This is a genomic window from Paraburkholderia sp. Cy-641 (assembly GCF_011752945.1).
Taxonomy (GTDB): Bacteria; Pseudomonadota; Gammaproteobacteria; order Burkholderiales; family Burkholderiaceae; genus Paraburkholderia.
On record NZ_VWWM01000064.1, the window covers coordinates 1 to 42167 of the forward strand.

Below are 42167 nucleotides of genomic sequence, written 5' to 3' on the forward strand. Positions count from 1 at the left end.
TTCGAGCATTACAACGAGAAGCATCCCCATAGCGCGCTGAAATACCGCTCGCCTCGCGAGTTTCGGCGCTCGATGGATTCAGCAACCTTAGTGTGAGGCTGTGTCCGGGATTGCAGGGTCAACTCCACCAGCTATGACGAAGTGCTGCTTGAAGATGAGTTCGGATTCGAGCAAACCGTCGTCAGTGACGATCACGGATTTTGCTTTATTGACCGGACCGCCGATTAGGCCGCGTTCGTAGAGTCGGTTGAGCGCATCTCAATCGAAGCTCTTCCATGCTCGGTTGTGGTCATGCAGTGTCAAATAGAGAAGCGCGAGAGCGGCATCAACACGTGCGTCGTCGATCGATCTGGATGCGCCCGAACGCGGTGCGTCAAGCAGGCCTCCAGCCGATGCATTGCGTAGCGCCCACGCCACTTCGAGACAGTTTGCTGGGTAACCCGCAGTTTCGCCACGACCGTTCTGTTGTCGGTGCCCTCGGCACAGGCCAGCACGATCCGCGCTCGCAATGCCAACGCCTGCGCCGTCTTGCGGCGCGTCATCAGGGCCGTGAGCTGCTCGCGTTCCGCTTCGCTCAACACGAGTTCCGCCTTGGGTCTTCCGCTCATGGCCGCCTCTTCGTGTCCGTCGCACTCACTACACGGTACGACAGGCAGCAAATTGTTCAACGAATTTCTAACTCATTACACTAGGTTCTGTTCACATTCTCACGAGTGGTCCAAAGGCACAGGCAAGCGAAGCGAAGGCGAGATAGTTCCCTGCGCGATTGTCATAGCGAGTGGCGACGCGACGAAAATGTTTGATACGACTGAAAAAGCGTTCGACGATGTTCCGGGGCCGATACAGCACGCGGCTATAGCGACGCCTGATTTTCCGGTTCGAACGCAGCGGGATTACGGCCTTCGCATGCGTACTGCGGATACGCTCCACAAAGGCGTTCGAATCGTAGCCTTTGTCGGCAATGATCGCGCCGGTGCGCAAATGCTCAACCAGTTCATTCGCGCACGAAATATCGGAAACTTGCCCTTCGGTGGCCATCAACCGCAGAGGGCGGCCAGCGTCATCGACGGTCAGGTGCAACCTGGTGGTCAGTCCACCTCGCGAGCGCGTGCGGTCCGTTTTTTTCGAGCGCCGGACGAGTGCTGGTGCGCGCGCACGATGGTCGAATCGATCAGCACATGCCTGATCCCGGTTTCGTCAGCTACTGCGTGTATCACGCGTTCCCACGCACCCTTGCGACGCCACCTGGAAAACGCATGTACACCTTGTGCCATCGGCCGAATGCCTTCGGCAACCGGTCCGGCCGATCCAGAGGACAGCCTCGACAAACCAGCAATTGTCGGTCGCCGTTCGTCCTGGATCGCCTTCTTTGCCCGGCAAGACAGATTCGATTCGTGCCCCTACTTCATCGCTCATTAACGCTCGAATCATCTTGGCCCACTCGCGCAAAAGACAAGATGTAGACATATTTCATTGAATGTAAACAGGCCATAGTCGTCGGCTTCCATTGCTGTGATACCTAATCTACCCGTCGAAGTTCAAGGTTTCCGGAGAGGCTCCGCGACGGCTTGGGCGGGTCATATCGTGACACGGGCGTGACAGCCCTCGCCGCTGGAAGACTTCGAGGAGTGGGCATCGAGGACGTGGCATGAACGCGTCGGCGTATACAATGCGGCAGCACCTGATTTTTACAGCCTGACCTACCCGCAACGCATCCGTCAGTGCATTGATTGAACGCATTTTTTCCTACGCCTTGTACCGCGATCCGATCCAACCCATGCCGACTCCGACCCGGGCCTTCCTTCTCGGCCCGCTCCTGAAAGGCGTTTCACGCTCCTTCTATCTGACGCTGCGCGTGCTGCCCGCCGGCATGCGCGATCCGATCGGCCTTGCCTATCTGCTCGCGCGCGCGGCCGACACGATTGCCGACACCTCGCTGATTCCGCCCGAACAACGCCTCGTATTAGTGCTCGCACTGCGCGAGCAGGTGAATGGCGTGGCTGTCGATAGCGCGCCGTTTCAGCGCATCGCTGCCGAAGTCGCGGGCCAGCAGGTGCAATCGGATGAAAAAGTACTGCTCGAATCGCTGGGCCCCGCGCTCGACGTGTTGTCGCAACTGGGCGAATCCGACCGCAAGGCCGTGCGGGAAATCGTTTCGACGCTGACCGAAGGCATGGAATTCGATCTGCGCACGTTCCCCGACGAACGCGCCGGCCAGATCGCGGCGCTGCGCGTATACGGCGAACTCGATCGCTATACGTATCTGGTTGCCGGCTGCGTCGGCGAATTCTGGACCACGATGACTTACGCGCATATGCCGGGCACGCTGAAAGAGCTGCCCGATACGATGACGCAACTCGGCGTGCGTTTCGGCAAGGCCTTACAGATGACCAACGTGCTGCGCGATTGCGGCAAGGACTTGCGCATTGGCCGCTGTTATCTGCCACAGAACATGCTGGAGCGTCACGGCCTGAGCGCAGAGGAACTGCTGGAGCCGGCCAATTCGATGCGCGCGCGGCCGTTGCTCGTCGAGCTTCTGCGCAAGGCGATCGAGCACTATCGTGCGTCGCTCGACTACACGCTCGCGATTCCGGCCCATGCGGTACGCTTGCGGCTCGCGTGCTTGTGGCCGATTCTGATCGGCCTCGACACTCTCGTGCTGCTCGCGGATAACGACGCATGGCTCGATCCTGCGAAGGTATCGAAAGTCACGCGTCATGCGGTATATCGGATCATCGCGTCGTCGCTGCTGCTGGTGCCCTCGAATGCGCTGGTGCGCAATGCGATCGAGAAACGCATCAGGCGGATCGAAGCACGGTTGTAAGCGTTTCACATAGGGGCTGCGCGCGGGGCGAACGGACATTCGATTCGCATTGCATCGAGTCGGTCAAAATGGAACAGGGTGCATCGGCCCCGGCAAAAATTGGCAATACGCGTTATTTCACTGCAAATCGCGGCGGAGTACTACCCGATTTAATTGGGATCATGAAATAAGCAGATAATCGGGAAAGCCCTAGGACCGTGCGCTCGCGCTTCGCGTTAGTCTCTTCCAAAAGAGGAGGCGACCCATGCGACAGGCGTTCAACATTGCCTTGGTGCTTTTGCTTGGCTATCTGATGGCAGATAGGGCGTTGATGCGTGCTCAGGCCGGCGAGGTTGGGACGATTACGTGCCACCAGGGCGCGGCGCTCGTCAAATCGGACGCTGTGAAGAAGGGCTTTGGAGAAGCCGGGGCCAGCGCGCAGAGCGAGAGCTTTCTGTCGAGCTGCCTCGTGACCGGACGCGGTCAGGTCGGCGATCTGATCGCGCGCGACTGAGCGGCTGATAGCGTTGCCGGGTATTCGGCGCGACGCACGCAGAGCGCCGTGAAAAAGCGCCCAGACCGTGAAGGTCCGGGCTAAGTCATCGGAAGCCCGATGACGGAGGTAACGGTTACATACAGGACAAAACTGGCCCGCGTCCGGGTATCACCGGACGCGGGCCAGTTTTTTTAACGACTTGCGTTGCTTACTGACCGAAGTAGACCGACTTCGGGCCAGTCGCCGGAGCCACACGGCCCGATTGCGACGAACCGCTGGTCACACCGCCGAAACCGCTTGCCGCGGCTTGGCTCACGCCGTTTTGCGCATTGATGCGAGCTTCAGCGGCCTGGATGTTGGCCGGGTACTGCGGGTCGGCGAGACCGGGTTGATAGCCGGCCTTTTCCAGTTGAACCAGTTCGGCGCGCACCTGGGCGCGGGTCACGGGCTGGGTGGTTTGCGCAAACGAAGCGACAGGAGCGGCGATTGCGGCGGCAATGACAACGGCTTGAATGAGCGATTTCATGATACTTACCTCCAGTTTTGGGTTTTGTCGTGCTGCGAACGTTGTTGTTCGTAGTCAGTGATTGCATTGTAATTTCGATAACTGGAGAGAGTAATAGGTCATCCGTTGAATGTTTATTGCTAATTTTGAGATAAAGCTGCGGAACCTTTAAGGGTTAACGCGTGCTTATGCGGTTCGCGTGAGCCGCGAGCTGCGATCCGAAGAGACATGGGTCAATGCTCCGAGCCGATGCTATTTCGGAGAAACGGGGCGGGTTTGATCGGTATTGGCCCTTGCATCTTTCGATGGCGCGCCCGTCGTTTTGCGGACCGATTGCGAAAGACGCGTGAATGCGTCGCTCGTGCGCGCATCGCGCTGGTCCCGCGCTGCGTAGAAATCCTTGCTGAGCCATTGCCCGAAGCTCGTCATTAGCGAGCCCAACGTGCTTTTGAAGCGTACCCACGCGTTGCCGGCGTTCGCGAGTTGCGCTGCCGATGCCACCGCGTTCGCGCTAAGCCGGTCCAGTTCCTCGTGCAGGTAATCGGCGAAATAATGCAGTCCGTGCTGATTGCCGTTCGACGATTTGCGTTCGAGTTCCACATGCTCGGCAATCAGCAATTGATTGCTCACGCGGATAAAAGCCGGTGTATCGGTACGCGCGACATCGGTGCCGCCCATTGCTTCGCCCACACTCGATGCTTTCTGCGTGCGTAGCCCAAGCGGCGCGAGTTTCCATTTGTCGCACAGGTATTTCAGCAGGCTGCAATGGTCGAACTGCGTGTGACACACGCCGGCCTTGCACCACGGCGACACGAGAATCGCGGGCACGCGCACGCCGAGCCGGGTGAAGTCGAAACTCGCGGTGTGGTCGTCCGGCGCGGTGGCGTTTGAGGGCGGCGACACATGGTCGTAGAAGCCGCCATGTTCGTCGTACAGGATCACTAACAACGTGCGTTCCCACAGCGCCTGATTCGAGCGCAGCGCATTGTAGGTATCGGCGATCAGCTTCTCCGCTTTCATGATGTTGTGCGGCGGATGATCGTCGTTCTGCGCTTCGCCGAAGTACTTCGGCTCGATTAGCACGAATTGCGGAAACGCGTCGGCGGGGCCGGCTGCGTTGTGAAAGAACGTCTCGAAGAGATGATAGTTCGCGAGGTTCGCGGCGTGCCGCTGGTTCTTCAAGAGCAGCGATGCGGGAAAGTCGTAGAAATAGACTTTCCATGTTTTTTGCGCCGCATTCAGCCGATCGAAAATCGTGTCCTGGCTCTGCTCGGTGTACCAGTGCGGATTGAGCGCATCGAGTCCCGATGGCATGGCCACCTGACCCATCGACGTGCCGGTCAACGCGAAGAAGCGATTCGGCCACGTGGGCCCCGGCAGCGATGAGAACCACCGGTCGCAGACGGTGAACTGCTTGCCGAGCGTATGGAGCGCGGGCAGAAAACCGAGCGGGTAATAGCCCATCACGTCTTGGCGCGCGGCGAGGCTGCTCTTCGGATAGTCCTTCACGAAGCGGCGCACGAAGCCGCTGTTGTCCGCGGCAATCTGCTCCATTACGGCCTCGTGCTCGTGATTCGGATCGTGCTTCATTTGCCGCTCGCGCGTGGCGCGAGGGTGGAACGTGTGGCCCTGGCCGTCGGCATTCGATTTCGTGGCGGCGTTGCGCACGCCGTCGAGTCCGTCATGCACGGCGTCGAGGCAACCGAGCATCTGATCGAACGAGTGGTTCTCCATCAGCAGGAGAACCACATGTTCGATCGGATCGTTCTGCGCGCTGTGCTGGACGTCACTCATTTTTTATCGCTCCAGGTGGGACAGAGTTGGGTGGTTGGGTGCGGTTGCGGCGCTGCCAACTTAGCGCAAAACGTCTGGTCGCGAAAGAGCCCGGCTAAAACGGAAACGCGTGAGTGGCGGGGGCGACCCATCGCGCATGATCGGCGCAGCGAAGTCGAGCGAGATCGATTCGGAAGATATAGAAGCAAAAATGCCGTTCGGCCAAAGACCGAACGGCATTCGTGATGAATCGGGAAACGATTGGTACAGCTTTGCGCGCCGGATTCGAAACGGCGCGGCGATTACGCTGCGCTTAAACCGAAGTCGGCCGCCATTTCAGCAGGCGGTTCTCGATCGCGGTCAACAGATAGTCCGCTGCCAGCGCGACCACGGCCAGCACGATCATTGCCGCAAACACGCCGCTTGCGTTGAACGCGCCCTGTGCGGTGGAAATCAGCAGGCCGATGCCCTGCTTCGAACCGAGAAATTCACCGACCACCGCACCGACCAGCGCAAAGCCGAAGCTCACATGCAGGCTGGCGAGAATCCAGCTGAGCGCCGACGGAATTACGACCGAGGTCGTCACCTGGCGGCGCGACGCGCCGAGAATCTGCGCATTCGCGATCATGTAGCGGTCTGCTTCGCGCACGCCCTGGAATGCATTGGCGAATACGACGAAGAACACCATCACGACGGCGAGCGCCACTTTCGACGCCATACCGAGCCCGAGTGCAATGACGAACACCGAGCCGAGCACGACGCGCGGAATCGAGTTGGCGATCTTGATGTAGAGGCTGAATACGTCCGAGAGCAGCTTGTTGCGGCCGAGCACGATGCCGCAGAAGATGCCGCCGACCGAGCCGATAATGAAGCCGAGCCCGGTTTCTTCGAGCGTGACCCATACCTGCGTAAGCAGCGGACCTTGCGACGTGCCGTTCACGAACCAGTCGACGATCTGCTCGAAAATCGCGCTCGGCATCGAGAAGAAGAACGGGTCGATCCATTTCAGGCGCGCGGACAGTTCCCAGCCGCCGAGCACGACCACGAGTACGAGAATGCGCAGCGAGACGACGAGTACATGGCGCTGGCGGATTTTCTTTTGCGCAATGCGCTCGACCTGAGCGAGCGATGCGGCGTCGATGCCGGACGGCATCATCTGTTGAGAGGGCGTGGACATGGTTGCCGTTCCTTGATTAACCGATTTGCACTTCTTCGCGCAGGTCGTGCCAGATGTCGCGCGAAATCTCGATGAAGCGCGAGTCGTAGCGAATCTCCGAGGTGACGCGCGGGCGCGGCAGATCGATTTCGTAGACTTTCTTCAGCGTCGCGGGGCGCGCGGTCAACACGAACACGCGGTCGGCGAGCGCAATCGCTTCTTCGAGGTCGTGCGTGACGAATACCACCGAGCCGACGCCGCCCCACAATTGCAGCAGTTCGTCCTGCATCAGCGTGCGCGTCTGCATGTCGAGCGCCGAGAACGGTTCGTCCATCAACAGGATTTCCGGCTTGTTGATGAAGGTCTGCGCAAGCGCGACGCGCTTGCGCATGCCGCCGGACAGTTGATGCGGATAGTGCTTGCCGAACTTGTCGAGGCCCACGCGGCGCAGCCATTCGTTCGCTTCGTCGTAGGCGGCGGATTTCGAGCGGCCGCGATAGAGCGGACCGGCCGCGACGTTGTCGAGCACCGAGCGCCACGGAAACACCGCATCGGCCTGAAAGACGAAGCCTATGCGCGGATCGATGCCGTCCACCGGCGCGCCCATCACGCGCACTTCGCCAGTGGTGGGTTTCAGCAGACCGGTAATCATGCTGAGCGTGGTGGACTTGCCGCAGCCGGTCGGGCCGACCACCGCGACGAATTCGCCGCGTGCCACCGACATGCTGAAATCGCGCAACGCGATGGTTGCCTTGCCGTCCGGTGAAATGAAACGGCACGACACGTTGCGCATTTCAATTGCTGGCGTATCGCGTGACATAGGTTGATTCATCGGCGGAGCCTCGCAGTTCTCTGGATATGAAAGAAGCGTTACTTCGACGCGGTCTTGACCGGCGCCGATACGTATTCGTTGGTGTAGGTCTTGGCGAGATCGATGTGCTTGCCCTTCACCGACGGATTGAATGCCGACAGTACTTTCAGCACCGTGTCCGGGCCGTCGGCCGGCATCTTGCCGTCCTTCGTGAACATCGGCAGCGAGGCCTTCAGCGCGTTGACGTACAGGTCCTTGTTGTTGCCGTAGTAGTCTTTCGGCATTTGCGCGGCGATATCTTCCGCGCTATGCGTCGAAATGAAGTTGAGCGTCTTCACGAAGGCATGCGCGAGCTTCGCGGCCTCGTCCTTGTGCGATTCCGCCCATGCGCGCTGCACGTAGAAGCTCGATGCGGGGTACGTGCCGCCGAGCGCGGCGCGCGTGCCGTCGAGCGTGCGCATGTCGACGAGAACCTTGGCGTCGCCGGTCTTCAGCAATTGCGAAACGGTCGGCTCGGTGGTCATGCCCGCGTCGATGCGGTTCTGCTTGATCGCCGCGATAAAGCTGTTGTCGGCGCCGACCGGCAGCAGCGTGTATTGCGTGGCCGGTACGCCCGCGCGTTGCGCGAGGTACTGCGTGAGGAAGCTCGTCGACGAGCCGAGGCCGGTCACGCCGAGCGTTTTGCCTTTCGTGTCGGCCATGCTCTTAAGGGTATCGGCTGCTTTCGTCGAAACCATTTCCACTTCGCCGGGCACCTGGCCGAACACGACCAGCGCCTGAATTTCCTTGCCCTTGCTTTGCAGATCGATCGTGTGATCGTAGAAGCCCACGACACCTTGCACCGCGCCCGCGAGCAGTTCGTTTTCCGCGTCGACGCCGGCCGGTTGCGAGAGGATCTCGACGTCGAGCCCTTCGTCCTTGAAGTAGCCGAGCTGTTCGGTCAGCTTGGCCGGCAGATAGATGATCTTGGTGGCACCGCCCACCATGATCGTGATCTTTTCGGCGTGAGCGGCGGCCGAAGCGGCGGCAAGGGCGAAAGCAACACCTGACACGGCGGCAATCTGGCGCAAGGTACGCATGAAGCAGTCTCCTTAATTAAGTGTGGTCGCCGCGGCCTGATAAGCGGCGCTTTTCTGGGTGAATGGCGGCGATTATAAAAATGCGAAACCTTCTGCGAGCTTTCGGGAGGGAGCGCGAAACATGGGTGTTAACCCGAAAATGCGCCGGGAATGTGCTGAAAACGAGCCGCGCTTAAGCCGCAAGCGAGCCGCAATCAGCCCGCCACTGCGCGACGCGCTTGACCGGCGTCGACAGCGGGCAGGGGACGTATGGCGCAAATCCCACAGGAAGCGCGCAAACCCCCTGTTTTACGGCACAATCGACGGCCTGACTTTTGCCGTTGCCGCCATGAAGCTGCTGCTCATCGAAGACAATCCCACGCTTGCGCACTGGCTCGCGAAGATGCTGGAGCAGGAGGCATTCGCGCTCGATGCCGTGCAGGACGGCGACGAGGCCGACCGCCTGCTGCGCACGAATCACTACGACGTGATTCTGCTCGACCTGAATTTGCCGAAGCTCTCGGGCAAGAACGTGCTGCGCCGTTTGCGTCAGCGTGGCGATGCGACGCCGGTGCTGATCCTGACCGCGAGCGGTTCGATCGACGAAAAAGTGGAACTGCTCGGCGCCGGCGCGGACGATTATCTCGTCAAGCCCTTCGAAGTGCGTGAGTTGATCGCGCGCATCAAGGTTGCGATTCGCCGGCAGTCGCCGTCGAAAGCGAGCGAGGTGGTGTGCGGCGATCTGTCGTTCGATATCGACACGCGCCAGTTCACGCTCAAAGGCGCGCCGCTCAATGTGACGCCGCGCGAGCGCTCCGTGCTCGAAGCGCTGATTTTGCGCCTCGGCAAGACGGTGACAAAACCCGCGCTCGTCGATGCGATCTTCACGCTCGCGGACGAGCCCAGCGAAGACGCGGTGGAGATCTATATCTCGCGTTTGCGCAAGAAGCTCGACGGCAGTTCCGCAGCGATCGTCACGCTGCGCGGGCTCGGGTATCTGCTGCGCAAGAAAGAAGACGACCACTGACAATGGCTAATAGCCTGCGTATACGTTTGCTATGGTGGCTGCTCGTGCCGCTCGCGCTCTATGTGTTCGGGACCGGCAAGACCGAATACGACAATGCGCGGCGTACCGCGAATCTCGTGCAGGACAACCAACTGGTGGCGTCGGCGCGCATGATCGCGGGGGAAGTCGAATGGCGCGACGGATTTCTGCGCGTGGACGTGCCGCCCGCCGCGCTCGAGATTTTCGCCTCGCCGTATCGCGACCAGGTGTTCTATAGCGTGCGTGTCGACGACGGGCAGTTGCTCGCGGGTACGCCCGATTTTCCGCCGCGTCCCGCGCGGGCGCCCGACGTGCCGGATTCGTACTACACGGCGTTGCACGGCCAGCAGGTGCGCGCGGTCGATATCGCGCGGCTCATGTACGACAACGGCGTGACGCGGCGCGTGCGCGTGACGGTCGGCAAGACCGTGCGCTCGCGCGACGCGATGACGAAACAGCTATGGCAGCCGCAACTGATCCGGCAGATCGAAATGATCGTGCTGGCGGTCGCGCTCGTTTGTATCGGACTCACGTTCGAATTGCGACCGCTGATGAAAGTGAAAGACGAGGTTGCCGATCGCGATCCGATGCAACTCGAGCCGATTCGCGTGGAGCGTTTGCACACGGAATTGCGTCCCATCGTCGATGCGATCAATCAGTGCATTGCGCGGCTCGGCTTGCAGGTGGCGGTGCAACGCCGCTTTATCGCGGATGCTGCGCATCAGTTGCGCACGCCGCTGACGCTGCTCGGTACGCAACTGCAATTCGCGCGGCAGCAGGACGGGATCAATCCCGCGCTCGACGAAGCGCTGGGCGCGATGCATCGCAGCAACCGGTCGATGGTCGCGCTCACGAACAAGCTGTTGCTGCTCGCGCAGGCCGAGGCTGTCGACAGCGCGCAACTCGCAATGGAAAGCGTCGACCTGGTGCCGCTCGCGATGGAAGTCGTCGAAGACCTTGCGTTGCTCGCGCAGGCGCGCGAAATCGATCTCGGCGCGGAGTTGCACGGCGCCGCGCCAGTGTTGGGGCATCGTGGATTGCTACAGGCACTGATAGCGAATCTCGCCGAGAACGCGATTCGTTATACCGGCAGCGGCGGTCACGTGACGGTTGCGGTGCATGCCGATGCCAATACGGTCACGGTAAGCGTCATCGACAACGGCCCCGGCATTCCGGCCGAAGCGCGCAGCCGCGTATTCGAGCCTTTTTTCAGGGCCTCGGCGGATACGGACGGCACGGGGCTTGGACTCGCGATCGTGCGTGAGATTGCGGATGCGCATCACGGCGAGATATCGCTGAAGGCGGGCGACGGCGGCAAGGGCGTGGATATTGCCGTGATGTTTCCGCGTGCGGCGATGAAGTGATCGGGACAAACCCGAGGTTCGCGCTATTTCACATTTGTGAAAGCATCGGGAAGGGTTCGCACCTTCAGAATCAGGCACAGGCGACTCGCGCGGCGCCACGAAGCAGGACAACGGAGACACCCGCAATGAAGCTTCCCCTGACGCGTTTCTCGCGCGCGGCCTGTGCCGCCGTCGCGGCGTCGCTCGTGTTGTGCGCGCTCGCGAAACTCGCGACGCCCGCGCAAGCCGCCGAGCCGGAGAAACTCGCGATCATGGTCGGTGGCATCGACAAGCTTATTTATTTGCCGGCGCGTCTTGCCGAACAGCTCGGCTATTTCAAGGCGGAAGGGCTCGACGTCGAGTTGCTGTCGCAACCGACTGGAATCGACGGCGAAAACGAAATGCTCGCGGGTGCGGTGCAGGGTGTGGTCGGCTTTTACGATCACACGATCGATTTGCAGACCCGCGGCAAGGAAGTGAAGACGATCGTCGTATTCGCTCAGGTGCCCGGTGAAGTGCAACTGGTCGCGGCAAAATCGGCCGCTTCCGTTAGAAGCATGGCCGACGTGCGCGGCAAAACGCTCGGCGTAACCGGGCTCGGTTCGTCGACGAGTTTTCTCACGCAATACCTCGCGCAACGCGCCGGCGTGCCGTCCACGCAATTCACGCTGTTGCCGGTCGGCGCGGACAGCAGTTTTATTGCGGCAATGCGGCAGGGGCACATTCAGGCGGGCATGACGACCGAGCCGACCGTCACTCGCTTATTGAAAGCCGGCGAGGCGAAAGTACTCGTCGATATGCGCAACGTCGACGGTACGCGCGAGGCGTTGGGCGGCACCTATCCGGCGTCGAGCTTCTATATGCAAAGTACCTGGCTCGACGCGCATCCCGACGAAGCCGCCAAACTCGCGCGCGCATTCGTGAAAACGCTGCGTTATATGCACACGCATAGCGCGGAACAGATTGCCGCGCAGATGCCGCAAGAAGCGATTGGCGGCGACCGGGTGCTTTATGTCAGCGCATTGCAGGCTTCGCTGCCGATGTACACCGTGGACGGCAAGATGCCCGCCGACGGTCCGCAGACGGTGCTCAAAGTACTGTCGGCATTCAATCCGACAGTGAAGGGGCGGCATATCGATCTGTCGCGCACGTTTACCAATCAGTTTGTCAGTGACGTGAAGCCTTGAAAGCGGGTTGACCGCGCTTGTCGCTTCGAACACAAAAGGATCGACGCATCGTGTTTTCAGGCAGCTTGCGCGGACGTTTGCTGTGGTGGCTCCTGTTGCCGCTGGCCGCATTCGTCTCCATTTCCGTCGCGATTTCATATCGCTTCGCGCAGACCACGGCGGATCTCGTGCAGGACAACGCACTGCTTTCGTCGATGCGGATCATCGGCGAGGATATCGATTGGGACGATAGTTCTTCGGTCTCCATTCAGATTCCGCCGGCTGCGCTCGAACTCTTCGAATCGCCGGAACAGGACAGCGTTTTCTATCGCGTCGAGGCGAGCGGACATCGTCTGCTTGCGGGCAGTCCCGACCTGCCGCTGCCGCCGCACGTGAGCGATAGTCCCACGCTTTATTCCACGCATTTCGACGACGGCCGCGAGGCGCGCGCGGTGGCTTATGTGCGGCAGCTCTACGACTCGGGGCGCACCGAGGAGGTGATCGTCGCGGTCGCGAAGACCGAGGGCTCGCGCGATGCGATGGTGTGGCGCCTGCTGCGGCCGCAATTATCCGGCGAAGTACTGACGCTGGTGCTCGCGATGGTGTTCGTCTATCTCGGCTTGACCTTCGAGTTGCTGCCGCTCATGAAGGTGAAGGACGACGTTGCCGATCGCAATGCGTCGCAACTCGAACCGATTCGCGTCGCGCGTCTGCATGTCGAACTCAGGCCGATTGTCGAGGCGATTAATCAGTGCATTGCGCGAATGGGCCAGCAGGCGGCGACGCAACGGCAGTTCATTTCCGATGCCGCACATCAGTTGCGCACGCCGCTTGCGCTGCTGGTCGCGCAGATCCAGTTCGCGCGGCAACGCGACAACCGGGACGCACCGCTCGCCGAAGCGCTCGCGGGCATGCACAAGAGCAGCCGTAAGCTGACCACGCTGACCAACAAGCTGTTGCTGCTTGCGCAGGCCGAGTCGGTTGCGCCGTCGAGTGTGCGCGAGCGTATCGATCTGAGCGCGCTGATTGCGGGCGTACTCGAAGACTTGATTGCGTTCGCACAGTCGCGTGCAATCGATCTGGGTGCCGAGCTGGAAGACGGCTTATACGTGACCGGCGACGAAGCCTTGACCTCTGCGCTCGTGACCAATCTCGTCGATAACGCGCTGCGTTATATCCAGGCCGGCGGTCACGTTACCGTGCAGACGCGGCGGCGCGATGAGATGGCGATCGTACGCGTGATCGACAACGGACCCGGCATCAAGGCCGAAGCACGCGAGCGTGTGTTCGAGCGCTTCTATCGCGCGTCGAGTCATGCCGAAGGAACGGGACTCGGTTTGCCGATCGTGCGCGAGATTGCGCGACGCCAGGGCGGTAGCGTGAGGCTCGAACCCAATGAAGACGGTATCGGCCTCGTCGCGACGGTCGAAATGCCTTTATGGATCGGCGCAGCCTGACGCGTCGCGCGACCCGCAAAAGAGGGAGGAACGATGAAACTACTGCTCGTGGAAGACGACGCGGACCTCGCCCGCTGGGTGATGAACCTGATGCAGGTCGAGCAATTCGCCATCGATTGGGCGCAGAACGGCGAGTGCGCGGAAACGCTGCTCGGTCTGCAATGCTATGACGCGGTGCTGCTCGATATGCGTTTGCCCGGCATCGGCGGCAAGGAGGTACTCAAGCGGTTGCGCCGCAAGCGCGACAACGTGCCGGTGCTGATGCTGACCGCAAATGGCTCGACCGACGACAAGGTGGCCTGCTTTTCCGCCGGCGCCGACGATTATGTCGTCAAGCCTTTCGATGCGCGCGAACTGGTGGCGCGCATCAAGGCACTGATCCGCCGTCAGGCGGCGGGCGACAAGGGGCAGCAGATCGAATGCGGAGATTTGTGCTATCTGTTCGATTCGCGCGAATTCCTGCTGCAAAACGAGCGTCTGCCACTGCGCCGCCGCGAACACGCGATTCTCGAGACGCTGATGCTGAAGCAGGGCAAGACCGTTTCCAAAGCGACGCTGATGGACAAGGTTTTCACGCTCGACGAAGAGCCGAGCGCCGACGCGATCGATATCTATATTCACCGCTTGCGCAAGCATCTCGCGGCATCGAGCGCGAAGATCATGACGCTGCGCGGACTCGGCTACATTCTGCGCGAAGAGGAACCGCACGAGGCATTTGCTGCGACCTGAGACGACAGCGCGATAAATACGCGTTTCGTTTACCCGTCTTCTGTTGTCAAAATCATACGTTCTAGTGTTTTCACCGACTTCCGCCGCTCCTGCGCGAAAGAGGCGTGAAGGGTTGCTCTGACTATTCTTGGCATTGCTATGCAAGCAGATGTCCGATCAATTCAACACAGCAGGAACGGAGGAGAAGATGGGGAATAAGACCAGGTTTTTGCTGGTGGCAGGCGGCAGTGCTTTGGCCATGAGCAACGTTCACGCACAATCGAGCGTGCAGCTTTACGGTTTGATGGATTTGAGCGCGGTGTCGTATCAGACCAATGCGAATGCCGAAGGCAAGCATGTCATCTCGATGGGCATTAACGGCGAGCCGTGGTTTAGCGGCAGCCGTTTCGGCATGAAAGGCGCGGAAGATCTCGGCGGCGGGCTGAAGGCGATCTTCAGGCTCGAAGCGGAATACCGCGTGAGCGATGGCGCAATGGAAGACCCGGGCCAGATCTTCGATCGCGACGCATGGGTGGGTATCGAAAGCGACACGTTCGGCAAGGTGACGGCGGGCTTCCAGAACACCGTGGCACGCGATGCCGCCGCGATTTACGGCGACCCATACGGCAGCGTCGCCTTGACCACCGAAGAAGGCGGCTGGACTAATGCCAATAACTTCAAGCAACTGATTTTCTACGCGGGCAGTGCCACGGGTACTCGCTATGAAAACAGCGTGGTGTGGAAAAAGCTGTTCAGCAACGGCATATTTGCTGCGGCGGGCTACGCATTCGGCAATCACACGAGTTTTGGCACCGACGCCACCTACACCGGCGCACTCGGCTATAACGGCGGACCGTTCAATGTGTCCGCGTTCTTCAACCATGTCAACAACAACGGCTTCACGAACAAATCGTATTCGATCGGCGGCAACTACACGTATAGCATCGTTCGCGTGAACGCCGGCTATTTCCACTACACGGGCGATCAGGGCGCGCTGGGACAACGTCACGACAATGCGTGGACCGTGTCGCTCAAACTCTCGCCGAAGGGACCGTTCGACTACGCAATCGGCTACCAGCAGATGCATGCATCGAATGCGGCATTCGACGATAACGGCGGCACCGCGAATGCCAACCTCGCCTTCAATCCCGATGGGGGCACCGCGAGCGGCTATAAGGAAACCCTGTACGCGTCGATGTTCTATCACCTGTCGAAGCGCACCGAACTATATGTGGCCGGTGACTATATGAAGCTGCACAACGGTTACGTCGTGGCGACGACGTATGGCGCGAAGAATCAGCTGGAATTGACGACGGGTATTCGTACGCGGTTCTGAGGTTCGGGTTTCGTGTCTCTTGTTTCGCGAGAGTGGCGTGGGCGTTGCGGGAGGTCGAGCGTTCTTTAGGCTGAGCATTTCTCGCGGTGAAAGCCCAATCTATTGCTCGGGTATCTCTGCGCTTGCGCTGAAGGCAGACCGCCGCCGGTTTTTCGGGCGGCGGTCTTTTTTTGGGAGGACCTTTGTAGACGTTACTCAAGCTGCCTTGGCTGCTGCCTCCTTCGCGAGCAGACGCTGGGCCTGATGATCACCCTTTGCCGCTTCCTGCGCGGTTTGAACCGACGTCTCGCTGGCTTCGGCCAGCATGGCGCGCGCGGCACTGCTGATGCTGACCGTGTACGACGAGGTGGTGGAACTGGTGGACGATCCTGTCGACGACGAAGCGCTCTTGCTGGATGCGGGTGCCGTCGATGCCGATGCCGAGGCCGAACCCGACGAGACAGCAGAACCTGTGGGTCCCGCCGGGTTTTGACCAACTGCCTGAATAGACATTTCTCTCTCCTGGTTGGAAAACGAGTACTGCGCTCTGTCTATCGGCGTCGTTCGAGGGGGCTTGAGGACTATATTTTTTGTGTTTTTGGTGGGGCTTAAGTTGTTGTTAAGGTTGGAGAAAAAAGTACTGAGACGGGAGTTTTCTTAATGTTTCGATAAGGTTGAAGAGGTAGGCTACGCCACGATAATAGGTCACGACGGACAGACTACGGCGCGGCAATTAAACGTCTGTATCTGGTCTTGTGTGCAGACGAGTTGTATCCGTTTGAGTCGATGGATTCAAACATCTGTTTCGTCGATGGCGAGTAACTCATTCACCTGCTTTAAAATGCCGGCCTTTTTCCACATCGTATAGCGCAGATAACAGGTCTGTTGCGGTGGAAATGTTGCCGGAAGTCTGTGCCATTTTTCTTTTCGCTGCTGTAGCCACAGGATGGCGTCGAGAATGTCGCGATCGCTGCGGCGTGGCCGCCCGCGAGTTGAGGCGGGCGGTTCGGGGAACAGACTCTTGACGCGATCCCAGTTGGCGTCGGAGAGCGGGATTTCTAGCATCGGCTGCCTTGAATGAACTTAAGGGAAATTCGCAGTCGCTGGTCAATATTGCGTCGGAGCGGATACTAGTCAATCTTGCAGAGCCGGTCAAATGGTTAGGCACGCAATTTTCCGTATTTGACTTTCTTAATCTCCTGCATTTTATGCCGATATACGAGCCCGCCCGTATGGTGTGATAGGGCCGCGCTTGTCGTTGCGTTACGTCACGGGCAACACAACGCAACGTAACGTGCGACGTTACGCAAACATCGTACGGTGTGCCACAGCCATTTTTCCCATCAAGATATTGTTCCCGAAGTCCTTGATCGAAAAGACTTTTACGGTCTTTTTGCAAATAATCGGCGAATCCGTATCATATCTGGCGCGACTCGTGCTTGCATATGCGCGTTTATACAAAAAGACGTATTCACCATGCACACGCTTGACCCTGCGAAACATGTCGCGCTTGCGCGCACGATGACCGCGCGTTTGGCCGCCGTCGCGCAGAACGATGCGAACGGCGCCGACAACACGACCGCGCGACTTAGCGAACTGGAGACGCGTGTCTGCGAAGGCCTGCATGCTGGCGAGTTCCATCTCGTGTTTCAGGGTGCATATCGCGTGGAAGGTGGCGCGCCGGCGCGGCTCGAGGCCCAGCTTCGCTGGACGCACCCCGAATACGGATTACTGCTGCCGGGTATCTTCATGATGCCACTTGAACATCCGCAAGTGGCACGAGAAATGGCCGCATTCGTGGTGGATGGCATATGCCGCGAACTGCGCGATTGCGTTGCCATGCAGTTACCGTTGCAGCCCATAGCGATCACGGTGCCCACGCAGATCGCATTGCTCGATTCGTTTGCTGATGACCTCGCACGTGCTGCGCAATCGCATGGTGTGCCGCTGCATCTGTTCGAAATCGAGGTGACCGATAGCGCCGAAGCGGCGAAGCTGCTTTCGCTGCGCACGATGACGGAAGGGCTTCGCGAGGCCGGCGTGGGTGTGGCGCTGGGGAATTGGGGGAATGGGGCGTCGTCACTTGCGTTGCTCGGTGCGCTCGATGTTGACACGATTACGATTGCGCGCGAATTGATGAGCGCGGTGCCGCGTGACAGGCGAGCTTGTGTGGTGATGTCGGCGGTGATGGATCTGCTCTGTGAGCTCGGTGTGCGGGTGGTTGTGAATGGCGTCGATACGCGGGAGCAGTTCGAGTGGTTGGGCCGGTGGCCCGATGTGTTGGCGCAGGGGGCGTTGTTGGCGCGGCCGCAGGCGGGGTTGAGGGACGTGCTGTGCGCAACGTGAGGGCGGTGACGCGTGGTATTGCGTGCTTTGAGTTTGTGTGCCGAGGCTATTTAATTGCATCTGTCTGATTCAATTGTCGTTCGCCTGAGTCAGAACATTTAAGGGCAATTACGTTTCCGAAACCCAGCCGCGATTGTGGGAAATGGGTGGCTGCACAGTTTGCTGTTTGGCCGATGTCTGAAATGATTGAGATCAGGACATCGGCTCGCGATGTGTCTGAGCGACGACGTCAAGCGATCGCTCAGCGTCGACTTCCACACATCCCGACCATCCCTCATTTAGCGTAAAGCGATCATGGTCATTTGGATGGCCATGCGACGTGATCCGTAAGCATGTTTTGCAGGTACTTCCCGTAGGTGTTCTTCGCGAGCGGCCTGGCGAGCGCGAGCAACTGTTCGCCGTCGATCCACTTGCGGCGGTACGCGATCTCTTCCGGACACGCGACCACGAGACCCTGGTGCTTTTGCAGCGTCGCGATGAAGGTCGCAGCCTCGATCAGCGAATCGTGCGTGCCGGTATCGAGCCACGCATAGCCGCGGCCCACGATCTCGACGTTGAGCGCCGCGTTCGCGAGATAGCACGGGTTGACGTCGGTGATTTCGAGTTCGCCGCGCGGCGACGGACCGGCTTGCTGGTGGAGGTGAGGTGGGTTGCACGGTAAGGAGTGTGTTTGCCGCGGATCAAGCCGTTACCGTATGGATTCACCATTTGTGAGGTAACAAAGGTAGCGTGCAGTCTCTTATTGGTGGCTCTTTTCCTCGGCGACCTCGATTTGTATGGTGATCGTCTTGTCCACGGCTAGGGGCGTTCCTGAATGTGCCGGACTGTTACGGAGCTGCGTAACGTGACAGAGCCTTTCAGGATGCTCATTCCTTCAGCTTGCCTTACTCATATGCTCCGGAAGTAGAAAACCCGTGCGGCCCATTTGGCGCGCCTTTGCGCGGTTTCCTATCGATCAGTCTGTATGCGCCGATGCCAATTGGCACAGATACTGCTTGTAACTCATTCTTTGCATTCCATTGACAAGATTGCGCAGCCACAGCCCGGGAAGTTTCAAACGAACGAATTCCTCGTGTGCTGGGGTTGGTGAGTTCACCCTGAATCGCGTGGTGCGGATAGATAACACAGCCAGCGTTTAAAAGCGACCGCGATGGCGTCGTTTTTCCGAACGGTCGGCGTAAGAAAGGTAGCACGAGAAAAACTATGGAAAGGGTTTGCATTACGGGGTATTGCGCTGCGGGTGACGTGGTTAGAACCAAATTGCGTGAACGCGTGAAATGCGGTCAATGAACCGGTTCGGATGCACGCGTGGATTTCGTCTCGCGCCGCATGCGTTGGCATGGGCCGTGTTCCTGTCGTTTGCATCGACGGCTCGCGCGGTCGAGCCCGCGCTCAATGCGCTCGGACAATCGGGTGGCCTCACCATCCCGTATGCATTCACGCTGCCTGTTGGGACGGCAGAAGCGCAGTTCAACAACTATATCGATCCGCGGTACGGAAGGCAGGCGACGAGCTCGCAAGTCTATTGGGGGGCATTCGGCATATTGCCGTATGTCGAAGTGTCAGGCGGGCTGGCGAATTACCCATTTGTTGGTCCCGCTGAGTTTTCACAGGGCGATCACACCGTCATTCGTCATTTAGTGGCCAATGCCAAGGTCGAGATTCCCAAATTCTTCAAATATCAACCGTCTATTGCTTTTGGTACGACGGATATTGGCGGTCGGACGCATTATTTTCGCTCGACGTACGGTGTCGTGTCTCAGACGTTTGGGCCTGTAGCTCTCACCGCGGGGTATGGTCACGGCGATAGGCTTGACGGACTATTCGGTGGTCTTCAGTTATCACTCTGGAGCACCGGAGTTTCACTGCTTGCCGAGGATGATTCGAAGACGCCTTACGTCGGTGTGCGCTATCAGTCACCGCGTATCAGCTGGCTCGGCGACGCGAACCTGATCGCGACCGCTATGCGGTCGCTGCGCTCGACGAATAGCGTGGCGCCGCGCACATCGATTTCCCTTGCAGTGCAGATACCGCTCGGAAAGCGCTTTGATTCGGATCGATGTGCCGGGGGGCTGTGCAAGGAGCGCAGCGCTTCCGCGGACACTGCGGTTAGCGATACCGCAATGCCGGATTCTGCGCCGGACACCGTCGCGGGTCCTGTTTACCTGTCATCGTATAGCCACGATAAAGCGCCAGCGGCATTGCCGATTACCTATGTGTCGCCGCTTCAGGAAAATACCAGGCTGGTGTTGGCTGATACATCGGTAACTGGGTCGCCCCGGCCGGCGCTGTCGCCTATAGGCGTAACTGATACAGCTTCGCTTGACGCGATCACTGCGCAATTGTTTGCGGCAGGACTGGAAAGGGTTCGCGTCGGCATTTCTGGACGCGATCTGGTAGTCGAATATGAAAATCATCGCTACAACCAGAACGAGGCGGATGCGCTGGGTATCGTGCTTGGCGTGGCGAGTTCTGAAGCTCCGAGCCGGATCGAAAAGATTCGTGCCGTCATCAAGAAAGCCAATCAGGCGATAGGTGAGGTCTCGGTAGATCGCAGAGCGTTCGCGAAATTCATCGAAGGGGGGGCACCGACTGCGGCAAGCGCATCGATGACGATGCGTACGCAGCCAACCTATGACACCGATTCAATCTCGTGGCAGGGTGACGAGCATAAGCACGGCTTGTCGCGAATCCAGATCGAACCAGTTACGAGCTATCTCTATGGAACGGAGTACGGAAACTTCGATATCTCACTGGGAGCAAACATTGAAGGCTTCGTCCCACTGTGGAAAGGCGCGGAACTCTACGCCAGCTATATCGCGCCGCTATACAACACGAAGAACATGGACGATGGCCGGGTCTTCAGTCAATACCGTCTGCGAGGCGGATTGTCGGCGGTCGCCTTGGGTCAAAGCTTCTGGCTGAGCCCACAAATCTTTAATGTGGCCGCGGTCGGCAAATTCGATTTCCACTATGTCGGCCTTGAGAACGAGACTACGCTTTTTGTTCCTGGGCGACCTGACCTCGTTCGGCTGCGCCTCGCATACCTGCATGAGGAGCCAGGTAGTCAGGCGTTTCCCGCCGAAAAGAATGCAATGCTGACCTATCGATGGGTGAAGCCTGAGTGGAATCTTTGGGTGGAGGCTGGCGTTGCGCGATATGTCGCCGGTGACAAGGGGCCGTTGATCACGTTCACGAGATGGTTCGATGACGTGTCGGTCAGTGTACATGCAGAGCATAGCGGCATGGGCAGCTTTGTCGGAGCGACCGTGACATTCCCATTGACGCCGCGACAAGGCATGAAGCCGGGCCTCACGCAGGTATATGGCTCGGAACAGTTTGCACTCGACTTCCAGACGCGTGTTGGTTCGAAAAACTATTTGTCGCCCGACGCCGTGCAGAACATGAGCTTCCCGTATAGCACCCAGCAGTATTTGCTGAACCAGGGGCGTTTCAGTGGCGAGTATTTCTCTACTCAGCTTTACCGGATGCGGGACGCCTATCTCCGTTATGCGAGTCCTGATGCAAAGGCGGGGATTCAAGGGGCCGGCGGCAATATGCAGCGTTCTTCGCTCAAACCCGCGAGTTTGTCTGAATCGTTCGGGAACGATGCGCTCAAGGTAGGTGACATGTCGATATCGTCACCTGTTAGTGATCAGTGACTTCTATTTGGAGATTGAGAATGAAGCCTTTTAGTCGCGCAACGACTCGCACCCTGCAGATAGGGGCAATGATGCTTTCGGCAACCGTGCTCGCTGCCTGCGGAGGTGGCGGCACTTCGCCTTTGGGAACGGTCAGCGGCACTGCCGCTGTCGGTGCTGCCATGGCGAATGCCAGCATTCAGTTGACTTGTAAGAACGGTGCGGGAAGCGCGACCGCCAATGCGAGCGGTGCCTATTCCGCATCGTTCCAGTTTGACGGTCCGTGCGCGATCACCGCGTCAAACGGCGCAGCCACGATTCACTCGTTTGCTAGCGGTGCGGGTACGTACAACGTGACGCCATTGACTCAACTGTTGCTGAGTTACCTGGCTGGTCAGCTGGGGACGACCGTGGATGGTCTCCTGTCCGGCATTGCGTCCAACGCGTCCTACCAATCGGCGCTGACCAACCCCAGCGTGATCCAGAACGCCGAAGCCGGTGTGGCGCAACTGATCAAGAAGATGTATGGCGTGACGCTTTCGACGTCGTCATTCCTCATGGTGTCTTTCACACCGGGACAAAGCGGAGCCGACTCGGATCTCGATACGTTGCTGACGGTGGGTGCGATTTCCAGCAACGGGCAACCCTCGACGTCGCTTGCCGCCGCGGCGGTTTCGGCGGGTGAGGCGTCGCCCATCTCTGGAAGCGGTAACACCGGGCCGACTGGCGGTACAGGCGGCACTGGCGGCGCCGGCACGACGACGAAATAAGCGGATGGACGCCTATGGGCGTCCATTCAATCACGTTGGCTTTGTTCGTCACGCGTGATCTGAGGTGGCGTTACGGTGTGCCGTTACGTTACGGACTGTCGTAATCCATCAAGATAGCTTCTGGTTTTTTGCTCCCGTCAGCGCCCAAACGCTATGCAGCTTGACTTCCGGGACGACTCGCAGGAATTACAGCGCGATTTCCGTGTTGGCATATTTGCTGCTTTAAAGAAGTCACGACAATGGGCTGCACGTTATACGAGGACGGCTAAAGAAGTCGTTCAGCACAGAACGAAGCCGCGACGCTATCTGTTTGCTTGGCCTGAATTGCCGTCCGCAGCACGTATTTGTTCCGATGGAGATGAGACTAAAGGCTCCGCAAATATTAAAAGGCTGAAAGCCTAAAAAAGCAATAAATGTTTTATCGCTGGAAATGACCAACTCAGTGAGTGAGAAGTAGTAAGTGATTGTGAAAACCATAAATCGGGGCCTGGGGTGATGAGTTCGAAATCTGTCACGTATGAGGCACATAGATCACCGGAATTGCAGGGATTGCTAGCGCGATGCATCGACATCGCGCTGATTGTTGGTGGTGCTGTCGCGGCGTCGAGTATCCGCTTTGGTGAAGTCGCCGGAAACCATGTGGATACCGGGTTTATTGCTTTCACCGCAGCGATTGCTTCAGCGTTATTTCCTGCTCTTGGTGTCTATCAATCATGGAGAGGACGGCCGATGCTTAAGCTGATCGGTCAGATATCTCTCGCTTGGCTGATCGTGCAGGGTTGTGCGCTTGTCCTGATGTTTTCGCTGCACCGTACGGACGTCATATCGCGGCTGTGGTTCGCATACTGGACCGCGATCACCTGGGCGGTGCTGGCCATCTTTCGATTTGCCACCTATACCGCCTTGCGTCGCGTTCGCAACGCAGGCTTGAACATACGCCGTGTCGCGGTCGTTGGATGCGGATCTCATTGCGCGCAAGTGGTGCGCAGCATTGAGATGTCTCCCGACAGCGGGTTTCGCGTGTCTGCGGTGTTCGATGTGCATCCCGACACGGGTTTTCAACATGCTGGAGCAGTGTCGTTCAAGGAGTTTTCGGCATTTTCGAAATTCGTCAGATCGGACAACGTCCGGGAAATCTGGCTGGCCCTGCCGCTATCCGAGGAAAACATGATCTTGCACTGCATGAACGAGTTTCGTGATGAGCTCGTCAACGTTCGGTTTCTTCCGGATATGAGCAGCCTTGCACTCTTCGATAGCACGATCATCGATCTGATTGGTGTGCCAGCTATCAATCTGATTGCATCGCCGCTGTCCTCGCGCTCACTTATAGCGAAGGAGGTATTCGACCGGGTGTTTGCACTTGCTGCGTTGATCTGCCTTGCGCCTGTGATGATGTTGGTGGCGGTTGCGGTCAAGTTCTCCTCTCGAGGCCCTATTCTGTTCGCACAAAAACGACAGGGAGCCGATGGTCGCGTATTCCAGATTTACAAGTTTCGCACGATGTACATGCATGCCAGTGAGCAGGGCGTCGTCAAGCAAGCTTCCCGTAACGATAAGCGGGTGACCGTGGTGGGTGGATTTCTGCGACGAACGAGTCTGGACGAGCTTCCGCAGTTTTTTAATGTGCTCAAGGGCGACATGTCAGTGGTGGGACCGAGACCTCATGCCGTGGAACACGACGAATTGTATCGAACCATCGTCAACGGATACATTCATCGTTATCGCGTCAAGCCGGGCATCACGGGGTGGGCCCAGGTGAATGGTTACCGTGGAGAGACGGACAAAATAGAAAAAATGCAGAAACGGGTTGAGCACGATCTGTACTACCTGCAGAACTGGTCATTTGGCCTGGATATGAAGATCGTTCTTGCCACGTTTATGTGTGGGTTCACGCATCAGAACGCGTATTGAATGTTCGGTGAGGTAGGCAGGTCCGTTGCACAGAGCCATAGAGAAAGCGTGCTGCCAGCTAATTCGAGGCAGAAATAGACGCACGTCAAAGAAAAATCAATCGAAACCTACGAGGGATTATGTAATGGGACATATGAGGGAATCATTCGGGCCGAGAATGCAACGTATGTTGGCGAGTTGGTTGATTTGTGTGAGTGCGAGTGTGGGCCTTGCAGCATGCGCCGTGGCCCCCGGCATGCGTATGCCCGTGTCGGCGACGCTTCCGACCGGAGATGTCGACACGAAAGGGCAGCAAGCCGATCTGCAAATTCCGATTGTCGATATCAACTCATCGCTCATCGTGAAACTGCGCGACAGTTCCGATAAAGCGGGCACGGATCAGGAGCGCGAACTGTCAGGGAAGGCGACTCCTTATACGCTCGGTCCCGGCGATGTACTGCAGATTACCGTATGGGATCATCCCGAATTGGCCGCTGCACTGGGCACGCAGAATCAGACGAGCGCAAAGCCGTTTGATCCGGGGCAAGGCTTTGTCGTCGACAGCAACGGCGACATACAGTTTCCCTTTGCGGGATCCATACACGTAGGCGGGCTTGTTGTTGAACAGGCGCAGCAGGCGATATATGCAGAGCTTTCAAAGGTCTTTATCAAGCCACAGCTAACCGTTCGAATTGCATCGTTCCGCGCCAAGCAGATTTATGTGGACGGTGAAGTCAGAACGCCGGGCGGCGTGCCGGTCAACGATATTCCGATGACCTTGTATGAGGCTATCAACAGGGCTGGTGGTTTTAGCACAACTGCTGATCAAAGCAGGATGGTGCTGGTTCGAGGCGGTATCTCTTACCGTCTGGATCTGTCGAGCATGCTGGAGCGCGATCAGAATCCGTCCAACATTCTGCTTAGGAACGGCGATATGCTCCGCGTCATGTCACGTGACGACAACGGTGTTTTCGTCATGGGAGAAGTCAACAAGCCGATTACCGCGATACCGATGAAGAGCGGAAGGCTCACGCTAAGCGATGCGCTTTCACAGGCGGGGAGCATCAACTCAACGAGCGCCGACGCGGCGCAGATCTATGTCATACGCGGCCCTTTGAATGCCACGCCGGAGGTATTTCACCTCGACGCGCATTCGCCTGTGTCGATGATTCTCGCGACCCAGTTTGAACTGCAACCGAAAGACGTGGTGTATGTGGACGGGAATGGACTCGTTCGCTTCAGCCGTGTGTTGAGCTTGCTTCTTCCCGCCATCAATGCTGGTCTCACCGCGGCGATTGTGACGAAATGATCGATACCGTACTCATCGTCTGTGAGGGAAATCTTTGCCGCAGTCCAATAGGGCAAGGTCTCCTGCAGAACGAGCTGGCCGATATCAAGGTGATGTCGGCGGGACTATCCGCGTCCACTGGCACGCCCATCGACCGCGTGGCTTGCGAGATGTTGTCCGATCGCGGAATCGATATGTCATCTCATCGGGCTCGACGTGTCAATGAACGCATATGTGTCGCGGCTGATCTGATTCTAGTCATGGAGTTGGCGCAGAAACAGGTCATCGAGAATTTTGTCCCAACCGCGCGAGGGCGTATTTTCCGGTTGGCTGAGTCCGAACGTGTCGATGTACTGGACCCGATTGGACGTTCGCCACGCATGTATGCGCAAGCGATGACGTTGATCGAACGGGGGGTCCAGGACTGGACCAAACGTATTGCGAATCTTTCCCGCGGTTCTCGTCTTTGAATCGCGAGACGACCAGACCGTATCGACCAAGTGCAAAAATGACGTCTCTATAATGAAAAATCAATTTACCCATTACGAGGAAGAACTCGACATTCGTGCGTTGATGGATGTTGTATTCGACAAGAAAAAGCTCATTGCTTTGATCACTGTCGGCTGCATGTTCGTAGGTGTCATGTATGCATTTCTCGCCACACCAACGTACCGCGGAGACATTACAGTCCAGGTGGAGGATAACTCGGATCTGGCGAGTACCGCCGCCGGAAATTTGATGAGCGGATTGAATTCGTTATTCGACATCAAATCGACGGACGACGGCGAGATGCAGATTCTCGATTCGCGACTCGTGACTGCGAGCATGGTCGACGATCTGCGGCTATATATCGACGCTACGCCGGATTACTTCCCAGTGTTTGGAGCGTTCATCGCGAGACATGACCACGCTTTGTCGACGCCTGGTATTTTTGGGCTGGGAGGATATGTCTGGGGTTCGGAGCATATCGTCGTCGACCAATTTGACGTACCCAAGGACTTCGAAGGCGATAAGTTCGTCGTTACGGCGCTGGGTGGTAATAAATATCGGCTTTCCGGTGGTGATCTCGACGAAGGGGTGCAGGGTAAAGTCGGTGTTCCCCTGGTTCTAACGAGTTCGTCGGGCCCAATTCAGCTTACCGTCTCACAGTTGAACGGCCGCGAAGGCGCGAAATTCAACTTGAAACGCTACTCGCGTGTTCAGGTTCTGGAGCAGCTAAGAAAAGATCTCGTCATTACCGAAATGGGTAAAGACCAATCTGGCGTTATCGGCGTGACTTATGATGACGAGGATCCTGAACGGGCAGCCGCGGTTCTGAACAAGATCGCAGAGAACTACGTTTCTCAAAACGCCAATCGGAAGGCGGAGACGGCGGAAAAATCCCTGGATTTCCTGAAACGACAGCTTCCGGATATTGAGCATAGTTTGAGACTGGCTGAAGATCGCCTTAACGCGTATCAGAATCGCCATAAGGTGGTTGATCTCAGTGAACAGGCGAAGGCTATTCTGGGGCAAGCGGTTCAGGCACAGTCGAGTCTGTTTGAGCTTGAGCAGAAGCGCAAGCAAATGGCTGCGATCTATAGTCCGCAGTACCCCGCTGTGCTTGCGCTAGACCAGCAGATTGCCGCGGCGCGAGCCAATATCGAAACCTTCAATGGATCAATTCAGCGTCTGCCGGACGATCAGCAGAACATCGTCCGGCTGAACCGTGACGTGACCGTGTTAACCGGGCTGTACGTCGGATTGCTCAACAGCATCCAGCAACTTCAGCTTGCTACGGCTAGCAAGATCGGCAACGTACGAGTGATCGATCGGGCATTGGTCGCCGACAAGCCATTGAAGCCCAAAAAGGCGCTGGTGATCGTGCTATCGATGCTGGTCGGGCTCTTCAGCGGTATCGGGTATGCCGTGGCACGCTCTACATTGTTTGGCGGCCTGACCGATCCGATGGACATCGAGCGCGATCTGTCGATGGATGTGATTGCGACGATTCCGTTGAGTGATACGCAACGTCAACTGACCAACCTCAAGGAGCGTGGATACCGTGGCGGTCCGTCCATCCTCGCGTTGGCAAGGCCTCAGGAACCAGCTGTGGAAGCCATCCGGAGTCTGTGCACGGCGTTGCAGTTCGGTTTGCTCGACAATCCCACCAACAACGTGATTCTGATGACTGGCCCTTCGGTCGGCATAGGTAAGTCGTTCACATCTGCAAACCTCGCGGCGTTGCTCGGATCTTCCGGTAAGCGAGTGCTTCTGATGGACGTCGATCTTCGACGCGGTCATCTGGCCAACGATTTCGGCGTGCCTTCGAATGTTGGGTTGTCCAACGTGCTTCGCGATGGCGTAGCTCTCGATGTCGCGATCATGAAGGACGTTTCTTCGAATCTCGATTTGCTGGCAACCGGGCCGCTGCTTGCTCAACCGGTCGAAGTACTTTCTGCCGGTGGCATCGCTCAAATCCTGAGCGAAGTGTCCAAACGATACGACGTCGTTCTGCTCGATGCGCCGCCTGTGTTGCCCGTCACTGACGCGACTATTTTCGCTCCCCTTGCCGGAACTGTCTTGCTCGCAGCACGGTCCGGTGTAACAAGTAGCGGCGAATTGCTGGAGTCGGTCAAGCGGATCGAGCGAGTCGGAGCAAAGATTGCTGGCATCGTCTTCAATGGTTTCAGACCGACTTTACGATCAGCTCAATACGGGGACTATGGTGGCTACGCATATTTGAGCAACGCATCGGATGAGCGCAATTAACGACATCGAGCGATACTTCTGGGGGCTCGAATGAGTTCTGCTTCAAAAAAAATCCTGATCACGTTTGGCACGCGGCCCGAAGCGATCAAAATGGCGCCACTCGTACGCGAACTTCGTGCAACGAGTGGCTTCGATTGTCGAGTTTGCGTGACCGCCCAGCATCGTCACATGCTGGATCAGGTACTCGAATTATTTGAAATCGTTCCTGATTACGATCTCGACGTCATGCGTCCAGGGCAAACACTCAGCGAGCTGACAGGAATCATTCTGAGTAAGCTCGGCCCGGTTCTGGATGACTTCAATCCGGACATGATGCTGGTTCACGGCGATACGACCACGACGCTCGCCGCCTCGCTCGCCGCTTATTACCGGCGCATTGCGATCGGGCATGTCGAAGCCGGACTGCGAACAGGCGATCTTTATTCTCCGTGGCCTGAGGAAGCGAACCGCAAGCTCACGGGCGCGCTTGCATCACTGCACTTTGCTCCGACGGCAGTGTCGCGCGCGAACCTGCTGGCCGAAGGTGTTGCCGCGGAGAGGATCATTGTGACAGGCAACACGGTGATCGACGCGTTATTGACAGTGCAGTTCCGTCTTGTGGGGGAGTCAGGACTCACCGCCCAGCTGGAAAGCCAGTTTCCATTTCTCGACCGTCGACGCAAGATGATCCTCGTGACAGGACATCGCCGGGAGAACTTTGGACATGGCTTCGAGAATATCTGTGCTGCACTCAAGCAGATTGCGATTTCACATGAGAGCGCACAGATCGTTTATCCCGTGCATCTCAACCCTAATGTCCGGGAGCCGGTCAACCGTCTGCTTGGCAATGTCGAAAATATTACTCTCATAGAGCCTCAGGAATATCTGCAGTTTGTCTTTCTGATGTCGCGCGCATGGATCATTCTGACCGACTCTGGCGGAATCCAGGAGGAGGCACCTTCGCTTGGCAAGCCAGTGCTCGTGATGAGAGACACGACAGAGCGACCGGAAGCAGTGGAGGCGGGAACGGTACAACTAGTTGGTGCGGATACCGAACGAATTGCGTCAGCGGTTTCAACGCTTCTCAATAGCTCGACAGCCTATCTTGCGATGAGCCGTGCTCACAATCCGTATGGAGACGGCAGGGCGAGTGAGAGGATTGTCGAAGCATTAATCGCGGCACTAGGTGTAAGTACGAACCAAAGCAGTATTTCACTAACAAATTGAGTCAGCGAAGAGACCATCGCTATGTCTTTCGAATGTATTTCAATCATTGGGCTAGGGTACATCGGGCTACCCACTGCTGCTGCTTTCGCGGCGCGCCGAAAACAGGTGATCGGCGTTGACGTATCACAGCGAGCCGTAGATACGATCAACAAGGGCGAGATCCATATCGTCGAGCCAGAGCTGGACATGCTGGTTCATGCTGCTGTTACACAGGGTTATCTTCGTGCGACTTTGACACCGGAGCCCGCCGACGCTTTCCTGATTGCGGTTCCGACGCCCTTCTGCGAAGAGCACAAGCCGGATCTCAGCTATATCGAGGCGGCCAGCCGAGCAATCGCGCCTGTGCTGAAGCGGGGCGATATCGTCGTACTCGAGTCGACTTCGCCTGTGGGAGCAACTGAAAAGATGGCGGCGTGGCTCTCGGAGTGCCGGCCCGATCTAACGTTTCCGCAGCAAGTGGGCGAGCAATCGGACATCCGTATCGCGCACTGTCCGGAACGGGTGTTGCCCGGACAGGTAATTCGCGAGCTGGTACAGAACGATCGGATTATAGGTGGCATGACCCGGCGTTGTAGCGAGCTGGCGCGTGACCTTTACCAGATTTTTGTCCAGGGTGATTGCATTCTGACCGATGCACGTACTGCTGAGATGTGCAAGCTCTCGGAAAATGCGTTTCGTGACATCAACATCGCGTACGCCAACGAGTTGTCAGTAATCTGCGATCGTCTCGATATCAATGTTTGGGAGCTTATTCGTCTGGCGAACCGCCATCCTCGCGTCAGCATTCTTCAACCGGGGCCGGGCGTGGGGGGGCATTGCATCGCAGTAGATCCATGGTTCATCGTTGACTCGTCTCCTGACGAGGCCAGGCTGATTCGGACGGCCCGTCTGGTCAATGACGCAAAGCCTCACTACGTAATCGAGCAAACCAAACGACTGGCAGAGCGTTTCAAGGCTCCCGTGATTGCATGTCTAGGTCTGGCGTTCAAAGCCAATATCGACGATTTGCGCGAAAGTCCGGCAATTGACATCGTGAATCAGTTGGCGGACGAAGGGGTAGCGGACATTGTTGTGGTGGAGCCCAACGTGTCCGTGCTTCCGGATGTGCTACGTGGAAAGGTCGAGCTCTCCAGCCTCGCGAACGCTATCGAGGTGGCGGATATTGTTTTGCTGCTGGTCGACCACCGGGAGTTCAAGGATATCAACAGACGCCGACTCCAGTCCAAGCTTCTGATTGATACGCGAGGGACCTTCGCGTGACGGAGCGATGGAATTCGGCCACGTTATTCGGTCGCCTCAAACGGAGCTCGTGGGGCAGCGTGCTTTCAGCCCAGAGCATTGAGGCGCTCATTTGTACAGGATCGCCAGGTCTGTATCGCGTCGTTGTCTTCTTTGCGGTGCAGCACATCTATTCACTGGCGGCACTGGGACGGATGGCCTCAAGCATGTCTATCGCGCAAATGGCGGGTTTCTTTACCGCCATTGGCTGGGCTACGTTGATTCTGGTGCGTGTGCCCGGTGCTGAGGACAGGCACGCAGCAGTCGCATCGTTCTATCGCGTAGTGTGGATGAGTTTCGTCACAACCGTTGCATGTACCGTGCTGGCAATTGCAATTCACTTGGCTACATCGGCTGATTTCGAGCTCAGCAGCTTTTTGTATCTGCTCTGGGGTTGGACTGGATATCAGATCACTCGTCATTATTTTGTAGCGCTGAAACGCTATCGGATCGCAATCCTCTACGACGTCGCGTTGATTGTTGGATCATGCGTGGTGCTTGCGTTTTTCCGTGCGATTGGATTTTCTTCATCTGCTGCTTTGGCGGCGGTACTTGGTGCGATTGCGTGTGGGATGCTGCTGACTATTGGTCGACCAGTGATTCGAGTTCAACCGAAATACCTCGACGTTGAGGGTTTGCAGTTTGGGCTTACGAATTTTCTTTCTGGCGGAATTTCCCTGATCTTCGTTCCGGCCGCGAAAGTGATGTGTGGGCCCGTATTTGCGGGAATGCTTTCGTTGTTGTCTTCGGTGACCGCCCTGGGCATGTTGCTTCCGCGCGCTATATCCATGATGCAACTGGCCGAACTTGCGAAGCGCAAGGCCGCTCTGCTATCTCTCGATGATTCTCTGGGGATGATGCGTCGTTCGATCGGTTGGTGTAACGGCTTGATGTTTGCGATGAACGTGATTCTGGTTGGCATGCTGGCCTCGTCTTCAATACATCAGGTGGATCGGGTCGCCGTTACGATCGCGGGTTTACTGCTCGCAGTGCAATGTGCGGTGAGCATGATGGGCATTGCGAACAGCAGCGTCATGATGGTGTTCGAGCAAGGTGCGATGACCGCCAGGATCAACGTTGTTACAACAGCGGCATTTGGTTTGTTGGCCACAGCTTTCTATGCATACGGCAAAGAGGCAGGATTCTCGCTGATCATCTGCTCGGCAATCGGCGCTGTGGTATGGCGTAACTGGCTCATCGCGCGTCGCGCTCGCGACACCTATCGGGAATACGTAGATAGACATGGCATTGAATCGACATTTAGCGTCAAGTCGAACTTGCGACCTGTGGCCGAGGGAGCACGCTAATGAGCTCGATTGCTTTGTCGTTGCCGGCACGAGGTGAAACTGAACGGACCGGATGGCATTCAGTTGGCGCATGGATGATTTCGATATCCTACGTGCTGTTCTGTATCAGCGACACCATGCTGGTGCTCGAAATGGACGGCTCCCAGCTGGTCAAGGTATGTGCGGTAGTGATGCTGTGTCTCGCGATCGGTTTGCGGCCGAAGTTCCACCGTCAGGCATGGTTGATACTGCCGTTAATGCTTTCGCTTTACGTAGGAATGTGGCGCACATTTAATGTGAGCGCAGGCCTGGACGAACTCATGCGATTCATGGTGCCGATGGGACTGAGCGTGGCGCTGTTTGCCTATCGCAAGAGACTGTCGCCGGTAGTCTTCATGTTTTTCGCTGTGGTCGTAAGCAATGACATATTCCAATGCTATTTTTACGTCGCATATCTGCTGAAGCTACCTTTGCTCATTCCAGTGCGGACAGATTCAGGCATATATCTGCGTGCTCAAGGCTGGATCGGCTTCTTCTCGGTGTTCGGGTTTATCAATTTTTGTGCATTTATTCTCTGTCTTCACTATCGTCCGAGTAAGCAATCCAGGCGATGGGCATGGGTCTTTCTCGTATTCAGCTTGCTCTCTTTTTCGTTCAAGATATTTGCAACGCTTGCCGTTTATGCTGCGGTCTCTAGAAGGCTCAACATACGATCGATATTGTCGGTGCTCGTCGGACTGCTGGCGCTGGTAGGAGCGTATCTGGTCGGTTGGCTGGATGGTCTTATCCAAGTGGCGACCACGAAACTGTCGTTTTACGTGGTTGCGGGAAACTCGGCTCGAGCGGAATCGTATCGTGTGATGTTCGAGTCGTTAGGAAAATGGAATTTTCTCGGGGAAGGTCTCGGTTCTTTCGGGGGGCCTGCGTCGGTCAGATATCACTCTCCGCTTTATAGCCGATATCACTTCAACTGGTACGGTTTGCAGAACACGGTTTCTACAACGGACACGTTTTATCCTCATCTCTTTGTTGAGATGGGCATGATCGGTGGTGTCATATGGCTTTGGTTCATGCTCTCGTACGGCCAGCTCAATAGACGTAATCGTATATGGATGTTCATCGTCGCTGCATTTTGCTTCGACAACATTTTCTCGATGTCATTCGTCTCCGCCTCGTATGTTTTCGCCGCGCTGTTGTTGATGTACCTGTTTTCCGCTCATCGCCCGTTGTCTGAACGGCCGTCCCGAAGAACGGCCAGGTTGACGGAGGAAATTCGATGAGCATATATCCGGACGCCGGAATTCTCGCCGACACCTTGATGAAACAGTGCGGTGCATCTGACTATGCAGGGTATGACCCATTCGATGGCCTGAATAGCGCTCTATTCAGGCGCTTGCGGTTGAGTAGCGTGCCGTTCGCGCAGATAGCGTGGCTGCAGTTTCACAAGCGCAGCCGTTTCAATTTTCGCCCTCTGGTCGGCGTTCCGCCGCTGCGAAACCCAAAAGGTATCGCGTTGATCATATTGGGTTTGCTTGAGCGTGAGCGCAGAGTGCATGATGACTGGAATGTTGCTGAAGCTATGAGGCTTGCCGAATGGCTCATGGAACAGCGATCTGAGCGAAAGACATGGAAGCACAATGCTTGGGGTTACCATTTCGATTGGGCAGCTCGAGCGTTCTTCGTGCCACGTGGGACGCCCAATGCGATCACGACGTGCTATGTCGCGCGGGCTCTTGCGGCGCTCGGCCAGCACACGGGGGATACCAGGTTCGTCGATGCAGCGACCGATGCAGGCCTGTTCCTCGACTCGCTATATCGGAACGATGGCGACTACTACGCTTACATTCCAGGCGAGTCTGCATTCGTGCACAACGCCAATTTATGGACTGCAGCGACCGTTGGCGAAGCTGCGAGCCGACTTGGCAGTGAGGCGTTGATGCGTCGTGCCTTGAAAGCCGCCCGTCGCTCCGGTGATTTGCAACGGGAGGATGGCGCGTGGCGCTATGGTACGCGTGACCATCACGGTTTCGTCGACGGTTTCCATACGGGATACAACCTCGAGGCGCTAACGGTGTTGCAGCGTGCAGCGTGCACCGATGAGTTTGCTGGGCGGATCGAGCTCGGCATGAATTACTACCGGACGACTTTCATCCTTCCAGATGGCACGGTCAAGTATTACGACGATAACGTATGGCCGCTCGATACGCATTCCGTCGCACAAGCGCTGATTACTTTGATAAATGTTGGTGCGAGCAAAGCAGATCACGATCTGGCATCTCGTATCTATAAGCGCGCTATCGAGACACTTTACCTGCCACGGCACCAACGGTTCATGTATCAGAGAGGACGATTCTCTGCCAACAAGGTTAACTATATTCGCTGGACTCAGGCGTGGGCGTTCTATGCGCTTGGTATGCTTTCAAACCTGACAAAAAAAACAGATGCCACGCTTGAGATTGCTGTGTCACCAGGGGAAGACAATGAATCGTATTGAGCTTTTTGGTTGTCCGATGGACGTTGCGACGATGGATGAGACGGTCGACGTGATTAGCGCTCGCATGGAGGCCGGAGAGTTCACGCAGCATGTGGTCGTTAACGTCGCCAAGCTCGTCAATATGCAATCGGATACAGCGCTATCTTCGTCAGTGCGGGCATGCGATATCGTGAATATTGACGGAATGGGTATTGTATGGGGGGCACGTCTGCTAGGGCATCAAATTCCCGAGCGAGTGGCAGGTGTCGATCTCTTTGAGCGATTGGTGCAGATGGCAGTACTTCGTGATATGCCGGTGTATTTCCTCGGAGCGACTGATGACGTCGTTTGCAGGACCACCGAGGTTCTAAAGGTTCGCTATCCTCGCTTGAAAATTGCCGGCTACCACCATGGATACTTCTGGGACGACGAAGAAGGCATGGTCGAGATCATACGTCTCTCGGGAGCCAAACTTCTGTTTGTCGCCATTACGTCGCCGAAGAAAGAAAACTTTATTGACCGATGGCGTGATCGTCTCGGTGTGGATTTCGTGATGGGTGTTGGCGGCACATTTGATGTCATAGCCGGCAAAGTGCGTCGAGCACCCCCGTGGATGCAACGCAGTGGTCTTGAGTGGGCTTATCGCGTAGCACAGGAACCGAAACGCATGTGGCGGCGCTATTGGGTGACCAACAACCGGTTTGCGGTGATGTTGCTGAAGGCGCGTGTTGCGTTGATATTTGGAAAATCTCTGGAGAATATAAACGCCAGGTAATGATTGGCTCAAACCATGATTTTGAATTCTTTCAAATACTCGGTGCGGAGTTTTATCCGGGACATGATTCGTGGCGTCCCGGCCCGATTGCTCATCTATCCTCGTCTGAAACGAAATGAGCGGTCGAACGAGGCGTTGCGAAATTATCTTCAAAGAGGCGGTGCTCACTTCTCTGCGCGACCCGATGTTCTTGGGATAGTGGACGATGTGTCGAGTTGTATCGATAAGGAAGTCGTGCGAAAGGAGCCACAGCGCTTTATCGTCGGCAGATCGCTCACGACGCTGCTTCGAAACAAAATCAAAACCAGTGGCAGCACGGGGCGACCTCTCGTCCTCGTGCAGGATATCTGGGCCGTAATCAAGGAAGAGGCGTTTGTCTATCGACAACTAAGGTGGGCAGGATATCGCCACGGTGAGCGTCGTGTCTGGCTGAGAGGGGATATTGTTGCCCGGGGTGCAGACAAGAGACAAACCTATGGTTGCCGTGACTGGTGGTCGAATACGCTAATGTTGTCGTCTTACCATATTTCGTCGGAGACAGCGCGAAGCTATATCGAGTCGATGCGAAAATTCGACCCAGTGCTAATTCAGGCGTATCCATCGTCCATCAGCGCTCTGGCATCGTGGCTGATTGCGAGTGGCATGAAATTCGACAGCACGAAACTCAAAGCGATCGTGACGTCGTCAGAAACACTCACGGGCGAGATGAAAGACCGTATCGAGGAAGCATTTGGCTGTCGGGTTTTTGATTGGTACGGTCACGCAGAACGGCTTGTGGCTATCGGCACGTGTGAGCAGGGCGGGCGTCATGTGCTCAGTGACTACGGGCGCACAGAGTTGATTCCCATGGACGATGGGAGATATGAGCTTGTCGGAACTGGATACAACAATCGCGCGATGCCGTTGACGCGGTATCGAACGGGGGATTTCGTTACATTGGACGGTAAGCGATGCACTTGCGGCTGTATTTTCCCGACGGTGTCTCGCGTCCTCGGCCGGAATGACAAGGTGGTTACGTTGTCGGATGGACGAATGCTGGGGCGACTCGACCATGTATTCAAGGGCGTTCCCGATGTCGTGGAGGGGCAGGTCGTCTACAAGGGGGATAATCGTTTCGTTTTGAAAGTTGTTGCCGGACCGGAATGGAGCCGCACAGGTGTGGAGCAGTTGATCAAAAACATGAAATCGAGGGTTGATGGGGTGACGGTTGAGGTTGAGGAGGTGGACGCTATTCCACGCAAGGCAAACGGGAAGTTTGAGTTCGTCTTGATCGAGGAAACCACATGAGAGTCGCATTGATCGGGCCGTCGATCACGCAAAAAGGTGGCATAGCATCCGTATTGCGAGGGCTGGAAAGTTATCTGGCTAAATCGGGCGTTGACGTGCTACTCATCCCGACCACGGCGGATGGACGATGGAGTGGTTTCGTTACGTTTGTTCGCGCCTGGTTATCGGTTATTCGCATTGGCCTGCTTAGGGATTGCGACCTCGTTCATCTTCACATGGCATCACGCGGCAGCTGCTTGAGGAAGAGTCTCCTGGCCGTGACGTGTGTCGCGTTTCGTTTGCCCTATATCCTGCATCTGCATGGTGGCGGGTTCGCCGATTACTATTTATCTCTCGATAGGGTATCTCGCGCCTGTGTCGTGTTTGTATTTTCTCGCGCATCACGAGTGGTCGCACTGTCGCCGTCGTGGCAACGCTGGATTCAGTCCAGTATTGGCGTAGCCAATGTCGACGTCGTTTTCAACGGTGTGCCGGCGGAGGTCCTCTCAGCCGCAAGCGCATCCGCGATAAAGACGGTTCTTTTTCTGGGCAAACTTGGCCAACAGAAGGGGGTCGACGATCTCCTTTCTGCTGCGTCTCAGTTGCAGAGTCTTCTGCCCGATGTGGTAGTCGAATTCGGTGGTGACGGTGACATTGAGTTTTATCGTAACCGTGCCGCGGGCATGACTAATGTGCGCTTCCTTGGTTGGCTGGATGCATCGGCCCGCTCTGCTGCGCTCGCGCGAGCGGCGATCTTCTGTCTGCCTTCGTGGAGGGAGGGTTTGCCTATGAGTATCCTCGAAGCGATGAGCGCGGGGTTACCGGTGATCAGCACACCAATCGGAGGCATTCCCGACGCGGTCGAAGACGGTGTAACGGGCCTGCTGGTGCCTCCAGGAGATGTAAAGAAACTTGTCGAAGCGTTGCATACGGTGCTATCGACGCCAGAACTTGCAATGGCGATGGGCCAAAACGGAAAGTCGAGCCACGCGGAGAGATTCAGCCTCGATGCAATGGGGCATAAATGTCTGTTGCTGTACGAGCGTTGCTGTCGGGTTTCAGAACAGCCTATCTGATATATGGACCACTTTGCAATGACACATTGCTTGCATTGATCAGGTGCTTTATTTAGCGTTAACCGGGAGATTCATATGCGCAGAAGGCGGTTTGTCGGTGCTTGCGGATCCTTGATCGCAGCGAGCTTTATTGCTGAAGTTCATGCGTCAACATCGTCGACGCGGACGCCGCGCCAGGTAGGCGAATCACAAGAGAATCGAGGGGGGGAGCACGGAGATGCGGCTGTCGAAACCGTCGCCTCCCGTTCGCATCGACCAGTAAACGTAGCAGATTTTGGTGCTGTACCGGGTATGGATTGTTCGTCAGCGGTCCAGCGGGCTATTGACCACGTTGAATCTATCGGTGGGTACGACCTTCGCGACTCTGGGGGAACCATCGAGTTTGGTGCGGGCATCTGGTATTTCAATAACGTGGTCATCCAGAATTCCGGCATACGCCTGGTCGGCGCAGGGAAGCGTGCCACGCTGCTGGCGAACCGGGACGCAGCCGCTCCGATGCTATTGATTCGTCAGGGAGACACGTCCCTGACTTCTACTGTCGCGGACATAGATTTCGAGAATCTGCAGTTTCGCAATACCGTACAACGTTCAGATGGCGCGCCTTTTCTGATTCAAGGAAATAAGGTAGTCGGCATGTCATTCCTGAATGTGGATTTTGTATCTTCGCCACTTGCGCCACGCGGCAACCGCAACGCATTGCGATGTGACTTCCTGAAAGTCGATACATTCCAATCACGTTGGACCGGCTGCTCGTTCTGGGGAATTTTGGGTTGCGCGATTGAACTTCCCGATGGACCGCAGTCGGACACAGTCCGATTTGAAAACTGCATATGGGCTTACTGTTCCCTCGCCGGTTCCTTTGGGTTGGGTAGTGGGTCGGGTATCAACGGTTTGTGTTTTGAATCTTGCAAGGTACTTGGAAATCAGGGTGGATCTTACGTCTCTTCCGGTAACGACAGCTTCGCACGGGCCACTGTCGCACAATCGTCGACAGGAACGTCGATCACTGTCAGTGATGGGGTAAATTTCCGCACGAATCGAGCCGTCGTGGTGGGGCGAAGCACAAACCGGGCTCAATATGCATTTGTGCGAGCAGTATCGGGTAATGTCATTACGCTCGATCGTGCCGTCGCAGTCACGTCCGGCGATGATGTGATACACGGACAGCTTGGATGGGTGTTCGGGCATGTGAGCATGCCGCTCATCCAAAGTTCGCAGCTAGAGGGCTGTGATGTCGGAGTCTATTCGGTCGATGGCCGCCAATTGGAACTTGATTCGACAGTGGTGGCGTCATGTGCGAGAGGGATTCTACTCAATTCCGATTTCGGCTATCTGCGAGTGGATCTGTGTCTGGGTGATACGATTGGACGTATGAAAAATAATGTTGCGTGGCAATTCATTACCATTTTGCACGTCTCCGATGCACGGAACGTGGTGGAAATGAACGGAACGGATGCGTCGCGCAGTGGTTACTACAAGGGAAATGCGGATTCCTTGGTGGTCAACGCAAGTGGCAAGCCTGTTCGGGTATTAATAGCCGAGTAACCTGCCATTCAGGGAGTTGCCGAGGCTTGTATGGAGAGAAAAAAGCGGACGAGTTCTCGTCCGCTTTCCAGGTGCGTCGATAAACAACTCAACTACCGCCTGCATGATTTCAAGTACTTTTACCCAAACACCCTCAAAACCCTCGCCACCACCCCATTCCTCCCAATCCACTCCGCGTAAGCCCGATACTCCGGATCATTCATCAAATGCCGTTCCTCGGTTTTTGCCCGCAAAAAATAAAGCAGGTTGATACCGATCAACCCCGTGCAATGCATGAGCGCGACGCGCCAGCCGAGCGGCTCGATGAAGGGCACCGAGATCATCCAGTACGACAGATTCTTCGAGATATAAGCCGGATGCTTGGTGAAACGATAAGGCCCTGAAGTAATGATCCCGCGATTGGTCAGATTGGAAAAGCGCAAGCCGAACGAGATCGTCGACGACGCATAGCACAGCAGCAGCGCGACGATCACGACGCCCCAGACGATGCGCAGCGTCGGCACCGAAATAAGCCAGTTGTCCCAGAACACCGAACCTTCATAGCGCAGGTACTGGTTCGCCATTACCGACCAGAACGGTTGATAGCAGATGAGCGCGACGAGCCAGCCGAGCGTCGTCGGCTCGGCGCTGCGCACGTGGCTGTCGAGAATGCGGAACGTGCACAGATAGCCCACCGTGCCGAACATCAGGTCCATCGAGTACGACAGGTCGTACATGAAGCGGAACGAGTCGAGCGTGAAGGGCGCGTTCAGCGCGGTGTTCAGCGAACCGTTCAGATGATCCGCGTTGGTCGACAGATAGACGGTCATCAACGGCAGGAAAAACGCCTTCACCATCCAACCCGCCAGCATCTCCCGCAGCGGACGCCAGTTGGCGGGGCGCTCGCCGCGCAGCAGCAGGCGTCCCCATACGAGGTACGCGTCGTCGGTGTCGCGCTGGCGGCGGTCCATCCACGCGAAATAAAACGGCGCCGCGACGATCACGTACGGCGCGAGCGTGCGCAGCAGCGTCCAGTACGGTTCGTAGAACGTGCCCTGGTATTCGGGCAGCAGGAAATAGAGCAGGCCGATGCCGGCATAGATCGACGCAAGCGCGGCGAGCCGCACCGCGACGCGCGCGACACTGAGCGGCCGCACCGCGTGGCCTGCCAGTCCGGCGCTCGGGCGCAAATAGACGCGCGCGACGAACAGATCGTGAAGCGCGATCATCGCGATGATCGCGAGAGACGCGAGTACGCCGCGCGTCGCGCCGTCGAGTGTCGTGCTGTTGCGCAGCAGCCAGAGCGTCAGCAGGCCCGCAGCGATGCCGACGAGGCCGACCGAAAACGGAGCCGCCGAACGCGGGCGAGCGTCCGGCGCTTGCGCGACGGTATCGATAGTGGAGTTCATGCCATCCTCGTAGTCATGACATTGTTAGCGGCCGGGCTGTTGATTTTTTAAGGCCCGGCCGCCGTATCGAAGAACGCTTACTTGCCGGTCGTGGCGACGCCGCCGAGCAAGCCGCCGACGAGGTTCGTCACCGGCGCGAGCAGGCCCTTGTTGCCCGAGCCGCCGCTGCTCGTGCCGCTCGACGAACCGCCGGTGAGGCCGGCGAGCAGGCCGGTCACCGGGTTGGGCGTGGCACCGCCGCCGCCCGAGCCGCTGGTTCCCGCGCTTGCGCCCGCGCTGACGGTTCCGCTCACCGAGACGGTCAGCGAGCCGACGAGGCTCGTCACCGGCGCGAGCAGGCCGCCGCTGCCCGAGGTGCCGCCGAGCGAACCGACCTTGCCGAGCAGGCCGGTGACCGGGCTCAGCAGGCCGCCGAGGCCGGCCGAACCGCCGGTGCCACCCGTGCCGCCCGTGCCACCAGTACCGCCGAGGCCAAGGCCGAGATTTCCGAGCAGTCCGGTGAGCGGCGGGATTGCGATGCCGCCCGAACCGCCGCTGCCGCCTGCGCCGCCGAGTCCGCCCAGCAGTCCGGTGAGCGGTGCGAGCGGATTGGTGGTCGCTCCGGTGAGCAGGCCGCCCGTGCTGGTGACGGTCTTGCCCAATTGGCTCACGATGCCGCCGACGTCCTTGCCGACCTGATCGTTGGTGGAGTTCGACAATTTCAGACCTGCCGAGTCGATGCCGTTGCCGAGCGTGCTGAGCAGTTTGTCGAGCGGCGTGCCGAGGCCGGTCGCGTTGCCGAGCGTTTGCGTCGTATTGGAGACGGTGAGCGTGATCGGATTGATCACCGAGCTGAGCTGCGTTTCGACCTGCTGCACCGGCGCGCTCGCCAGTACCTTGTTCAGTCCCGAGCCGACGGCGATGACACCGCCGCCCACGCCATCGACGACGCCGCCGAGCGTCGAGGTCACCGGCGCCAGCGGCTTGAGCGGTCCGCTGCCGAGGCTTGCCACGACGCCGCCGACCGACTTGACCGCGGCGCCTGCATCGGAGACGACGCCCGAGGTGGAAGTCAGCGTCGGGCCGAGCGGATTGGCCGAGCTGCCGAGCGAGCCGAGGCCGGCTGCGGCGCCGTTGCCGAGCGTCTTCACGCCGTCGCCGAGATCGGTGAGCGCCGCGCCGAGGTTGGTGGTCGTCGCGCTGTTGACGCCGGGGATCGACGTGCCGGACACCTTGCCGCCGGTATCGGCAACCGTGGTGCCGACGGCGGTGATGAGGTTGCTGGCCTGGGTGACGACGTTGCCGATCGGGGTGGAGGAGGTGCCCGACGTACCGGAAGTACCGGAAGTACCTGAGGTACCGGAGGTGCCCGAAGTACCGGAGGTGCCCGAAGTACCCGAAGTGCCCGAAGTACCTGAGGTACCTGAGGTACCTGAGGTACCGGAGGTGCCCGAAGTGCCCGAAGTGCCCGAAGTGCCCGAAGTGCCCGAAGTGCCCGAAGTGCCCGAAGTGCCCGAAGTGCCCGAAGTGCCCGAAGTGCCCGAAGTGCCCGAAGTGCCCGAAGTGCCCGAAG

34 protein-coding genes and 4 pseudogenes are annotated in these 42167 nt (G+C 57.6%); 26 read left to right on the top strand and 12 right to left on the bottom strand.

Going from position 1 to position 42167, the window contains the following annotated elements; all coding sequences use genetic code 11:
* Nucleotides 1-87: 87 nt before the first annotated feature.
* The 3 pseudogenes from F3J20_RS32255 to F3J20_RS32260 all read right to left on the bottom strand — a co-directional run.
* Nucleotides 88-303, bottom strand: a pseudogene (locus F3J20_RS32255) (DUF6429 family protein).
* Nucleotides 304-312: 9 nt separating this feature from the next.
* A pseudogene (locus F3J20_RS26690) lies at nt 313-608 on the bottom strand (helix-turn-helix domain-containing protein); the annotation flags it as partial.
* Between the two features lie 91 nt (nt 609-699).
* A pseudogene (locus F3J20_RS32260) lies at nt 700-1170 on the bottom strand (IS5 family transposase); the annotation flags it as partial.
* Between the two features lie 607 nt (nt 1171-1777).
* Here F3J20_RS32260 and F3J20_RS26700 point away from each other — a divergent pair.
* Both F3J20_RS26700 and F3J20_RS26705 read left to right on the top strand, forming a co-directional pair.
* Entirely contained in the window at nt 1778-2824 is a 1047-nt protein-coding gene (locus F3J20_RS26700; RefSeq protein ID WP_167285193.1) for a phytoene/squalene synthase family protein, read from the top strand.
* A gap of 244 nt (nt 2825-3068) precedes the next feature.
* Nucleotides 3069-3317, top strand: a complete 249-nt coding sequence (locus F3J20_RS26705) for a hypothetical protein (protein WP_167042568.1) — start codon at nt 3069-3071, stop codon at nt 3315-3317.
* Nucleotides 3318-3507: 190 nt separating this feature from the next.
* Here the strand turns inward: F3J20_RS26705 and F3J20_RS26710 are convergent, their stop codons facing one another.
* The 5 genes from F3J20_RS26710 to F3J20_RS26730 form a co-directional block, all read right to left on the bottom strand.
* Nucleotides 3508-3825 (bottom strand): DUF4148 domain-containing protein, encoded by a 318-nt coding sequence (locus F3J20_RS26710; RefSeq protein WP_167285195.1) that lies wholly within the window; start codon nt 3823-3825, stop codon nt 3508-3510.
* 231 nt (nt 3826-4056) lie between these two features.
* Entirely contained in the window at nt 4057-5598 is a 1542-nt protein-coding gene (locus tag F3J20_RS26715) for an alkaline phosphatase family protein (RefSeq protein ID WP_167285197.1), read from the bottom strand.
* A gap of 292 nt (nt 5599-5890) precedes the next feature.
* Nucleotides 5891-6754, bottom strand: coding sequence for an ABC transporter permease (locus tag F3J20_RS26720; RefSeq protein WP_167042564.1), 864 nt, complete (start codon nt 6752-6754; stop codon nt 5891-5893).
* Between the two features lie 16 nt (nt 6755-6770).
* Nucleotides 6771-7565: an ABC transporter ATP-binding protein gene (locus tag F3J20_RS26725; protein ID WP_167285198.1), complete on the bottom strand. Its 795-nt coding sequence runs from the start codon at nt 7563-7565 to the stop codon at nt 6771-6773.
* Between the two features lie 38 nt (nt 7566-7603).
* Entirely contained in the window at nt 7604-8623 is a 1020-nt protein-coding gene (locus tag F3J20_RS26730; protein WP_167042561.1) for an ABC transporter substrate-binding protein, read from the bottom strand.
* Nucleotides 8624-8951: 328 nt separating this feature from the next.
* Here F3J20_RS26730 and F3J20_RS26735 point away from each other — a divergent pair, with 328 nt between their 5' ends.
* The 7 genes from F3J20_RS26735 (at nt 8952) to F3J20_RS26765 (ending at nt 16129) form a co-directional block, all read left to right on the top strand.
* Nucleotides 8952-9629 (top strand): response regulator, encoded by a 678-nt coding sequence (locus tag F3J20_RS26735; RefSeq protein ID WP_167042559.1) that lies wholly within the window; start codon nt 8952-8954, stop codon nt 9627-9629.
* A 2-nt stretch (nt 9630-9631) separates the two neighbouring features.
* Complete coding sequence (locus tag F3J20_RS26740) at nt 9632-11011, top strand: sensor histidine kinase (protein ID WP_167285200.1); 1380 nt, start codon at nt 9632-9634, stop codon at nt 11009-11011.
* 125 nt (nt 11012-11136) lie between these two features.
* The gene (locus F3J20_RS26745; RefSeq protein ID WP_167285201.1) at nt 11137-12177 is read left to right on the top strand and encodes an ABC transporter substrate-binding protein; all 1041 of its coding nucleotides are present in this window, start codon (nt 11137-11139) and stop codon (nt 12175-12177) included.
* 50 nt (nt 12178-12227) lie between these two features.
* A complete protein-coding gene (locus F3J20_RS26750; RefSeq protein WP_167042555.1) occupies nt 12228-13613 on the top strand; it encodes a sensor histidine kinase in 1386 nt (461 codons plus the stop codon).
* Between the two features lie 33 nt (nt 13614-13646).
* Nucleotides 13647-14342, top strand: a complete 696-nt coding sequence (locus tag F3J20_RS26755) for a response regulator (protein WP_167042553.1) — start codon at nt 13647-13649, stop codon at nt 14340-14342.
* A gap of 238 nt (nt 14343-14580) precedes the next feature.
* Nucleotides 14581-15657: a porin gene (locus F3J20_RS26760; RefSeq protein WP_240162919.1), complete on the top strand. Its 1077-nt coding sequence runs from the start codon at nt 14581-14583 to the stop codon at nt 15655-15657.
* 304 nt (nt 15658-15961) lie between these two features.
* Complete coding sequence (locus F3J20_RS26765; RefSeq protein ID WP_167285205.1) at nt 15962-16129, top strand: hypothetical protein; 168 nt, start codon at nt 15962-15964, stop codon at nt 16127-16129.
* 299 nt (nt 16130-16428) lie between these two features.
* On the opposite strand, the gene F3J20_RS26770 is transcribed toward F3J20_RS26765, so the two are convergent.
* A complete protein-coding gene (locus tag F3J20_RS26770; RefSeq protein ID WP_167285206.1) occupies nt 16429-16701 on the bottom strand; it encodes a transposase in 273 nt (90 codons plus the stop codon).
* Nucleotides 16702-17112: 411 nt separating this feature from the next.
* On the opposite strand from F3J20_RS26770, the gene F3J20_RS26775 reads away from it, so the two are divergent.
* Nucleotides 17113-17982: an EAL domain-containing protein gene (locus tag F3J20_RS26775; RefSeq protein WP_167285208.1), complete on the top strand. Its 870-nt coding sequence runs from the start codon at nt 17113-17115 to the stop codon at nt 17980-17982.
* A gap of 298 nt (nt 17983-18280) precedes the next feature.
* Here the strand turns inward: F3J20_RS26775 and F3J20_RS26780 are convergent.
* Nucleotides 18281-18604: pseudogene (locus F3J20_RS26780) on the bottom strand (sugar phosphate nucleotidyltransferase); the annotation flags it as partial.
* A 655-nt stretch (nt 18605-19259) separates the two neighbouring features.
* Here F3J20_RS26780 and F3J20_RS26785 point away from each other — a divergent pair.
* The 15 genes from F3J20_RS26785 (at nt 19260) to F3J20_RS26855 (ending at nt 39227) form a co-directional block, all read left to right on the top strand.
* Complete coding sequence (locus tag F3J20_RS26785) at nt 19260-21644, top strand: YjbH domain-containing protein (protein WP_167285209.1); 2385 nt, start codon at nt 19260-19262, stop codon at nt 21642-21644.
* 20 nt (nt 21645-21664) lie between these two features.
* The gene (locus F3J20_RS26790; protein ID WP_167285211.1) at nt 21665-22393 is read left to right on the top strand and encodes a carboxypeptidase regulatory-like domain-containing protein; all 729 of its coding nucleotides are present in this window, start codon (nt 21665-21667) and stop codon (nt 22391-22393) included.
* A gap of 495 nt (nt 22394-22888) precedes the next feature.
* Nucleotides 22889-24304 (top strand): undecaprenyl-phosphate glucose phosphotransferase, encoded by a 1416-nt coding sequence (locus F3J20_RS26795; RefSeq protein ID WP_167285218.1) that lies wholly within the window; start codon nt 22889-22891, stop codon nt 24302-24304.
* 241 nt (nt 24305-24545) lie between these two features.
* A complete protein-coding gene (locus F3J20_RS26800; RefSeq protein ID WP_240162921.1) occupies nt 24546-25592 on the top strand; it encodes a polysaccharide biosynthesis/export family protein in 1047 nt (348 codons plus the stop codon).
* Nucleotides 25589-26041, top strand: coding sequence for a low molecular weight phosphotyrosine protein phosphatase (locus F3J20_RS26805; RefSeq protein WP_167285221.1), 453 nt, complete (start codon nt 25589-25591; stop codon nt 26039-26041). The genes F3J20_RS26800 and F3J20_RS26805 overlap by 4 nt, the downstream gene beginning before the upstream one ends.
* Nucleotides 26042-26093: 52 nt before the next feature.
* Nucleotides 26094-28322 (top strand): polysaccharide biosynthesis tyrosine autokinase, encoded by a 2229-nt coding sequence (locus F3J20_RS26810; protein WP_167285222.1) that lies wholly within the window; start codon nt 26094-26096, stop codon nt 28320-28322.
* Between the two features lie 30 nt (nt 28323-28352).
* Complete coding sequence (gene wecB, locus F3J20_RS26815; RefSeq protein ID WP_167285224.1) at nt 28353-29528, top strand: UDP-N-acetylglucosamine 2-epimerase (non-hydrolyzing); 1176 nt, start codon at nt 28353-28355, stop codon at nt 29526-29528.
* Between the two features lie 21 nt (nt 29529-29549).
* The gene (wecC, locus tag F3J20_RS26820) at nt 29550-30788 is read left to right on the top strand and encodes a UDP-N-acetyl-D-mannosamine dehydrogenase (protein WP_167285226.1); all 1239 of its coding nucleotides are present in this window, start codon (nt 29550-29552) and stop codon (nt 30786-30788) included.
* 59 nt (nt 30789-30847) lie between these two features.
* Complete coding sequence (locus F3J20_RS26825) at nt 30848-32113, top strand: hypothetical protein (protein WP_167285227.1); 1266 nt, start codon at nt 30848-30850, stop codon at nt 32111-32113.
* Nucleotides 32113-33372: a hypothetical protein gene (locus tag F3J20_RS26830; protein WP_167285229.1), complete on the top strand. Its 1260-nt coding sequence runs from the start codon at nt 32113-32115 to the stop codon at nt 33370-33372. Before F3J20_RS26825 ends, F3J20_RS26830 begins: the two co-directional genes overlap by 1 nt.
* On the top strand, nt 33369-34586 hold the full coding sequence (locus F3J20_RS26835; RefSeq protein WP_240162920.1) for an aspartate-semialdehyde dehydrogenase: 1218 nt from the start codon (nt 33369-33371) through the stop codon (nt 34584-34586). The genes F3J20_RS26830 and F3J20_RS26835 overlap by 4 nt, the downstream gene beginning before the upstream one ends.
* Nucleotides 34573-35340 carry a WecB/TagA/CpsF family glycosyltransferase gene (locus F3J20_RS26840; protein ID WP_167285231.1) on the top strand — a complete coding sequence of 256 codons (768 nt, stop codon included), beginning with the start codon at nt 34573-34575 and terminating at the stop codon, nt 35338-35340. The genes F3J20_RS26835 and F3J20_RS26840 overlap by 14 nt, the downstream gene beginning before the upstream one ends.
* A gap of 15 nt (nt 35341-35355) precedes the next feature.
* Nucleotides 35356-36627, top strand: coding sequence for a phenylacetate--CoA ligase family protein (locus tag F3J20_RS26845; protein WP_167285232.1), 1272 nt, complete (start codon nt 35356-35358; stop codon nt 36625-36627).
* The gene (locus F3J20_RS26850; RefSeq protein WP_167285234.1) at nt 36624-37682 is read left to right on the top strand and encodes a glycosyltransferase family 4 protein; all 1059 of its coding nucleotides are present in this window, start codon (nt 36624-36626) and stop codon (nt 37680-37682) included. Before F3J20_RS26845 ends, F3J20_RS26850 begins: the two co-directional genes overlap by 4 nt.
* Before the next feature lie 111 nt (nt 37683-37793).
* Nucleotides 37794-39227, top strand: a complete 1434-nt coding sequence (locus F3J20_RS26855; RefSeq protein WP_167285235.1) for a glycosyl hydrolase family 28-related protein — start codon at nt 37794-37796, stop codon at nt 39225-39227.
* 119 nt (nt 39228-39346) lie between these two features.
* On the opposite strand, the gene F3J20_RS26860 is transcribed toward F3J20_RS26855, so the two are convergent.
* Together F3J20_RS26860 and F3J20_RS26865 are read right to left on the bottom strand one after the other, a co-directional pair.
* Nucleotides 39347-40615 (bottom strand): isoprenylcysteine carboxylmethyltransferase family protein, encoded by a 1269-nt coding sequence (locus F3J20_RS26860; RefSeq protein WP_167285237.1) that lies wholly within the window; start codon nt 40613-40615, stop codon nt 39347-39349.
* 77 nt (nt 40616-40692) lie between these two features.
* Complete coding sequence (locus F3J20_RS26865) at nt 40693-41826, bottom strand: collagen-like triple helix repeat-containing protein (protein WP_345889928.1); 1134 nt, start codon at nt 41824-41826, stop codon at nt 40693-40695.
* Here F3J20_RS26865 and F3J20_RS32570 point away from each other — a divergent pair.
* On the top strand, nt 41816-42167 hold a 352-nt coding region (locus tag F3J20_RS32570; protein WP_345889929.1), incomplete at its 3' end, for a hypothetical protein. The genes F3J20_RS26865 and F3J20_RS32570 overlap by 11 nt on opposite strands.

What these genes read in the sequence shown, in the direction of transcription:
- F3J20_RS26700 (WP_167285193.1), top strand. Translation starts at nt 1,778, where the DNA reads ATGCCGACTCCGACCCGGGCCTTCCTTCTCGGCCCGCTCCTGAAAGGC.
- F3J20_RS26705 (WP_167042568.1), top strand. Translation starts at nt 3,069, where the DNA reads ATGCGACAGGCGTTCAACATTGCCTTGGTGCTTTTGCTTGGCTATCTG.
- F3J20_RS26710 (WP_167285195.1), bottom strand. Translation starts at nt 3,825, where the DNA reads ATGAAATCGCTCATTCAAGCCGTTGTCATTGCCGCCGCAATCGCCGCT.
- F3J20_RS26715 (WP_167285197.1), bottom strand. Translation starts at nt 5,598, where the DNA reads ATGAGTGACGTCCAGCACAGCGCGCAGAACGATCCGATCGAACATGTG.
- F3J20_RS26720 (WP_167042564.1), bottom strand. Translation starts at nt 6,754, where the DNA reads ATGTCCACGCCCTCTCAACAGATGATGCCGTCCGGCATCGACGCCGCA.
- F3J20_RS26725 (WP_167285198.1), bottom strand. Translation starts at nt 7,565, where the DNA reads ATGAATCAACCTATGTCACGCGATACGCCAGCAATTGAAATGCGCAAC.
- F3J20_RS26730 (WP_167042561.1), bottom strand. Translation starts at nt 8,623, where the DNA reads ATGCGTACCTTGCGCCAGATTGCCGCCGTGTCAGGTGTTGCTTTCGCC.
- F3J20_RS26735 (WP_167042559.1), top strand. Translation starts at nt 8,952, where the DNA reads ATGAAGCTGCTGCTCATCGAAGACAATCCCACGCTTGCGCACTGGCTC.
- F3J20_RS26740 (WP_167285200.1), top strand. Translation starts at nt 9,632, where the DNA reads ATGGCTAATAGCCTGCGTATACGTTTGCTATGGTGGCTGCTCGTGCCG.
- F3J20_RS26745 (WP_167285201.1), top strand. Translation starts at nt 11,137, where the DNA reads ATGAAGCTTCCCCTGACGCGTTTCTCGCGCGCGGCCTGTGCCGCCGTC.
- F3J20_RS26755 (WP_167042553.1), top strand. Translation starts at nt 13,647, where the DNA reads ATGAAACTACTGCTCGTGGAAGACGACGCGGACCTCGCCCGCTGGGTG.
- F3J20_RS26760 (WP_240162919.1), top strand. Translation starts at nt 14,581, where the DNA reads ATGAGCAACGTTCACGCACAATCGAGCGTGCAGCTTTACGGTTTGATG.
- F3J20_RS26765 (WP_167285205.1), top strand. Translation starts at nt 15,962, where the DNA reads ATGGCGCGCGCGGCACTGCTGATGCTGACCGTGTACGACGAGGTGGTG.
- F3J20_RS26770 (WP_167285206.1), bottom strand. Translation starts at nt 16,701, where the DNA reads ATGCTAGAAATCCCGCTCTCCGACGCCAACTGGGATCGCGTCAAGAGT.
- F3J20_RS26775 (WP_167285208.1), top strand. Translation starts at nt 17,113, where the DNA reads ATGCACACGCTTGACCCTGCGAAACATGTCGCGCTTGCGCGCACGATG.
- F3J20_RS26785 (WP_167285209.1), top strand. Translation starts at nt 19,260, where the DNA reads ATGCGGTCAATGAACCGGTTCGGATGCACGCGTGGATTTCGTCTCGCG.
- F3J20_RS26790 (WP_167285211.1), top strand. Translation starts at nt 21,665, where the DNA reads ATGAAGCCTTTTAGTCGCGCAACGACTCGCACCCTGCAGATAGGGGCA.
- F3J20_RS26795 (WP_167285218.1), top strand. Translation starts at nt 22,889, where the DNA reads ATGAGTTCGAAATCTGTCACGTATGAGGCACATAGATCACCGGAATTG.
- F3J20_RS26800 (WP_240162921.1), top strand. Translation starts at nt 24,546, where the DNA reads ATGCCCGTGTCGGCGACGCTTCCGACCGGAGATGTCGACACGAAAGGG.
- F3J20_RS26805 (WP_167285221.1), top strand. Translation starts at nt 25,589, where the DNA reads ATGATCGATACCGTACTCATCGTCTGTGAGGGAAATCTTTGCCGCAGT.
- F3J20_RS26810 (WP_167285222.1), top strand. Translation starts at nt 26,094, where the DNA reads ATGAAAAATCAATTTACCCATTACGAGGAAGAACTCGACATTCGTGCG.
- wecB (WP_167285224.1), top strand. Translation starts at nt 28,353, where the DNA reads ATGAGTTCTGCTTCAAAAAAAATCCTGATCACGTTTGGCACGCGGCCC.
- wecC (WP_167285226.1), top strand. Translation starts at nt 29,550, where the DNA reads ATGTCTTTCGAATGTATTTCAATCATTGGGCTAGGGTACATCGGGCTA.
- F3J20_RS26830 (WP_167285229.1), top strand. Translation starts at nt 32,113, where the DNA reads ATGAGCTCGATTGCTTTGTCGTTGCCGGCACGAGGTGAAACTGAACGG.
- F3J20_RS26835 (WP_240162920.1), top strand. Translation starts at nt 33,369, where the DNA reads ATGAGCATATATCCGGACGCCGGAATTCTCGCCGACACCTTGATGAAA.
- F3J20_RS26840 (WP_167285231.1), top strand. Translation starts at nt 34,573, where the DNA reads ATGAATCGTATTGAGCTTTTTGGTTGTCCGATGGACGTTGCGACGATG.
- F3J20_RS26845 (WP_167285232.1), top strand. Translation starts at nt 35,356, where the DNA reads ATGATTTTGAATTCTTTCAAATACTCGGTGCGGAGTTTTATCCGGGAC.
- F3J20_RS26850 (WP_167285234.1), top strand. Translation starts at nt 36,624, where the DNA reads ATGAGAGTCGCATTGATCGGGCCGTCGATCACGCAAAAAGGTGGCATA.
- F3J20_RS26860 (WP_167285237.1), bottom strand. Translation starts at nt 40,615, where the DNA reads ATGAACTCCACTATCGATACCGTCGCGCAAGCGCCGGACGCTCGCCCG.